The sequence below is a fragment of the Clostridium puniceum genome (assembly GCF_002006345.1).
Taxonomy (GTDB): Bacteria; Bacillota; Clostridia; order Clostridiales; family Clostridiaceae; genus Clostridium; species Clostridium puniceum.
Window position 1 is genome coordinate 1 of sequence record NZ_LZZM01000197.1, and the last position, 40,691, is coordinate 40,691.

At 28.2% G+C, this 40,691-nt stretch carries 43 protein-coding genes, 1 tRNA gene and 2 pseudogenes; 7 read left to right on the plus strand and 39 right to left on the minus strand.

What is annotated here, in order from left to right:
* Positions 1–147 precede the first annotated feature (147 nt).
* The 8 genes from CLPUN_RS18900 to CLPUN_RS27770 all read right to left on the minus strand — a co-directional run bounded on the left by CLPUN_RS18900 (position 148) and on the right by CLPUN_RS27770 (position 3,861).
* Complete coding sequence (locus tag CLPUN_RS18900; protein WP_077848793.1) at positions 148–864, minus strand: hypothetical protein; 717 nt, start codon at positions 862–864, stop codon at positions 148–150.
* A 122-nt stretch (positions 865–986) separates the two neighbouring features.
* Positions 987–2,012: a beta clamp domain-containing protein gene (locus CLPUN_RS18905; RefSeq protein ID WP_077848794.1), complete on the minus strand. Its 1,026-nt coding sequence runs from the start codon at positions 2,010–2,012 to the stop codon at positions 987–989.
* The gene (locus tag CLPUN_RS18910; RefSeq protein ID WP_077848795.1) at positions 1,996–2,796 is read right to left on the minus strand and encodes a phage replisome organizer N-terminal domain-containing protein; all 801 of its coding nucleotides are present in this window, start codon (positions 2,794–2,796) and stop codon (positions 1,996–1,998) included. Before CLPUN_RS18910 ends, CLPUN_RS18905 begins: the two co-directional genes overlap by 17 nt.
* Positions 2,797–2,840: 44 nt before the next feature.
* Complete coding sequence (locus CLPUN_RS18915) at positions 2,841–3,119, minus strand: hypothetical protein (protein ID WP_077848796.1); 279 nt, start codon at positions 3,117–3,119, stop codon at positions 2,841–2,843.
* Complete coding sequence (locus CLPUN_RS27760) at positions 3,116–3,271, minus strand: hypothetical protein (protein WP_158078802.1); 156 nt, start codon at positions 3,269–3,271, stop codon at positions 3,116–3,118. Before CLPUN_RS27760 ends, CLPUN_RS18915 begins: the two co-directional genes overlap by 4 nt.
* A 102-nt stretch (positions 3,272–3,373) precedes the next feature.
* Positions 3,374–3,526, minus strand: coding sequence for a DUF6906 family protein (locus CLPUN_RS27765; protein ID WP_158078803.1), 153 nt, complete (start codon positions 3,524–3,526; stop codon positions 3,374–3,376).
* Positions 3,523–3,705, minus strand: coding sequence for a Spo0E family sporulation regulatory protein-aspartic acid phosphatase (locus tag CLPUN_RS18920; protein WP_077848797.1), 183 nt, complete (start codon positions 3,703–3,705; stop codon positions 3,523–3,525). The genes CLPUN_RS27765 and CLPUN_RS18920 overlap by 4 nt, the downstream gene beginning before the upstream one ends.
* A gap of 3 nt (positions 3,706–3,708) precedes the next feature.
* A complete protein-coding gene (locus CLPUN_RS27770) occupies positions 3,709–3,861 on the minus strand; it encodes a hypothetical protein (RefSeq protein WP_158078804.1) in 153 nt (50 codons plus the stop codon).
* 68 nt (positions 3,862–3,929) lie between these two features.
* Here CLPUN_RS27770 and CLPUN_RS18925 point away from each other — a divergent pair, with 68 nt between their 5' ends.
* Positions 3,930–4,199 (plus strand): hypothetical protein, encoded by a 270-nt coding sequence (locus tag CLPUN_RS18925; protein ID WP_077848798.1) that lies wholly within the window; start codon positions 3,930–3,932, stop codon positions 4,197–4,199.
* On the opposite strand, the gene CLPUN_RS18930 is transcribed toward CLPUN_RS18925, so the two are convergent.
* From CLPUN_RS18930 to CLPUN_RS18950, 5 genes are all read right to left on the minus strand, one after another.
* Positions 4,196–4,438: a hypothetical protein gene (locus tag CLPUN_RS18930; protein WP_077848799.1), complete on the minus strand. Its 243-nt coding sequence runs from the start codon at positions 4,436–4,438 to the stop codon at positions 4,196–4,198. The two genes, CLPUN_RS18925 and CLPUN_RS18930, sit on opposite strands and share 4 nt — an antisense overlap.
* Positions 4,428–4,646: a hypothetical protein gene (locus tag CLPUN_RS18935; RefSeq protein ID WP_077848800.1), complete on the minus strand. Its 219-nt coding sequence runs from the start codon at positions 4,644–4,646 to the stop codon at positions 4,428–4,430. The genes CLPUN_RS18930 and CLPUN_RS18935 overlap by 11 nt, the downstream gene beginning before the upstream one ends.
* 118 nt (positions 4,647–4,764) lie before the next feature.
* Positions 4,765–4,956, minus strand: a complete 192-nt coding sequence (locus CLPUN_RS18940; RefSeq protein ID WP_077848801.1) for a hypothetical protein — start codon at positions 4,954–4,956, stop codon at positions 4,765–4,767.
* A 66-nt stretch (positions 4,957–5,022) separates the two neighbouring features.
* Positions 5,023–5,784 (minus strand): hypothetical protein, encoded by a 762-nt coding sequence (locus CLPUN_RS18945; protein WP_077848802.1) that lies wholly within the window; start codon positions 5,782–5,784, stop codon positions 5,023–5,025.
* Positions 5,785–5,798: 14 nt separating this feature from the next.
* Positions 5,799–6,062 (minus strand): helix-turn-helix domain-containing protein, encoded by a 264-nt coding sequence (locus tag CLPUN_RS18950; protein ID WP_077848803.1) that lies wholly within the window; start codon positions 6,060–6,062, stop codon positions 5,799–5,801.
* A gap of 163 nt (positions 6,063–6,225) precedes the next feature.
* Here CLPUN_RS18950 and CLPUN_RS18955 point away from each other — a divergent pair, with 163 nt between their 5' ends.
* Together CLPUN_RS18955 and CLPUN_RS18960 are read left to right on the plus strand one after the other, a co-directional pair.
* Positions 6,226–6,546 (plus strand): helix-turn-helix domain-containing protein, encoded by a 321-nt coding sequence (locus CLPUN_RS18955; RefSeq protein WP_077848804.1) that lies wholly within the window; start codon positions 6,226–6,228, stop codon positions 6,544–6,546.
* A 5-nt stretch (positions 6,547–6,551) separates the two neighbouring features.
* Complete coding sequence (locus CLPUN_RS18960) at positions 6,552–7,640, plus strand: tyrosine-type recombinase/integrase (RefSeq protein ID WP_077848805.1); 1,089 nt, start codon at positions 6,552–6,554, stop codon at positions 7,638–7,640.
* Between the two features lie 19 nt (positions 7,641–7,659).
* Here the strand turns inward: CLPUN_RS18960 and CLPUN_RS18965 are convergent.
* From CLPUN_RS18965 to polA, 4 genes are all read right to left on the minus strand, one after another.
* Positions 7,660–7,744: transfer RNA gene (locus tag CLPUN_RS18965), tRNA-Leu, on the minus strand.
* Positions 7,745–7,842: 98 nt separating this feature from the next.
* A complete protein-coding gene (locus CLPUN_RS18970; protein WP_077848806.1) occupies positions 7,843–8,478 on the minus strand; it encodes a lytic transglycosylase domain-containing protein in 636 nt (211 codons plus the stop codon).
* Positions 8,479–8,492: 14 nt separating this feature from the next.
* Positions 8,493–9,092: a dephospho-CoA kinase gene (coaE, locus tag CLPUN_RS18975; RefSeq protein WP_077848807.1), complete on the minus strand. Its 600-nt coding sequence runs from the start codon at positions 9,090–9,092 to the stop codon at positions 8,493–8,495.
* A gap of 122 nt (positions 9,093–9,214) precedes the next feature.
* Positions 9,215–11,818: a DNA polymerase I gene (gene polA, locus CLPUN_RS18980; protein WP_077848808.1), complete on the minus strand. Its 2,604-nt coding sequence runs from the start codon at positions 11,816–11,818 to the stop codon at positions 9,215–9,217.
* A gap of 219 nt (positions 11,819–12,037) precedes the next feature.
* Between polA and CLPUN_RS18985 the strand changes: the two genes are divergently transcribed.
* The gene (locus tag CLPUN_RS18985) at positions 12,038–13,267 is read left to right on the plus strand and encodes an aminopeptidase (protein WP_077848809.1); all 1,230 of its coding nucleotides are present in this window, start codon (positions 12,038–12,040) and stop codon (positions 13,265–13,267) included.
* Positions 13,268–13,474: 207 nt separating this feature from the next.
* Here CLPUN_RS18985 and CLPUN_RS18990 read toward each other — a convergent pair whose 3' ends face one another.
* The 9 genes and pseudogenes from CLPUN_RS18990 to CLPUN_RS19030 all read right to left on the minus strand — a co-directional run bounded on the left by CLPUN_RS18990 (position 13,475) and on the right by CLPUN_RS19030 (position 21,607).
* Positions 13,475–13,954, minus strand: a complete 480-nt coding sequence (locus CLPUN_RS18990; RefSeq protein WP_077848810.1) for a DUF3284 domain-containing protein — start codon at positions 13,952–13,954, stop codon at positions 13,475–13,477.
* 37 nt (positions 13,955–13,991) lie between these two features.
* Complete coding sequence (gene trpS / locus CLPUN_RS18995; protein WP_077848811.1) at positions 13,992–15,011, minus strand: tryptophan--tRNA ligase; 1,020 nt, start codon at positions 15,009–15,011, stop codon at positions 13,992–13,994.
* 30 nt (positions 15,012–15,041) lie between these two features.
* Positions 15,042–15,287 carry a TIGR04540 family protein gene (locus CLPUN_RS19000; protein WP_077848812.1) on the minus strand — a complete coding sequence of 82 codons (246 nt, stop codon included), beginning with the start codon at positions 15,285–15,287 and terminating at the stop codon, positions 15,042–15,044.
* Positions 15,288–15,523: 236 nt separating this feature from the next.
* Positions 15,524–15,955, minus strand: coding sequence for a universal stress protein (locus CLPUN_RS19005; protein ID WP_077848813.1), 432 nt, complete (start codon positions 15,953–15,955; stop codon positions 15,524–15,526).
* Between the two features lie 320 nt (positions 15,956–16,275).
* A complete protein-coding gene (locus CLPUN_RS19010) occupies positions 16,276–17,010 on the minus strand; it encodes an ATP-binding protein (protein WP_077848814.1) in 735 nt (244 codons plus the stop codon).
* Between the two features lie 240 nt (positions 17,011–17,250).
* Complete coding sequence (gene nadC, locus CLPUN_RS19015) at positions 17,251–18,087, minus strand: carboxylating nicotinate-nucleotide diphosphorylase (RefSeq protein ID WP_198944371.1); 837 nt, start codon at positions 18,085–18,087, stop codon at positions 17,251–17,253.
* Positions 18,065–19,372 carry an L-aspartate oxidase gene (locus CLPUN_RS19020; RefSeq protein WP_077848816.1) on the minus strand — a complete coding sequence of 436 codons (1,308 nt, stop codon included), beginning with the start codon at positions 19,370–19,372 and terminating at the stop codon, positions 18,065–18,067. The genes nadC and CLPUN_RS19020 overlap by 23 nt, the downstream gene beginning before the upstream one ends.
* Before the next feature lie 119 nt (positions 19,373–19,491).
* Positions 19,492–20,394: pseudogene (nadA, locus tag CLPUN_RS19025) on the minus strand (quinolinate synthase NadA); the annotation flags it as partial.
* A 166-nt stretch (positions 20,395–20,560) separates the two neighbouring features.
* Positions 20,561–21,607, minus strand: a pseudogene (locus CLPUN_RS19030) (PocR ligand-binding domain-containing protein).
* A 310-nt stretch (positions 21,608–21,917) separates the two neighbouring features.
* Here CLPUN_RS19030 and CLPUN_RS19035 point away from each other — a divergent pair.
* The 3 genes from CLPUN_RS19035 (at position 21,918) to CLPUN_RS19045 (ending at position 23,880) form a co-directional block, all read left to right on the plus strand.
* On the plus strand, positions 21,918–22,286 hold the full coding sequence (locus CLPUN_RS19035; protein ID WP_077848818.1) for a GntR family transcriptional regulator: 369 nt from the start codon (positions 21,918–21,920) through the stop codon (positions 22,284–22,286).
* 74 nt (positions 22,287–22,360) lie between these two features.
* Complete coding sequence (locus tag CLPUN_RS19040; protein ID WP_242954191.1) at positions 22,361–23,065, plus strand: ABC transporter ATP-binding protein; 705 nt, start codon at positions 22,361–22,363, stop codon at positions 23,063–23,065.
* Positions 23,059–23,880, plus strand: a complete 822-nt coding sequence (locus CLPUN_RS19045; RefSeq protein WP_077848820.1) for an ABC transporter permease — start codon at positions 23,059–23,061, stop codon at positions 23,878–23,880. The genes CLPUN_RS19040 and CLPUN_RS19045 overlap by 7 nt, the downstream gene beginning before the upstream one ends.
* A 168-nt stretch (positions 23,881–24,048) precedes the next feature.
* Here the strand turns inward: CLPUN_RS19045 and CLPUN_RS19050 are convergent, their stop codons facing one another.
* From CLPUN_RS19050 to CLPUN_RS19110, 13 genes are all read right to left on the minus strand, one after another.
* Positions 24,049–25,887: an APC family permease gene (locus CLPUN_RS19050; protein WP_077848821.1), complete on the minus strand. Its 1,839-nt coding sequence runs from the start codon at positions 25,885–25,887 to the stop codon at positions 24,049–24,051.
* Positions 25,888–26,335: 448 nt separating this feature from the next.
* On the minus strand, positions 26,336–27,580 hold the full coding sequence (locus CLPUN_RS19055) for an Nramp family divalent metal transporter (protein WP_077848822.1): 1,245 nt from the start codon (positions 27,578–27,580) through the stop codon (positions 26,336–26,338).
* A gap of 174 nt (positions 27,581–27,754) precedes the next feature.
* Positions 27,755–29,392, minus strand: a complete 1,638-nt coding sequence (gene hcp, locus CLPUN_RS19060) for a hydroxylamine reductase (protein ID WP_077848823.1) — start codon at positions 29,390–29,392, stop codon at positions 27,755–27,757.
* 338 nt (positions 29,393–29,730) lie between these two features.
* The gene (locus CLPUN_RS19065) at positions 29,731–30,279 is read right to left on the minus strand and encodes a hemerythrin domain-containing protein (protein ID WP_077848824.1); all 549 of its coding nucleotides are present in this window, start codon (positions 30,277–30,279) and stop codon (positions 29,731–29,733) included.
* 30 nt (positions 30,280–30,309) lie between these two features.
* On the minus strand, positions 30,310–30,948 hold the full coding sequence (locus tag CLPUN_RS19070) for a hypothetical protein (protein ID WP_077848825.1): 639 nt from the start codon (positions 30,946–30,948) through the stop codon (positions 30,310–30,312).
* A 434-nt stretch (positions 30,949–31,382) separates the two neighbouring features.
* Positions 31,383–32,348: a sulfite reductase subunit C gene (asrC, locus tag CLPUN_RS19075; RefSeq protein ID WP_077848826.1), complete on the minus strand. Its 966-nt coding sequence runs from the start codon at positions 32,346–32,348 to the stop codon at positions 31,383–31,385.
* Between the two features lie 12 nt (positions 32,349–32,360).
* Positions 32,361–33,155, minus strand: a complete 795-nt coding sequence (asrB, locus tag CLPUN_RS19080) for an anaerobic sulfite reductase subunit AsrB (protein WP_077848827.1) — start codon at positions 33,153–33,155, stop codon at positions 32,361–32,363.
* Positions 33,148–34,158 (minus strand): anaerobic sulfite reductase subunit AsrA, encoded by a 1,011-nt coding sequence (asrA, locus tag CLPUN_RS19085; protein ID WP_077848828.1) that lies wholly within the window; start codon positions 34,156–34,158, stop codon positions 33,148–33,150. Before asrA ends, asrB begins: the two co-directional genes overlap by 8 nt.
* Positions 34,158–34,937: a formate/nitrite transporter family protein gene (locus CLPUN_RS19090; protein WP_077848829.1), complete on the minus strand. Its 780-nt coding sequence runs from the start codon at positions 34,935–34,937 to the stop codon at positions 34,158–34,160. The genes asrA and CLPUN_RS19090 overlap by 1 nt, the downstream gene beginning before the upstream one ends.
* Before the next feature lie 80 nt (positions 34,938–35,017).
* Positions 35,018–35,710, minus strand: coding sequence for a Crp/Fnr family transcriptional regulator (locus tag CLPUN_RS19095; protein WP_077848830.1), 693 nt, complete (start codon positions 35,708–35,710; stop codon positions 35,018–35,020).
* A gap of 107 nt (positions 35,711–35,817) precedes the next feature.
* Positions 35,818–36,498: a Crp/Fnr family transcriptional regulator gene (locus CLPUN_RS19100; RefSeq protein ID WP_077848831.1), complete on the minus strand. Its 681-nt coding sequence runs from the start codon at positions 36,496–36,498 to the stop codon at positions 35,818–35,820.
* Between the two features lie 58 nt (positions 36,499–36,556).
* Entirely contained in the window at positions 36,557–39,520 is a 2,964-nt protein-coding gene (locus CLPUN_RS19105; protein WP_077848832.1) for a right-handed parallel beta-helix repeat-containing protein, read from the minus strand.
* A gap of 411 nt (positions 39,521–39,931) precedes the next feature.
* A complete protein-coding gene (locus CLPUN_RS19110) occupies positions 39,932–40,363 on the minus strand; it encodes a MarR family winged helix-turn-helix transcriptional regulator (RefSeq protein WP_077848833.1) in 432 nt (143 codons plus the stop codon).
* Between the last annotated feature and the right edge of the window lie 328 nt (positions 40,364–40,691).

The following is a 40,691-nucleotide window of genomic DNA, read 5'->3' on the forward strand; positions in this document are numbered from 1 at the left end:
ACATCCATCAAGTTCACCCTTTCTGCTAAATGTAATTATCTTTCCCTTATTAATTATAACATATTTTATAAGTACCGCATTATTCACTTTTCAAAGAACATCATTATTATTAGTTGCTACGCAAAATTTACATAGTATGAACTTGTACTATTCCTCATATTCAATGAATATCTCATCACTGCTACATTCTTTATCTAAGTTTATTTTTGAATAAGATTGTTTTACATTCATCATATACATATCAAATTTATTCATAAATCTTAATGATCCTAAATCACTCGATTTTTTCCATTCTAAGTGAAACTCTTTATCATATTTTTTCCAACGAGTTATCGTGAATTCTATATTTAGTTCTTCATCTTCTTCACATTCAAATCTAACGATATAATTTTCATAATCACTCCAATTACTGCTTACTTCTTCTGCATTTAGTGTTGTATTAATATATCCACCCTCATAATCATAATTTTCGATATTATCCTTATCTATTTCTTTTTCACAATATTCGCACCATTTATTATAGATATCTGTTAAATTTATTTGATTTGGGATACCATCCGTTGACATCAGTTCTTTGAAATTTTCTAAAAGCTTCTTATTTTCTAATGCTGAATTCTTTAAAACATCTACTAATACACAATCCAGTTTAGTTATATATTTACCATAATCATAATTTTCTAAATAAGGTATCATAACGCTTTTGACCTTATCTTGAATTACTTTTTTAATTTCTCCGCTGTAACCAAACATATCTTTAATAGCTGTAGCAACACACTCTTCTAGCTTTTCAGCTATAACTTTTTCAATTACACCTTTTTCTATCTCATTTGATATACAATCTTTAATACTTTTTTCTAAATTCATATTTCTAACCTCACTTTAATTTATTTTTCTTATATCGAGGGGACAAATCCCCTCATTATTTGCAGTAACCTTAACATTAGCAATCTGTAATCCCTACTAATGTGCCCTATAGTCCTGCAAGCTTATCTCATTAGCCTTATTGGCAAAACTAAATCCTTTTTATTTTTTTCATCTGTTATTAAAATTGGAGAAACTGCATTACTCATATATAAAGTCACATTCGCTGTATAATTTTTTAATGCTTCTAGCATATACTTTGGATTAACTCCTATCTCTAACTCTTCTCCTTCAACTTCTGCCCCAATATATCTCCTAATATTAAGTCCCTGGTTCTTTGCCGATATATATGCACTATCAACATTGAATTTAATTTTTATCAAGCCACTATATCCACGATCTACCTTAACCATTTGCTTACATATTGTCCCCAGCTCAGAAGCTTTAACAATTACTTTTGTCTTATGCTCTTTTGGCAATAGGCTTTCGTAACTTATAAATTTTAAATCATCACCGTTTTTATCTTTTGTGTTTTTTGCTGTTATGGATATCCATCCAAAACATATTTTCATGTATTCATTATTCTCATATACCGTTGCTATGTCACTTTTAGTAAAGTTTTTTAACAATCCTACGATGTGGCTTGGTATCAACATAGGCTTATCTGTTATGTCCTCTATATTACTTCTAACGCTCATTCTATATCCGTCTAATGCCACAAAGTTACATTTATCAATATATATACATTGAATTGTTGGTCTAAAATTATCTTTGGCTACTGCATATATAACCTCAATTAACTCTGAAAAATTAGTTATATCAATACATCTGCCTTTTTCCATTTGTACTTCTTCTATTGGCTTACTCCCTTCATCAGACAATTGTATCTCCTGATCTTTAGACTTAATCACATTATTTTCCATAATCAAACTTGTCTTTCTTGGTAATAATGAAAATACTTGTCTAGGTATTGATAAAACTCCATCTTCATTACTGCTATTGTTAGGTTCAATTATCTCAACTTGATATTCACCTAATGAAGATTCTGCCAGTAGTTTAACTCTTCCATTTTTAACTGATATCTCATATGAACCATTTTTAACTAATTTAGCTAGTAAAAATAATGATTCACTATTAACTATTGCTTTCATTTTCTCCCTCCTTATCCCATCCTAAGAGCTTCTTTTCTAAATCATCATAGTCATATTCTCTTGCTTTAAAATTATTGAATTTTGAAACAGTACTGGAGTTGCATTCTGATTCTGGTTGTTTCCAACCATCCTTAATTGCTGTTAATAATGCACCCACTTTATTTCTTACTTTCTTCATATGTTTTAATATCTCTAGTTTTTCAACAACAACAGCAACAGTAACATTATTTTCAACACAATATTTCTTAATGGTTTCTATATCTTTAGTTTCAAAATCACTTCTAAGAATATTATCTAAATTTTCTAGTTGTTGTTCTATATCTAGTTCTATATCTGTCTTTGTCTCTGTTTCTGTCTCTGGTGGATGAATGTCGGACATTTGTCCACTAACTAATAATTTTTGTTTTTCTTCGTCTATTCTCCTTCTATATTCTCTTTTTCTATCCCCTTCTGAACTACTTTGTCCAATAAAATTTTGAATATCTAACATAAATATTGCTCCATTATCAAGAACCTCTATTAATCCCATTTCTCCGAATACTGATAAAGCCTTTTCTACAATCGAAACACTATGATTAGTTACTGTAGCAATCATCTTCGGATTATATGGTATGTGATCTTTAAACATTAACTTTCCATTATTCTTTAAAGATTTTAAATATAGCTTCATCAATATATCTGAGAATAAATATCCATCATCTAAATTTTGAAGTATTTTAATATCTTCTGATTCAAAGAAATCTTCTTTGATTTTTAAATAGTAATATTTTTTGCAATCACTCATGTTTATCACCTATATTCTGTGTTATAATAATATTGATTATTCTGTTAAGCTACTTGGACTACTTTGGTCGGTGTCCTTGTAGTTTTTTTTAATGCGTTATACACTTGCATTCTTAATGCTTCTCCATTTATTCCAAACTCTTTTCCTAGTTCATTCCATGACATAGTTTGTCTTAAGTATTTTAAATTTAAAGCTTGCTCTTTAGTAAGATTTAAATTTTTCTTAGGTAATTTATCTGGTCTTAAATTCATTAATCCCAAGGCATCTTCGGATGAATTATTTGTCAATATAGATATACATAGTGCATACCAATTATCATTCACTTTCTTTTACGCTCCTTCCCTATATAAAGTTCCTTTGCCTTCCTAAGTGCTGCTTGATAAGTTAATCCTCCTAAACAAAGTCGCCTAGTCTCATCTGCTATGTCTTTATTAAGTTTGTCTTTATAAGCTGCATAAACTGCTAACTTTCCCATACTACCTCCAACTTCTTAAAATTCTTCTAATGAACTTAGAAAACTTACTACGTTTCCTATAGGTTGGTGAAACTGAATTTACGTATAAATTAATATCATCCACTATTTAGGCACCTCCCCAACTATTCCAGTTATCTTATTTAAAATAAATAATGTATCTGTTGTATTCTTTACTACTAAGTAGCAAGCTACCTCATAGCCTTTAGAGCTAAGAAATCTCTTTTGTTCCCTTGTTAATTTCTTGGCATTTTTCAATAAGTCACCTTCTTTCGCTGTTCTCTAACAATAAGATTGTCCAACTCTTGACTTAATCTAATAGATTCATTGTTCAAAGTTGCATTTACTTCAAGATAATTATTTAAATTATTTTTAAAATGATTAGTTATTGCTTCTCCTATATCTTTTGCTTTACAACGTACCATGAACCCTGTCATTTATTAATCCTCCTCAACTAATATTTCTTTTTCTTCAAATTTTCCTTTACTTTCTGTATTTACATTGCAACAAATATATTTATTTTCGTAAGAATCATACCTCATGACTTCCCACGTTTCTCCTTTGTTTTTGAATATTGCACCTATTTCTATCAACTTTAATTCCTCCTTTTTACTTTGATATAAAAATGTGGTAATATATTGTTGAAAAGGGGGTGTAATTTATGGTTTATAATATTTCTTACGACTTGCATGCGCCTAAACAAAAATACGATCAACTTCCCGAATTAATTTTGAAAATTTCAAATGGTAAATGGTCACACATTTTAGATTCTACTTATATAATTCAGTCATTTAGTTCTGCTGAACAAATCTATAATTCTTTATTACCAGCATTAGATCACGATGATAAAATATTTATTTCTGAAATTACTCAAAGTTATTATGGACAATTAAAAACTGAACAATGGAGATATATTGAAAATTTGTTTTAATCTGGTCTTGTACAATTAGAGCCTGTGCAAATGCCCTCTGATGTAGATGGTACAAAATTATGCTGCTCTTGAACTGGTACTTCTTGAGCAGTTCCTACTGGTATACCCATTTCATCCCTAACTAACTTAATATGAGCATCTGTAATAACTACTGTACAATATGGGTCGCAATTATTTTTTAAATAATCAGCTACTGGTTTACATATTTTTTCTAATTCTTTTATTTGGTTATCTTTCATTCAATTTTTCCTCCTTCTCAACTAATTCGTAATACTCCATATTGCCATCGGTTCTATCGAGTTTATTTAATTCGCATTGATCTAAATCTAACTTTCCAATTATTGAATCATCAGATATTAATTCTGCAATTGTTTTATCATCATTGAACTTAATTTCATTAATGATAAGTATCATGCTTTTACTTGATGTCATTATGCAAACTTTCATTTTAATGTTTCCTCCTTAATCTTATTCTCGTTCCGATACTCTCTTAGCCTGTAGTGAGTTTAGTATTTCCTATAGGCATTGCCTACGTATTAACTACAGCTTGACCAATATAACTAAGTTAAAAATTAACTGAATCGCTTCTAAATCTATGTCCTACTGATAAAAGCCTGTCGATTCTTAAATGTTTAATAAAACCTCTTTTAACTTCACCTACAACTTTGGGAATTATCATTTCATTAAATGAATTAAATATTCTCCATCCTATAGTGATAACTGATAAATGATTTTTGCCTAAACCTTTATAATACAAATAAATTCCTCCTTAAAATTTAGTTATCTTTGAGTTTTAGATGTGCTTGTCTGAAATTTTGGTATGTTAAGAATGAGTTATACACTCTTCAATAAAAGTTGCTACAGAATTATATTTAATTACCGGAATGTCTTCCCATTTACTGACCTTAAATTCATCAAATATTTTTGATTTAGCTTTCTTATAAACTTCCATATTCGAATTGATTGAACGCATATCATACTTTTCTTTTAGAGTATATTTAAGCTTGTCTGTAAGAGTCCGTGTATTCTTAGTTCTAAACCCTATCATTTCTGCTATATCATCTATTTGTTTATCTTTAGCCTGTATACTATCTTGTACATATTCTTTTAATCCTAATGTGAAAGTTTGCAACCCTTGAACAACATGTCCCATTACTTGCATATTTTCAGCTAAGTAAGCAATTTGCTCTATTTGTCCACTATTTACTAAATTCCCTTTTTCTCTTTCTTCATCCAATGTAACTAAGAAATTCTTAAATCTATTTGCTTTTTCACTATGACATTCAAGTGCTAATCTTTTACTTAACCAACTACTCATATAAATTGAATTTCTATCATCTGTATTTTCTATTTCTTCTAGAATGTATGTGATTTCTTCTTTTATTTTTTGTGGGGTCGAGCCTTCGACCTTTATAGGATTTGCTTTCTTTTTAATATCATCCCATCTAATCTTTACACCTTGTCCGCTGTTGTTTTTTCTTACTAATCCACAACATTTAGCCACATGAACTAAATTAATAAGTGTTGCTCCTTTATCTGTTTTGACTTTTACTTCTTGACCTTCGAATAATTTAATATTGTTCATCTTATCCCTCCTTTCTAGCTCACTCTAGAATGTTCTTCATCTTTTGCGTTACATTTTGGTACCATCGGAGTAAAAAAAATTTCTTCTACTGATAATCCAAACGCACTTGCTATACTTGCCGCTTCCAACATTGTCCACTTTGGTATTTTACTACTTAACCTTCTTTGTAAAGTAATATGTGTCATGCCTGTTTTTTTACACAAAATACTTTGTGTCCATTTTTTGTATTTCAATAACAATTTTATATTATCCTTTGCATACTTTAAGTCTTTCTCCATGTTTTCGCCTCCTTTGTTACATCTTGGTATCAGTATAATGCTAATTTGATAGCAAGTCAATACTTTTTAGATATATTTTTATTATTTTTTGATTATATATATTGCATTTTGGTAACACTTGTAATATAATTTAGTATAATAAGTTTAGGAGGATATATCAAAAATGAAACAAATAAGTTTAGAAATTTTCGCAAAGAGGTTAAAAAAGTTAAGAGAAGATAGCGGCTTAAGTACACGTGCCCTTGGCGAATTAATTGGAACAAGTAACGCCACAATTTCACGCTATGAAACTGGTAAACGTGACCCTGACTTAATTTTAGTTCACAATATAGCGAAACACTTCAATGTTACTATTGAATATTTATGTGGTGAAGATACTGACTCTGATGAAGAAAGTTTAATCAAAATGTTTTCTGGATTATCAGAAGAATCTAAAAAAGATGCTATTAAATACATTACATATTTATCTGAAAAGGAAAGGTGATATATATGGAAGGTTCCGTTACAAAACGTAAAGATGGGCGTTGGCAAGGCGTTGTTGATATACCAACATTAACAAACAAGAGAGTTAGAAAATATGTTTATGCTCCTACACGCCAAGAATGCAGAAAAAAAGTAAATGCATTAATAGAAGAAATCGAAGGCAATGGAATGATAAATCCAAGCAAAGCCAAATTCAAGGAGTTTTCTGAAATTTGGTTAAATACTTATTGCGTAAATCTATCGCCTACAACTGTAAACGAATATAAAAGAAGTGTTGATAAATATGCTTGTGCATATTTGGGTGATCATTTAATGACAAAAATTCTTCCAATCAACATACAAGAAATGATTAACGAATTTTCTAAAGCACATTCTAGAAAAACATGTAAAAATCTCCTTTCAATTTTAAGTGCAATATTTAATTACGCAAAACTTAATAAGATATTAAAAAACAATCCATGTGATGGCGTTAGATTACCAAACAATAAAAAAGTATATAAATATTATATCTATAACGAAGATGAATTTAATACTTTACTTGATGTAGTTACTGGAACAAAAGAAGAAATCCCCATTTTATTAGCAGCACTCTGTGGACTAAGAATGTCAGAAATAATGGGGTTAACATGGGATGATATTGATTTTAATAAAAGAATTATATCAATACAAAGAGCTAATGTTCATGTGAAAGGTGAGGTTATAGAAAAAAATACAAAAACTAAAACATCTTACAGGAAAATTATTGCGCCTAGATATGTTATAGAAAGATTGTCTTTATATAAAGGTGTTGGGTATGTTTATCCTAAGAAAGATGGATCTGCTGAAAATGGGAACAATTATAGCAATAGATTTTCAAGAATGTTGAAAAAAAATAAATTTCCACATACACGGTTTCATGATTTAAGGCATTTTAACGCTACAATGATGTTAAAAAATGGAATAACTGATAAAGAGGCAGCTGAAAGATTAGGACATTCAGATACAAACATGACTAAGAAATATCAGCATGTATTAGAAAACATGAAAACAAGGTCAGCAGACATACTTGATAGTATAGTAATAAAAAAAATGGATGTCAAAATGGATGTCGAATAGCTTGTAACCATTGGTAAAATGGTGCAGGTGACGGGACTTGAACCCGTACGTTATTCAACACACGCCCCTCAAACGTGCCTGTCTGCCAATTCCAGCACACCTGCAAAATATTAATTAACCATTTAATAATAATTCATTTTCACTAAAAATTCAAGTAAGTTTTATTAAATATTTAAGTTAATTCTCAGGGATTCCCTAAGAATTAACTTAAGAAATGTACATTAAAAATACTTTTAATCATATCTATGGTTTCATCTTTATTAAAATAGCTGCTTTCTTTACTATAAAAATATTGGTAGACTTGATAATAAGTATCAACTTTATCAACATATTTCTTTGTTTCACCAAAAGGTATATAATCTATACTTTTTCCATCCGAAGAATATTTTTCATTTTGAAGCCATGACTGTACGTTAGTTGGTCCTGCATTATATGCAGCAATTGCTAAATCTAAATCACCATCAAAAATATCATTTAATCTTCTAAGATACCAGCATCCCATTCTAATGTTATATTTTTCATCATATAAATTTTCTTTAGAAAATGTACTATATCCCATTTCTTTAGCTGCCCATTCACCTGTTTCAACAGTTATTTGCATGAGACCTACTGCATTTTTATGTGACTTAGCATCTTCATTAAATTTGCTTTCTGTTTTTATTACTGCTAATACTAGCAATGGATCTAAATTATACTCAGAACTATAAGCATCTACATATACTTTATACTTATATGGAAAAAAATTCTCTTTAATAACATATCTAGCTCCCACTAAAACTGCTACTAAAATTGCTGCTAAGATTACTAATCTGCAAAAGATTCTTTTTAGAAATTTCATTCTTTTCTCCTTAACTAGCATATTAATTTCATAAAATCAATTAAATCATAAACTTGCTTTTGAGTTTCAATTAAATCAGCATTGTTATCAACAATAATATTTGCATACTCCTTTTTTTCTTCCATAGGCATTTGTGAATTTATTCTGCTAACAGCTTCTCCTTTAGTTAACTTATCTCTGTTCATAACTCTTTGAATTTGAACTGAATTGTCAGCATATACAAGAATAATATAATCCATCTCCTCATGCATATTGTTTTCAATTAAAGTTGGTGCATCTATTATTACTATTTTTTCACATTTTTTTTCATAAGCTTTTATATTAGATTCTATTGATTGTTTAATATAAGGCATAATTATACTTTCATATTTTATTCTTTGCTTTGGAAATCTAAAGATATGATTTCCAAATTCTTTTCTTCTAAATTCTCCTTTCCAATCAAAAAAGCCGCTTCCGAACTGAGTGCGAACCATTTCTAATATTTGAGGATTTTTTTCAAGAACTTCTTTAGCTATACAATCCGCATCTATAATTTTAATTTTTTCATTCTTTAGGATACTTGATACAGTGCTTTTCCCTGTACCTATACCTCCTGTCAAACCAATCTTGATCATTTTTATATAAACCACCTTTATTACAGTTAAGAGTTAACACCCTTTAGGATCCCCTGTTGGGTATCAACAGTTAAGAAAAAATCCTCGAGGGATTTTTTCAGATTATTGTTAATTTCCATAATTTATTTTGCTTCGTACCATGTATTACCAAAATTCACATCTACGTCAAGTGCTACTTTTAGTTTAATAGCCTTTTCCATTTCATGTTCAACTAAATTTTTAACTTCTTCAAATTCTTCCTTCTTTACATTTAATATAAGTTCATCATGAACCTGAAGAATTAACTCACTTTTTAATTTCTTTTCATTTAACTTATTATAAACATTTACCATAGCAAGCTTTATTATATCCGCGGCACTTCCTTGAATAGGTGCATTCATAGCTAATCTATCACCTAAAGCTTTTACTATTTTATTAGAAGCTTTTATTTCTGGTATAAATCTCCTTCTATTTAAAATTGTTAATACATACCCAGTCTCTTCTGCATCTCTAACTATATTCTCCAAATATTTTTTTATTTTGGGATATCTTTCAAAGTAAATATTCATATATTCTTCTGCTTCTTTTTTTGTAATCTTTAAATCTTGAGCTAAACTAAATGCACCTATTCCATATACAATTCCAAAGTTTACCGCCTTTGCTCTACTTCTCATAAGAGGAGTAACTTCATCTATTGGAACTTTAAAAACTTCTGAAGCTGTTTTTGTATGAATATCACTATGATGCTTAAATGCATCTATCATATTTTCGTCATCAGCAATATGAGCAAGCACCCTTAATTCTATTTGTGAATAATCACAAGAGACAAGTATATCACTTTCTTCCATAGGAATAAATACTTTTCTTATTTCTCTTCCTAATTCATGCCTGATTGGAATATTTTGAAGATTAGGCTCTGTGCTTGATAATCTTCCTGTAGTTGTAACAGTTTGATTAAAGTTCGAATGAATATGTCCATCTTCATCAATTACATTTTTTAATCCTTCAATATATGTAGAATTAATCTTTGTAATTTGTCTGTAATACATTATTTTAGGAATTATTTCATGCTTATCCATTAACTTTTCTAAAACTTCTTGATTAGTTGAATACCCTGTTTTAGTTTTTTTAATAACTGGCAAATCTAATTTCTCAAAAAGTATTTTTCCTAATTGCTTAGGAGAACTTATGTTAAATTCCTCTTCTGATAACTTATATATAGCTTCTTGAGTCTCATCAATTTCTTTTTGGAATTTTATTTTCAATTCATCTAACATACTTTCATTTATGTTAAATCCAATACTCTCCATAGATGAAAGTACATATATTAATGGATGTTCAACTTCATAATATAGTTTATCCATATTTTCTTTGTGAAGTCTTTCTTTCAATTTTTCATAAATAGTTGGTAAATAGCTTGAAAGTATTACTTTAAGATTATTTCCTTCTTCACTTGGATTATCTCCAACATAATAATTAACAAGCTCTAAAATTTCATATTTACTCTTTGAAGAATCAATTAAATAAGCTGCTATTGCAGTGTCAAATTCAAAACCTTTAATTTCAATTTTATATTTATTTAAAAAAGTAACAAAATTTTTTCCATCATGAATTACTTTTTTAATATTTTCATCTTCCATTAATGTTTTTAAAATTTCTATGGCTTCTTCTTTATTTTTAGAGCTTATGTCTTTAAAGTTTATGCAGGTCCCAGTATTTTCTTCGCCTAAAATTAAATATTCAAGTTCTAATTTAGAATATCTAGAAGCATCTATTAAAGTATAATCTATGTAAATTATATCTTTTTTTCCTAAAAATATTTCTTTCATTTCTTCAATTGTATCTATATTTTTCACTTGAACTGTAGATTCTTCTGAGGCTGTATCATCTTTAAATTTAGCTAAAATTGATTTCATTTCAAGTTTAACAAGCATCTTTTTAATTTCTATTATATTTTCTTTATCATTATAATTAATATCTTCTAATGTTAAGTCAATTGGAACCTCTCTCATAATAGTCGCAAGCTTTTTAGAGAATATTGCTTGTTCTACATTCCCTTCTAAATTTTCTTTAAGCTTCTTCCCCGGAATGTTATCAATATTCTTTAATACTTCTTCAACAGAACCATATTCCTTTATAAGCTTAAATGCTGTTTTTTCTCCTACACCAGGAACCCCTGGAATATTATCAGATTTATCTCCCATAAGGCCTTTAACATCTATAAATTGATTTGGAGTTACTTCAAATTCATCTATAAAAGTTTTTCTATCATAAATTGCGGTTTCACTAACTCCCTTTTTAGTAATTACAATTTTAGTACTATCAGATGCCAATTGAAGTGCATCTTTATCTCCTGTAACTATAAATACCTCTGTATCATTATTTTCCGCAAACTTAGAGACTGTACCTATTAAGTCATCAGCTTCAAAACCTTCTATTTCAAAAATTTTTATTCCCATAAACTTTAATAGTTCTTTAATAATCGGGAACTGTTCTACAAGTTCTGGCGGCATTTTATTTCTTCCAGCCTTATATTCTGCATATTCCTTATGTCTAAAGGTTGGTGCTTTTAAATCAAAAGTAGCTATTATACTATCAGGTCCAATTTCTTCTTTCATCTTAAGCAGCATATTCATAAAACCATAAATGGCATTGGTATTTATTCCATCACTATTATTCATTGGAGGCAATGCATAAAAAGCCCTATTCATAAGTGAATTTGAGTCTAAAATTAATAATTTTTTCATTAAAAACCTCCTAAATTCATTAACGCGTAAATTTAGTAGTGAGATTATCCCTACTAAAAAATTTATTATTAAGTTATATATTTTAATTTATTATACTATATTATATCCACTTAAGTATAGGTTTATAAATTAAATCAGTTTTTTTATATTTTGCTTTGATAATTCTTAAAATTAATGTAATAATTAGAAATATAAAATTACATTTACGAGGTGATATAGTTGTTTGATGATTTATTATTGAAATATGCAAAACTTGCAGTTATTAAGGGGATTAATCTACAAAAGGATGGTCTATTAGTTATAAATAGCCCTATTGAATGTAGTGATTTTGCAAAAATGATTGCAGAAGAAGCTTATAAAGCTGGAGCTTCTGATGTTGTTATAAATTATACTGACGAAAAATTTAATAAGATTAGATTTAATAATTCTAGTAAAGAGATTCTTTCTTTCACTCCAGATTTTGAACGTGATAAATATAATTATTATGTAGAAAAAGATGCTGCTTTTTTAAGTATTTCAGCATCTGATCCTGACATTTTTAAAGATGTTGATTCTGATAAAATCTCAGCATATCAGAAAAGCAAACGTAAAGCTTTAGAAAAATATCATAACGCTTGTACTTCCAATAAAAATTCATGGTGTCTAATTTCAATACCAACTGAAAATTGGGCTAAAAAAATATTTAATGAAGTTAATTCTAAAGAAGCTGTTCTAAAATTATGGGATGCAATTTTTTCTGTTATGAGATTAAAAGAAGAAGATCCTATATTAGCATGGAATAATCATGTTAATCTTCTTCATAAAAAAGTTAAAGAATTAAATACACATGAATTTGAATATTTGCATTTTACAAATTCTCTTGGAACTGATTTAAAAATAGGCTTAGTTAAAAATCATATTTGGTGTGGTGGAGAAGATACTACTCAAGCTGGCCTTAAATTTATTGCAAATATGCCAACAGAAGAAGTTTATACTACACCCAAATTAGATGATGTAAATGGAATTGTTTTTACCTCAAAACCTTTAAGTTACTGTGGGAATTTAATTAATAATTTTTCATTAACCTTTAAAGATGGAAAGGTTATAGATTACACTGCTGAAACTGGGCTAGATATTCTAAAAGAATTATTAAATACTGATGAAACTTCTAATCGTTTAGGAGAAGTTGCTTTAGTACCCTATGATTCTCCAATTTCAAATTCTAATATTATTTTTTATAATACATTATATGATGAAAATGCCTCTTGCCATTTAGCACTTGGTTCTTCGTATCCATGCTGCATAAAAGATGGGGAAAGTATGACAAAAGAAGAATCAAAACTCGCTGGCGCAAATACTTCCTTAACACATGTTGATTTTATGATCGGAACTAAAGATACGAATATAGTTGGTATAAAAACTAATGGTGAAGAAGTTCAAATATTTAAGGATGGTAATTGGGCATATTAATATAAGGCATACTTAAAGAAATAATAAGTCTATGATTAATGATATTAGATGTTCTTATAGGGACAGTAGATAGTTTTGTTTTTACACAAAACTATCTAGAGTCCCTTCTTATATGTAGCATAGCAACTCCTTTTAATCGTATATATTTTCTTTCATACACTTAAAAAGAAACTTGAGTGAAATATATCAAGTTTCTTTTCATAAGTATTAATCTTCTATATCGTTATTTTTAGGTTTACTTCTCTCAATATTACTGAAATACGTTTTTAGTTCATTGTTAAGACTTTCTACAATGTTGTTCATCTTAGCTTTAAAATTACGTTTAGCTAAAAATCTTTGAAGCCATAAAGTCATATATGAAATAAATTTCTCTGAACCTTGATCTTCTTCGATTATTATTTTAGTTGTACCATCTTTTTGTGCTTTAAACATATAAGTTGATACACAGCTTGATGCTCCTGTCGTAAAATTTGTTGATGTTGTAATTTGGTACTTTTCATTTTTTATATAATCAGTTATTTCAATTGTGCATTCTATTGGTTTACTTCCTACAGATTGTATATTTTTCTTAATCTTGCAGCCAACTGGGTTTTCTTGATTAAAATCCGAAAAATCCTTTTGAGCATTTTTCATAAAAATATGAAATACATCTTCTAATTCATATTGTACTATTCCAACAGCTTTCACTTGATTGCACCTCTTCCAATGAATTTTATTTATTCATCTATTTTTTAGTAAAATATTCAATTCCCATTGATTCACGAACTTCTCTTAACGTATTTGCTGCTACTGCTCTAGCTTTATTACTACCTTCTTTTAACATATCATATACAGCATCAATATCTTTTGCAAATTCTACTCTTCTGTTTCTTATTGGTTCAAGCTCTGATTGCAATACTTCATTTAAGTATTTTTTAACCTTCATATCCCCAAGTCCACCGCGTTTGTAGTGTTCTTTCATTTCTTCTACCGCATTCTTATCTGTTGCAAAAACATCTAAATAAGTAAATACAGTATTTCCTTCTATTTGACCTGGATCTTCTATTCTTATATGGTTAGGGTCTGTATACATTGACATAACTTTCTTTTTAATTGTATCTGCATCATCAGATAAATATATACAATTTCCTATTGATTTACTCATCTTAGCTTTTCCATCAGTACCAGGCAATCTTCCTGCATTTGAACTTGGAAGCACAGCTTCTGGTTCAACTAAAACGTCTCCATATATAGAATTAAAGCTTCTTACAATTTCTCTAGTTTGTTCAATCATAGGTAATTGATCTTCTCCAACTGGAACTGTAGTTGCTTTAAATGCTGTTATATCGGCAGCTTGACTTACAGGATATATAAGAAATCCTGCTGGAATACTATTTTCAAAATTCTTTTGTTTTATTTCTTGTTTAACTGTTGGATTTCTTTCCAATCTTGATAATGTAACTAGATTTAAATAATGCATTGTAAGTTCATTTAATTCTGGTATTTGTGATTGTATAAATATAGTAGATTTACTTGGATCAATGCCAACTGCTAAATAATCTAATGCAACTTCTGTTAAACTATTTCTTATTATTTCCGGGTTTCTTGCATTATCTGTTAAAGCTTGCTGGTCTGCAATCATTATAAAACTTTCATATAATCCAGATTCTTGAAGTTCTACTCTATTCTTTAAAGAACCTATATAATGTCCTATATGTAACTTTCCAGTTGGCCTATCTCCTGTCAATATTATTTTTTTATCCATTAAAAATTCACTCCTAAACTGTAAAAGTAACTACGCTTCTGTTTTTGTTTTACTTTGTACTACCTTATTAATAATATCTACCCTTTTATCACCTAAAACATTAGCTATCTTTACTGACATGCCCTTTTCTTTATAAATAGAATCCTTATTTGCTTCAACAATTTTCATAATTCTTTCTTCCATTTTTTCATATGAAATTAAATCATCTTCATATGTATCTACAATATCCTTTAAACATGTTGCTAACTCTTTAGGGTTTCTGTAAACTGCTCTCATCTTTTTCTCCTTAACACTAAAAAATATTTTTTAATTTATTTGAATTTATCTTAGTAAATAAGTTTCGCTTTATTATATCATTATATGTAAGAAAATTCTATATTCAAACATAAAGACCATCTTAAAAATAAAACTTTCTAAGATAGTCTAAAAAAATTCACTTGAATGAAATTTTTATAATCAGGCATATGAAAGAAAATAGACTATCTTGCTGACTTATTATTCTTTGAATATAACTAAGTAATACTGATCGTAAAATCATTAGGAACTATCATTACAATACATTTAGCACGTTTTACGACATTTGTTGTTACTGATCCTATCATTCTAGTTAAACCTCTCTTCGTAGACTTAGTCATAACTATTATTCCTATGTTTTCTTCATTAGCTTTCTTTATAATTTCGTCTCCTGGATATCCAAAGGTAAAATATGTTTTAGTTTTATAGTCCTTCATCTTTTCTTTTGCTGCTTCTAATATTTCATCTCCTAATTCTTGAGCAAACTTGATTTCATCTGCAACTATCATTTCATTTATTAATACAAGCTCTTTTACATTCATTATTACTATTTCAACAGAATCCTTTGGAAATATCTCTTTTACAAACTCTAAAGAATGCATACTTCTTTCTGTTCCATCTATTGGTATTAATATCTTCCTCTTATTCATATATACTCCCCCTTTAAATATCTAGTTAACATAATTATTCTACATAATGTCCCCAATATCCTCTATTTTTTATATAATCAATATATTTTTTTGGTAATAAATTGATACTAAGAATCTTCATTAAATTTATATAGGTTCTAGTTAATTATACAGAAAGCCTGTATAGCAATCATATGTATTTTATTTAATTAGAAATATACATTTTTATATTTATTTCTTATATAATTTATTTGCCTTCTTTCTAATAAAAACGATTATAGGGTATACTTTTATTAAAAAAACTTTGATAAAAGCATACCCTATTTATATTTTAATTATTCTTATTCAAGAATTTCCCCATTAGTTGAAATAGTAACTATTTGCCAAGGAATCAACTTTTCACTTGCTTTAAGTGCATTCTTAACTGCATTTACTATTCCTCCGCAGCAAGGTACTTCCATTCTTACTACAGTAAGGCTTTTTATCTCATTCATTTTTAAAATTGTTGTAAGTTTTTCTGAATAATCACCTTCATCAAGTTTAGGACAGCCTATTAATGTAATCCTATTTTTAATAAATTTATTATGAAAATCACCATATGAATAAGCTGTGCAATCTGCTGCTATAAGTAAATTAGCATTATTAAAATATGGAGCATTTGGTGGTACAAGTTTAATTTGAACTGGCCATTGATTTAATTGTGAAATTACTTCATTAGTGCTTGTATCACTTTTAGCTACTATTTTATTATGGTTTATTACTCGTGATTGTGAACCTGGACAACCAAAAGGCATTTTTTCATTTTTATTTACTTCTATAGTTTCTTGTTCCATTTTTCTTCTTTCCATTTTTATTTTTACTGCTTCTTCATCATAAGGTGCTGCTTCACGTTCTTCAAAAGTTATGGCACCTGTTATACATGAAGGAAGACAATCTCCAAGTCCATCGCAATAGTCATCACGTAACAATTTCGCTTTCCCATTTATCATACCAATTGCACCCTCATGACAAGCACTTGCACAAAGTCCACAGCCATTACATTTTTCTTCATCTATTTTAATAACTCTTCTTATCATAAAATTCACCATCCTATTATTTTTATACTCATGTAAATTTATTTATATAAAACTGATCACTTTTTCTATTATTTATATCAAATGATTTACTTTATGATGTTATTATACAAAAATGTACTTATTATTTCCGTTTCATTTGTAACAAACCAAAAATTATTTTAATTTTTCTAAGTTTCAAACTAATTAACCTATAGCATCAACATATTTGTTTACTATTTTATTAGCTATTTTTTCATTCTTCTAAATCAGAATCAAATTCTTCATACTAAAGTCTAATATTTTTGCGGAGTGAGTCAACGCACCAACAGATATATAATCTACACCAAGTTCTGCAATTTTTTTTATATTACCTAATTCCGCATTACCTGAAAATTCTGTTAATGCTCTTTTATTTATTAACACTACTGCCTCTTTTGCTAAATCTAAATTCATATTATCTAGCATTATTATATCCGCCCTAGCTTCTAAAGCTTCTTTTACCATTTCTAAATTCTCAGCTTCCACTTCTATTTTTCTAACAAATGAAGAATTGCTTCTCGCAAGCTCTACAGCATTTTTTATTCCACCTGCTGCACTTATATGATTATCCTTAAGCATAACCCCATCAGATAAATTAAACCGATGATTATGTCCTCCACCAACTTTTACTGAATATTTTTCTAATATTCTAAGGTTTGGTGTTGTTTTTCTGGTATCTAATAATTTTGCATTTGTATGATTTATTTCTTGTACATATTTATTGGTTAAAGTAGCTATTCCACTCATTCTTTGAAGTAAATTTAATGATACTCTTTCCCCAACTAATAAATTTCTAGTACTCCCTTTTAAAAAGCCAACCTTATCTTTTGGATATACCTTATCTCCATCGTTTTTGCATAATTTGACTTCTACATCTCCTAGTATATTAAATACCCTTTTAAAAACTTCAAGTCCTGCAGCTATCCCCTCTTCTTTGCATAACAATTCTACTGTAGAAATACTTTCTTTACCTATAATAGAGTTTGTTGTTATATCTTCATTTGTAACATCCTCAATAAGTGCATTTTTTATTATCTTATCTATAACTAAGTAGTTCATCATCCAATTTCCCCCCCATTTCTTTGATAACATTCATAGCTAATTTCTTGTTTTCTACTACTATATCTTCTATATATTTATTTAGTTTATCAACAGAGGAAACTTTAATTTCCAAATTATCAACAATGCTGTTAATTAAATTTGCAGTTCTTCTCGAAAACACAAGTCCCTCAAGTAAAGAATTACTTGCAAGTCTATTAGCTCCATGTATTCCAGTACAACTTGCTTCTCCAACTGCATATAAGTTTTCCATAGATGTTTTTGAATTTAAGTCAACCTTTATTCCCCCCATAAAAAAATGTTGTGCTGGAGACACTTTAATATATTCCTTTGTTATATCCGTTCCTCTTTTTAAACACTCTTCATAAATAGTTGAAAATCTACTTATTATATAGTCTCTCCCCAAAAATCTTATATCTAAATTTACATATGGAGTTTCAGTTTCCTTTATTTGTTCATATACAGCTTCTGAGACAACATCTCTAGGTAAAAGTTCATTTATAAATCTTTCTCCCCTTATATTTGTAAGAATTCCACCTTCACCTCTTAAAGATTCAGATATTAAAAATCTTCTTTTATTATTTCCTTCTTCATAAAATGCTGTTGGATGAATTTGAATATAATTCATATCCTTTAAAGTTATATTATGCTTTATGGCAACTGCTATCCCATCACCTGTTAATATTCTTTGATTTGTTGAATTGTTAAATAATCCCCCTATTCCACCTGTAGCTAGCACTACTGCTTTTGCATAAACATTTATTTGTTCATCTTCTTTCAATAATATTGCCCCAATACACTCACTATCTTTTTCTATTATGTCCACAAAATACGTATCTTCATAGACATCTATATTCTCTCTTTGTTTTACTTTTTCAATAAGAATATTACCAGTACTTTCCCCTGTATTGTCCTTTGTATGCACTATTCGATTTATAGAATGTGCTCCTTCCTTAGTAAAATTTAAAGTTTCATCTTCTTCTCTATCAAATTTTAATCCCATTTCTATTAAGGTATTTATATTCTCAATAGATTCAGAAATTAAAACTTTAACTGCTTCTAAATCATTTTTATACTTTCCGGCTTTTAATGTATCTTCTATATATAATGGAATATCCGAAGTACCTCTTGCAACAGATATTCCGCCTTGTGCTAAATAAGTATTACTACAGCTTATTTTATCCTTGCATACGACTAATATATTTAAATCTTTTCTTAAATTTAATGCACAATAAAGCCCTGATACCCCTGAACCTATTATTAATACATCAACAAATTTATTCATAGCTAATTACCTAGTTCATTTTCAGCTATTATAGATCCTAACTTATATGTAGCTCTTATATTTGCTAACTTGTGTGTAGTTCTTATATTTGCTAACTTGTGTGTAGTTCTTATATTTGCTAACTTGTGCATATTTTCTAAAGATCTTAAAGCTTTTTTTCTAGTTTCTTCATCTAGGACTATTTCATTCCTTAAATTTAATAGGGCATCATATAAATTTTCAAGGGTTGTCTTCTTCATATCTTGACAACATATTCTATCTCCAGGTATAAAAAAGCTCTTATTGGCATTTTTCTTTTTTAATTCATGTAAAATTCCTTCTTCTGTTCCTATTATAAATTCATTTCCAGAATCTTCAGTTGCATAATCTATTATTCCACTTGTGCTTCCTATATAATCTGATATATCTCTTATTTCCTTCGTACATTCTGGATGAACTAACACTTTCGCATCTTTATGCTTTTCTTTTACTTTTAATATATCTTCTCTGCTTATTTTATTATGGCATCTACAAAATCCATCCCATAATATAAATTCTTTCTCCGGAAAAAATTCAGAAATATATCCCCCTAAATTTCTATCTGGCAAAAACATAATTTGTTTATTCGGTACATTTTTTAATATTTTTAAGGCACTTGAAGATGTTACAGCTACATCACAGTGAGCTTTTACACTATATGTTGAGTTTATATAACAAACTACATATGCTTCTGGATATTTTTCCTTTAATTCTAATACTGCTTTTCCACTTGCCATATCTGCCATAGAGCAGCCCGCACTAGGACATGGCATTAAAACTGTTTTATGTGGTGATAAAATCTTTGCACTTTCAGCCATAAATCTAACCCCACAAAACATTATAATTTCTTCTTTGCACTCTCTAGCTATTTCACTTAAATAATAGGAATCTCCTACAAAATCTGCAAGTTCCTGCACTAATCCTGGTTGATAATAATGAGCAAGGATAATTGCATTTTTTTCTTTTTTTAATCTTAATATTTCTTGAACTAAATCTCCCCTCATATTTACACCTCTCCTCTTTTATTTTTACAGATGTATATACACCAATAGACATATTATATCACCACACTTTTTTATGTTCAACAGAATTAATAATATTAACTAAAATAATTATAAATAAAAAAAGTTACGCTTAAATTAAACTTTGAGCGTAACTTTTTCTTTATTATTATTTTGATTTTTCCATCATATTGCTTAATTGATCTGCGATATATACTGAATCTTGAATATTTGCACTAACTTCCTCCATTGCTCTAGATTGTTCTTGGGTTGTTTCAAGAGTTATTTTAGAATTTTTTATAGTTCCCCGAACTGATTCTTGTATTTTAGTTGTTAAGTCTGAAATTGTTTTTGCTGTTTCTCTAGAACTTTCAGCTAAATTTTTTTATTTCCTTTGCTACAACTGAAAACCCCTTACCAACTTCTCCTGCACGCGCTGCTTCAATAGACGCATTAAGACCTAACATTTTTGTTTGAGATGCAATACTTTTTATTGCATCAAGTATTGTATTTATTTGATCTGTAACCACACCTACTTGGGTTATCTCACTATTTAGCTCTTCCTGTTGAGATGAAATTTCTGCTGCTGATGCAGAAAGTTCTTCTACCGTTGCTATACTTTCATAAAATTGTTAGATAATCTTTTAGACAATAAATCTAATTCAATTCGGTTATATCCATTTTTAGCCAATGAATTTACAACAATAAATAATACATTAGCAGCTTTTTCTATATGTTTAAAATCCACTATGTTAACTTCATTGGCTGCATCTACAAAGTCTTGTGGATTTACATCTATCTCTTTTGCAATTTGTATAAAATCCTTTTCCTTAGGTTTATCAGTTAACATTTGTCCACCTAAAACAGTCCCTAGCAATTTTCCTTCTACAATAATAGGTGCAGCAAAATCTACAAGTCCAGCATAACATGCTCCTACAAATGGTTTTCCTGTTTTTACGGCTTCTTCTCCCATTCTTTTATGAGACGCAGCACATCTATCATCACCTTTTTTGGTTGAATGAACAAAACCTTCGCAGAACCTTGTATAACTACTAGAATTTGTTATTGGATTTCCATCTTTGTCTACAGTTACACTCGCACAATTCATTGCAAAAGCAAAATCATCTTGAAATTTTTGCAATAACTTAATATCTATTATGTCCTTTATCTCTAAAGAATTCATATCTAATTGATTTTCATCTAACATTTTTATCATAACAATCTCCCCTTCTTTTCTCTAAATATTTATATAAATTTTATTACATATAATCATCTTTGCAAACATAATTTCGAAATTATTTTCTATATTTTTTATTCACATTTAATTTATTTTTTTAATTGTCGACTTTATTTTTACTTGCTTGAATGATTTTAGATTATTTTGTAATGTTTATTTAATTTTTTCTTGTTTTTTGAAACAAATTATTTTAATTTATTCTATTGACAAATACTAGCCACAATTGTATTATTGTATTAACAACTTAGTACAATAATACAAAGGCATACTTTTGTGAAGGAGTGAGACTATGTCATGGAATTTTAATGATGAAAGACCAATTTATTTACAACTAATGGAACAAATACAACTTCGAATAGTTTCAGGTTTATATAAAGTTGGTGAAAAGTTACCATCTGTTAGGGAGATGGCAAGTGATGCATCTGTTAATCCAAACACGATGCAAAAAGCACTTACTGAATTAGAGAGAACAGGTTTAGTTTATAGTCAAAGAACAAGTGGTAGATTTATTACGGAGGATAGTAATATGATTAAAGATATTAGAAATGAACTTGCAAAAGAACAAATTGAAAAGTTTCTTTACAATATGGAAAAAATCGGCTATACAAAAAAAGAAACAATAGAACTTATAGAAATTGTATCAAAGGAGATGAAATAATGAATAATGATGAAAATAACATGCTTTACGATGATAGTAAAATTAATTCTAAATCTAGCTTTACAAATAGCAACTTGGATAACAGCCCTATTTTAGAATGTAAAAACCTAGTTAAAACTTATGCTAATTCTGAAGCCTTAAAAAGTATTAACTTAGCAATTAATCGTGGCAGAATTGTTGGTTTGCTTGGACCTAATGGTAGTGGTAAAAGTACACTTATAAAGCTTGCAAATGGACTTTTAACTCCATCAAGTGGAGAAATATTAATAAATGGTCTTAAGCCTGGGATTGAAACAAAAAAAATTGTTTCATATTTACCTGAGAGAACTTATCTAAATGACTGGATGAAAGTTTCAGACATTATTAATTTCTTTAAAGATTTTTATGATAATTTTAATCCTGAAAAAGCTTATATTATGCTTAAAAAGCTAAATATTAATCCTGATGATAAACTAAAAACTATGTCTAAGGGAACTAAAGAAAAGGTTCAACTTATTTTAGTAATGAGTAGAGAAGCAGATCTTTATTTACTAGATGAACCAATAGCAGGTGTTGACCCTGCCGCTAGAGATTATATTCTAAATACCATAATAACTAACTATAATGAAAATGCTACTATTATTATATCTACTCATCTTATCTCAGATATTGAAAGAATATTAGATGATGTAGTATTTATATCCTATGGTAAAATATGCTTAACTAAGACTGTGGATGAAATTAGAGAAGATGAAGGAAAGAGTGTTGATACTCTATTTAGGGAGGTATTCAGATGTTAGTAAAATTAATGAAATATGAAATTAAAGCAACAGCTAGAATCCTTATTCCACTTTATATTGCATTATTGGCTTTTGCTATTATTAATAAAATTTTTATTGGAACTGGCCTTGCTGATAAGCTTGAAGGTTTTGGTTCAATACCATTTATTCTTAGTATCTTTGGATATGGTTGTACAATGGCTGCCGTTTTCATCGTTACCTTCTTTGTAATAATACAAAGATTTTATAAAAATTTACTTGGAGATGAAGGATACCTAATGAATACCCTACCAGTAAGCACTATGACAAATCTTACAAGTAAACTTTCAATTGCAAGTTTTTGGAATATTGTAAGTGCTTTTGTTGCAATTCTTTCAATACTTATAATGGCATTTGAGCCTATTTCCTTTAATAATTTTTTCACAGAAATGTCTGATGTACTTTCAAAAGGTTATTCCGAAATAGGCATACAACTTTATATACTCATTTTTGAAGTAATTGTTTTGATTTTAGTGGCCCTTTTAAGATCTCTTACTATGATTTATGCTTCAATAGCAATTGGGCACCTATTTAGCAAACATAGAATTCTTTCAGCTTTTGGTGCATTTATAGGATTAAATTTCATTACTGGAGCAATTTCAACTGCTATAACATTGGCTTTTTCAATAGTAGGTAATAGACTTGATCATCTACAAAATATACATTTAGATAATGCTGCTGCACTTTCAGTTGCTCATGGATTTATAATAGGTATTATTATATTTAACCTATTATTCTTCTTAGCTTACTTTATAATAACTAATTATATACTAAAAAATAAATTGAATTTAGAATAATTGAGTACAATTATTAGATTTCAAAAAAATTATTTGAAGAAGATTATAAAATCAAATTACTAATGCCTAAACATTTATAAACATGTAATTTCTTATAGTTATGATAATACAAAAAAGTAGTAATAATACATTGAAATAATTTCATGTATCATTACTACTTTTTATAATCTATTCATTAATTATGTAGGGTACAGTTATAATTATTACATTTCTCATTTTTAATATAGCTCTTCTTAAAAATATAGAGGTTTGATTATGAAGAACTTGATGCCACCATTTATATATAATGAATTGGGGCATTACTATTGTTATTACTTCATGCGTTTGCAATTGTTTATGTTTTTCAGCTACATAAGCAACTAATTTTTCATTAATATTTCTATATGGTGCATTTTCTATTACAAGATGTGCTGCTATTCCAAGGGTTGCATATCTTTCTATTAATTTCTTAGTTTGTTCTTCATCTGTACTTACATGGTAAACTTCTATATTTTCTCCAACTGTCAACGCATAATTTAAACTTTTTATGAAAGATTTATTTATTGTTTGTACTGGCACAATAACATATTTCGTTATAGCTTCCCTAATGATTAAACCTTCTACTCCTGAATCAATTTTTAAATTTTCTTTTACTTTATTATAATGTCTTTTAATCCTTAGCATTGCTACTACAAGTATTGGTATACATATAACTACAATCCATGCGCCATGTTCAAATTTATTTACGCCTATTATAACACATGTTATAGCTGTAATTGTTGCTCCTAAACCATTTATAAAAGCTTTATGCTTCCATTTTCCTTCTTTACTTTTTGTCCACTTCTTGAACATTCCAAATTGAGACAATGTAAATGATATGAAAACACCTACTGCATACAATGACAATAGCATATGTGTGCTCCCGTTAACAATATATACCAATAATGATGATGATAAAAATAATAATACTATTCCATTTGAAAAACTTAATCTTGTCCCTCTAATGCTAAGTTGTCTTGGTACATATCCATCTCTTGCTAATATTGATAACAATAATGGTAAATCTGAAAATGCAGTATTAGCTGCAAGAGTAAGAATGATAGCAGTTGTAGCTTGAATTGCAAAAAACATTAAACTATTTTGTCCAAAAACTTGAATTGCTATTTGTGCTATTACTGTAAGGTCATTCCCTGGTACTGCTTTATACATTGTTGATAAATATGATAAGCCTCCAAATATAACAAAAACAATGCCTGCTAATAGAATTAATACTGTCTTAGCATTTTTTTGAGCTGGATTTTTGAAATTTGGAATCCCATCACTTACTGCTTCAATGCCTGTTAATGCTGTACATCCTGAAGAAAAAGCTTTTAAAAATAACAATGTAGTTAAATCTTGTGTAGATTCTTTTAGTGGATATAATTCTACTGGTGTCACTTTTAAAACTAAAACTTTAAAAATTCCTGTTACTATCATTATTATTATAGATAATATAAATAAATATGTTGGTACTCCAAATAATTTTGCTGAATCCTTAATACCTCTTAAGTTTCCTAGCGTTATTATTCCTATTACAAAAATAGCTATTAATGCTTTATGTGGTAAAAGAACTGGAAATGCTGATGTAATTGCCGCTGCGCCTGCACAAGTACTAACTGCAACAGTTAAAATATAATCTATCATTAAAGAAGCTGCTGCTACTAGGCCTGGTATTTTGCCTATATTATCACTGGCAACAATATATGATCCTCCTCCATGAGGATAAGAATCTATTATTTGTTTATATGAAAATACAAGTACAAATAGTAGTGCTGAAATTGAAATTGCTATTTCAATCATTGATCCGTATGCATACATTCCAAGTACTGGTACAAGTACCAAAAGTATTTCTTCACTAGCATAAGCAACTGATGAAATAGCATCACTAGATAATATTGGTAATCCCCAAAGAACATTGAATTTTTCACCTGCTAATTCAGTTGTCTTAAGTGCTCTTCCAATTAATAGCGATTGAATTTTTTTAAACATGTTTATTCCCCCATATTATTTTATAATTAATTACATATTCTTAAATCACTATATAACAACTATCTAAAAGGTTTATAATTACCTATTATTGTATGTCATTACAATAATACAGATTATATATGCATTAATATCTAATGTAAATATATTTATTTCCTATTAATCGTTTTCACAAGTTTTTCATATAAATTTATTTTTCGACATTTTTACTTAAGGTGTTTTATAAATATTGACACTAAAATTGGAATATCATTACGCTGTAGTTTTTTATTTTAATAAAAAAACCTTTATACATATTTTTTAAGTTATGCATAAAGGTTTTATTTTTATATTAAATTTATATATATATGTTCTAAAAAATTTTGTTCATTAAGATTTAATTTCTATATTAGAGTGATTGGATAAGACAACCAACTAAATTATGAACTTTCTTAATTAGAACTTATATACTTTAAAAAATGCTTATTAATAGCATAATATTCAATGCTGCAACAATGCCACCGATAATCCACAATATAATATTTTCTGTTAGTGTATTTTTGTATTGTCCCATAACTTTTTCTGATGATGTTAAATATAATTGACTAAAAATAGTTACAGGAAGTTGTACACTTAATAACATTTGTGAATATATTAACCCATTAAATGGATTATCAATAAAAAATATTATTAATAATGCTAATAAAATAGTGATTAAAACACCTATTTTACTATGTTTATTGTTTATATCATATTCTTCACCAAATAATCCTGCAAATATAGATCCTCCTGCCATTCCTGCTGTAATACATGACGCTATCCCTGCAAACAACAAAGCTATTGCAAATACTAATGAAGAACTACTTCCTAATAAAGGTTTTAACATTATTTGAGCTTGTTCAACTTCTGTTACATTAATGCCATTATCAAAAAATGTTACTGCAACTAATATCATTGCACTATTTATAACAAAACCTATTATCATTGATAGCATAGTATCCATAAATTCATATTTTAATTGCTTTTCAATTATTGTTTTATCTTTTAAATTCCATTTTCTACTTTGAATTACTTCAGAATGTAAAAATAAATTATGTGGCATAACAACTGCACCTAAAACACTCATTATTATCGGCAGTGAACCATCAGGAATATTAGGAATTACTAAATTTTTAGCTGCCTCACTCCAATTAACATTCACAAGTGCTGTTTCAAATATAAATGATAGCCCTATTATTGATACAAATCCTATAATAACTTTTTCTATTCTTCTATATGAATTTGAAAATAACATAAATATTATTAATATTGATGATATTGAGGCACCTATTTTTATAGGTATATGAAATAACATTTTCAATGCTATAGCAGCTCCCAAAATTTCTGCCATAGCCGTACCTATAGCTGCAAGTACTGCCGTTCCAGTTATTACTTTTCCAACAGATGCTTTCATATGTTTATTTATTGCTTCTGAAATACAAAGCCCAGTAACTATACCTAAATGTGCTGCATTATGCTGCAGCAATATAAGCATTATTGTTGATAAAGTAACAATCCAAAGTAATTTATAACCATAACTAGATCCAGCTGCAATATTTGATGCCCAGTTACCTGGATCAATAAATCCTACAGTAACCAAAATCCCTGGTCCAACATATTTTAAAAATTCATTTCCAGTGAACTTTTTCCATTTAGAAATAAAATTATTCTTCTTCATAACGTATATTTAAATCCTTTCTTTATTAATTGGTAATCATTCTTACTTAACACTAATTATATCACTTTTTCACTATTAATAAAGTTTGAATAATAAAAATTTTTATTAATTACAAAAAACATCAAGAATTTATAAGCTCTATAAATTCTTGATGTTTTGTTTTTTATGTTAGTATTAATTTAAAAACATTTGAATGTCATCTTCTACATTTGTAATTCCACCGATACCAAAGTTTTCTACTAAAACATTAGCCACATTTGGTGAAAGGAAAGCTGGAAGTGTTGGTCCTAAATGAATATTCTTTACTCCTAAGTGTAATAGAGATAAAAGAACTATTACTGCTTTTTGTTCATACCATGCAATATTAAATGCTATTGGTAATTCATTTATATCTTCAAGCTCAAACACTTCTTTAAGTTTTAATGCAATTACTGCTAATGAGTAAGAATCATTACATTGTCCTGCATCTAAAACTCTAGGAATTCCACCTATATCTCCTAATTCTAACTTGTTATATTTATATTTTGCACAACCTGCTGTTAATATAACAGTATCCTTTGGAAGTGCCTTAGCAAAGTCTGTGTAGTATGATCTAGCTTTTTGTCTACCATCACATCCTGCCATGACAAAGAATTTCTTTATTGCTCCTGTTTTTACTGCATCAACCACCTTATCAGCTAATGCTAATACTTGATTGTGAGCAAATCCACCAACGATTTCTCCTTCTTCAATTTGTACTGGTGCTGGACATTTCTTAGCTTGTTCAATAATTGCAGAGAAATCTTTCTTTCCATTTTCATCAACTGTAATATGAGTACAACCTTCATATCCTGATGAACCAGTTGTATATAATCTGTTTTTATAACTATCTCTTGGAGGAACTATACAGTTAGTAGTCATAAGTATTGGTCCATTGAAGCTTTCAAATTCTTCTGGTTGCTTCCACCATGCATTTCCATAGTTACCTACTAAATGTGAATATTTCTTTAATTGTGGATAATAATGAGCAGGCAACATTTCAGAGTGAGTATAAACATCTACTCCTGTTCCTTCTGTTTGAATTAATAATTGTTCTAAATCTTTTAAGTCATGTCCTGAAATTAATATTCCTGGATTTCCTTTAACACCAATATTAACTTTTGTTACTTCTGGATTTCCGTAACTTTCTGTATTAGCTTTGTCTAATAAAGCCATTCCATCAACACCAAATTTTCCTGTTTCTAAAGTTAATCCGATATATTCATCTATTGATACATTATTATCTGCAGTTAATGATAATGCTTTTTGCATGAAGGCGCATATATTTTCATCTTCATATCCTAAAGCATTTGCATGTTTCATATATGCAGATAATCCTTTTAATCCATAAGTAATAAGTTCTCTTAAACTTCTGATATCTTCATTTTCAGTTGCTAATACTCCAACTGTTTCTGCTTTAGCTTCCATTTCGTCTCTACTTTCAGTATTCCATAAAGCAGCTGAACTTAAAGATTCTTTATTGCTTAATTTTGCTAATAATTCTTCTTTTATTGCTAAAGTATCTTTTACTCTACCGTAGAATACTTCTTTATCAAAATTAGCATTAGTTATAGTAGTGAAAAGGTTCATTGTTACCATAGTATTTATAGCTTGTGAAACTTCTATTCCTTCTGCTCTAGCACTTGTTGCTACTTCTGATAAACCTCTAGTTGTATATATTAATAAATCTTGCATTTTTGCAAGATCTGGAGTCTTACCACACACACCTTTTACAGTACAGCCTGTACATCCTGCTGCTTCTTGACATTGAAAACAAAACATTTTATTATCCATATTAAAATCTCCTCCACTTTTTATATATTTATTAAAATTTATTTTCAAATTTACCAAGGTTTTAATTACCAACCTTGTATATTTATTTTATCTTGAAATGGTTTAATAGTATGTATCATATGTTACGTAATATTTTAAAAATAAAAAAATTCTAATTGATTTCTTCTTTATGAATTGTGATTATTAAATTTAATTAGTTTTATAAATAAGTTCTAGCGCTGAATATAGTTTAAATGTAAATATAAAGTTCTTGGTTGTGCTTATTAAGTTCCTTATTGTGCTTTACAATCTTTTTAGATGTGCATATAAAGTAAAATAGAGAATGGTTAACCCATTCTCTATTTATACTTTTCTTCTAATTTTTCTAAAATTAGAAGATTTTCATCTTTAACATGAGTATTATTTTTCTCATATTCAATACATTCTTTATCAATTACTTGGAATACTTCATCCTTCAATTCTCTTTTAGCAAATGTATATATAACTTTATCTTCCTTATCTATATGCCTTTGTAAAAGCTCTGTGTATGAAATAGCATTTGCAATTACATCTAATTTTGCTTCTTCATCACCATTTTTCACTTTTTCAAGAGCTTCAATAAGATTTTTTACATATAATCTTCCCATGTCATGCTCTACTAGCATTCCATACTTTATAGTTTTTTCTCCTAATGCTCCTAAATTTTCTACCATTCTATTAAAAAGCATTATTTCTTCTTTATTATGATGATGTCCATCTGCATAATTTTTTATAAAATCAATTATTAAATAAAACTCTTCATAATTTATATCAGCACCTTCTAAAACTTTAAAACATGCTTTTCTAACTACTTTAAGCATACGCAAAATGTATTTGTGTTCTTCCATCATTAATTCTATAGCGTCCATTTTAACTGCTCCTTTCTTAGTTAAGTCACATTAAAACTTTTCTATTATAAATGTATTATTTTCACCTTCTACATATTTAAATTCACTATTTATAGTATTTACAAATGACTTAATCCATAAACTTCTTAAATTATAAAATAACTCAACAGGTACATTTTCTTTTTCCCATGCATTCTTGTGAACACAAACTGATCTACTCCATTTAACAATATTTTCTTCTGACATAATAACTTCATTCACTCTATCACAAGGCATTCCATCTAATATATAATCATTTATTTTGTTAAATATATCTACAGCATTGTCAACTTGCTCTGAGTTATCTTTTACCTCATTACCTGCTTTAATACCTTGCTTCATATAAATATCTTCTAATTTGCTTAATTTTGCTTTATCATTTTCAAGAATTTTAAAAGTCCAAGCAGCCATTCTTCCTTCTGCTGAATTTATTTTTTCTTGTAACCATCCGTGAATATTACCTGTATCAATCATATCTTCTAAAGGTTTATTGGGAAGCCTTTCTCCATATTTTTTAGTTATTTCCTCACTTATAGCATCTATATTAATATTTTCATTTTTTGCAAACTCAATAACCTCTTTTTCTAAACCTTCAAACCATACTATTTTATTAAATAACCAATAATGTATCTTTCCTAAAAATAAACTCATTATTTTTCCTCCTCTTATAAAATGGCTTAATATATTACAGTTAAGACATTTTTCTATTTTAATATTATTTATACACATACAAAATACTATAATTTTATTTATTTGTTTTTGACGTTTTTTTGACGGCGCATAACATTTTAACATCCACTATTAGTATTTTGCTTTCTTTAATCAAATCATACTACAATTATTATTTTTTTTATGTAACCAATGTTACATAAAAAATGAGAAGTAGAAATATTTAAAATTATTTCTTTACTTCTCATTTCTTTTTTATATTACACTTATGTTATTTTTATAGATACTAAATTAATTATATAATTTATATTTTCAATAGTTCAATATAATCTTTTCTTATCTCTAGCAATTTTACTTACTCTAATACTCTTGAAATTTAATTAACACGATTTATATTAGCACTCTAAATTTACCCATTAACAAAAATGTACTCCACTCCAATAAATACGTTCTTTTACAATTGTTTTTTCAGGGAATTGTATACCTTCTAGTGCCCATTTTTTATATTCCTCAAAGCCAACTCTATCAATAATATATCCTATATGCTCTTTTCCACCAGGTGCATCTTTATCTATATATTCTTCAACAAATTTATAGGTATTTAAAATTATTTTAATTATGCTTTGTTCATCTGTCCAAATTAAGAAATCTTCAGCCAGACGTGGATTTTTCTTTCCTGATCTACCCATAAGAACTAATTTATAATATTTTTCTTTACTTCTTGTCCATGCTCCTGTAGGACAATTAATTACACATTCTCCACAACCTATACATTTCTCTGGATTTCTTACAACTTTATAGTTAACTACTTTAAGTGCATCTACAGATTTTTTCTTACAAGCTCTTACACAAGCTCCACAGCTTACGCATCTATCTGAATCATATTGTGGTTCTGTCATACCAATTATTCCGAAGTCATGAGTTCTTGCTTTTATGCAATCATTTGGGCACCCAGTAAGTGCTACCTTAAAGTGTAAATCATTTGGAAAAATAGCTTTTTCTATTTTTTTAGCAAAGTTTGTTGTATTGTAATTGGCAAAAGGGCAAACATTATTCCCAACACATGCCGCTACATTTCTTGTTCCAGCTGCTGTATATCCCTTTCCTGGTATTTCTTGATTAATTTCTAACTTTTCAATGATTGGCTGCAATAATTCATTAACTTTATCCATCTCTTCAAATCTTATGCCAGGTACTTCAAATCCTTGACGTGTTGTTATATGAATAGTACCATTGCCATATTTTTGAGCAATTTCTTGTATCTTTCCGAGTAGCTCTGCATCCATATGTCCTCCTGGAACTCTTATTCTAGAAGCAGTTAATCCTCTTACCTTAGTTACCCTAAAAGCATTTTTTTTGATTTTCTTTGTATTTAAATCCACAATTAACTCCTCCTAATCTATTAAGAATTTTCCTTTTGAATAATTGAAAACAGGTCCATCTAAACAAATATAAGTATCATCTATTTTGCAGTGTCCACATTTTCCAATACCACAGCACATTTTTCTTTCTTGTGAAATCCAAACATTATTTTCATCTATTCCAAGTTTTAAGAATTCTGCTACTGTAAATTTCATCATAATAGGAGGTCCTACTACTACAACTGCTACATTATTAATATCTTTAATTGATAGTTCTGGAATATATTTTGTAACCATTCCAACGTTACCTTCATATCCTTCTTCTGCATTATCTACAGTCAAAATAAGATTCATATTATTTTTCCACATTTTGATATCATCTTTAAATAAAACATCATTTGGTGATTTAAAACCAGCAATTAATGTAAAGGTCTTAGCTTCACTTGAATTATTGGAAAAATAATCAACAATCCCCTTAACTGGTGAAAGTCCAGTCCCTCCAGCAACTACGATTACTTCTTTATCTTTATAATTCTCAATTTCAAATCCATTTCCATAAGGACCTCTTAAAAATAATTTATCTCCAACATAATTATTAAATATTTCATTAGTAACTGTACCAACTCTTCTTATTGTTAAATCAACAGTGCCCTCTCCAATACCACTTACTGAAATAGGAGCTTCTCCAAACTTAGGTAATGATACTTCAAAAAACTGTCCTGGCTTTACTTCTCCTTTAAATTCCATACGAAAAGTGTATTCAATTTCAGTATGTTTAATTACTTCCTTAATTTCTGATAAAAAAGGAATATATTCATTTTTACTCATTTGTAGACACCTCTTTCATACCATCTTTTAATTTATTTATGCAATTAGAAAAAGATATATACTCTGGACAAATATCATCACATCTTCCACATCCAACACACATATGATATCCCCATTTCTTTTTATAATCATATACCTTATGTAACACTTTAAAACGCATACGTTGTCCTTTATCTAATCTAAAACTGTGTCCTCCTGCCATATTAGTAAAACCATCTATATGACACGCTGCCCAAACCCTGCGTCTTTCTCCTGCTTTACCATTATCAGTATAGAAAATATCTTGCATTGTAAAACAAGTACACGTAGGACAAACAAAATTACATCTTCCACAAGCAATACAACGGCTACTATAATCCTTCCACATTTCAGATTTCATAACATCTAATGAAAGATTTTCTGGTATTGAAACTTTAACATTATTATTTGTCACAAAATCCGGTTCAATTTCACTCTTTTCACAAGTATTAAATAATTCATTGATTTCTTCATTTTTAGCATCTATATATACATCATTTCCTGTTACTTTTATATATGCATCATATTCATCGTTTTTATTTGTACCCATACTTACGCAAAAACAATTTTCAAAAGAATTTTCACATCCCATTAAAATGAATTTAGTATTTTCTCTTAATCTTTGATAATAATAATCTTCTTGTCCATTTTTTAAATAAATATCATCTATTCGCTTTACTCCATGTAAATCACAACTTCTTAAAAATATAATTGCACCCTTTTTAGGCGTATCTGCTTCCTTTATTGAATCTTCCGTAAAGAAGAAAAGCGTCTGAGAGATTGGAAGCAATACTTCTTTATGTGAATATTCAGCTTTTTTATCAAAAACTATATCATCTATTGTTTTTACTTCTCCATAACGTATTCTGTTAGTATCTGAGTAAGTACCTTCACCTTCAAATAATTTAGGTGCATATATGACATATTCTTTTGATAAATCTTCGAATATATTATTAATATCTCTTCTATTCAATTTATATCCCATTAGCTTACTCCTTTACTCTTTTTTGAAATTATATAATAAGGTAATGCTAAAAATATAGCTCCACCGATAATATTTCCAATTGTTACTACACCTATGTTATATACATATCCTATTATACTTACGCTTGCTGCCCCTGGATTAAATAATCCAATTGTTAAAAGAGTCATATTAGCAACACTATGCTCAAAACCCGATGTTATAAATGCAAATAAACACCAAAATACCATAATAAGCTTTCCGGATTCACTTTTTAATTTAAAACTACACCAGATAGCTAAACACACTAGTATATTACAAAATATTCCACGCATTAATAATGGCCAAAACGGAATACTCATCTTAGCTGCTGAAGTTTTTGCAATGAATTCACCAACTGGCCCCGCTGAAAGTCCTGTTGAATAAAACATATATCCTGCAATAATTGATCCAAGTAAATTACCTATAAAACACACTATCCAAATTTTAAAAGTATCTGTCCACTTTACCTCTTTACTTAAAGAAGCAGCTGTCATTATAAAATTATTTCCTGTAAAAAGTTCTGATCCTGCCATAACAACTAAGCTAAGCGCTATCCCAAAGGATGCTCCCATTACAATTTTTGTAGCAGACGAGCCACTGCTATTTAATAGTCCTCCAATTGTGAATATAAGCATAATTCCCATTCCTACATAAAGACCTGCAAGCATTGAACTTATGAAATATCCTACCTTATTTGTTTTTAATAAATTTACCTTAGCTTTTGCTGCCATAACCACACTGTTAAATTCTTCACAAAACATATTATAACTTCTCCTTTCATGTTTACGTTATCGAATACTTTAATTATAATTTATTACAAAATAAAACACCGTGATTAAAATCACGGTGTTTTAAAAAATTGCGATAATTTTTCTTGATTAATTATTTTAATTTTTTTATTATCATATTCAATTAATTTTTCATTTAAAAGTATTTTTAAAGACCTAGATATTGTTTCTCTTTTAGATCCTAGTAAATCTGCAAGATATGTAACGCTTATATTCATATTGATAATTACTCCATTTTCAGCTTCAGTTCCATAGTCCTTGCTTAATTTCCAAAGCTTTGCTGCAAGCCTTTTCTCCATTTTTATTGTACCTGTTGCATTTTTTAATTGTCTATAAAGTCTCCTTACCTTCATAGCTAAAGAACACATAATATTTTTAGAAAGAAGAAAGTCTTGCTCCATAATAGTTAAAAATATATTTTTGTCATAACTTAATATTTCTGCATCTTCAAAAATTTCACAATTTATAGAAGAAGGTAACTCTTGTATTACTACATCATTGATCATTTTTCCTTTTCCTAAAATAAATATTACACGTTTATGTCCACTCTCATTTAATTTATATAAAGACACACTGCCACTTACTACAATATATAACGTTGTAACTTCTTCTTTATCTCTAAAAAGATGACCTCCAGCCTTATATTTTTTAACTTCACTAAAATGAGCAAGATTTTCAAATGAAGTATTTGATATGTTTTTGAAAATATCTAATTCTTCTAATTGTTTTACAGTAATTTTATTCATCAATACTCCTATCAATACCATTAATCAATCATAAATTACTAATGTATAGATAAAAAAATAACAAAACATCCTACTTGCATATACAGTTATTCTATTACTTTTTTACTCTAATCAAATAATTCTTCTTCTAATTCTTCAATATTTAAAATTTTAATTGTATTTCTATCAAATTCAATATAATTTAGCTCCCTAAGATTCATTAATTCTCTAGACAAAGACGGTCTAGGAATCCCTAAGGAAGAAGCAATTTCTTCCTTACTTTCCTTCAAGGTTATTATTTCACTTTTTTGATTTTTAGCTTGCTCCAATATAAAGTTAATAACCTTATGCTTAATACTTTTAAAAGCTATACTTTTTATTTTAGAATTTAACATAAATATTTTATTACTTAAGGCAGACATAAAATTACCTAATACTTTTTCATCCATTGTACATAATTTTAATATGTCTAACTTATTTATATAAAGTATACTGCTTTCACTAAATGATATAACTGTTGATGGATATTTAGATTTTTTTGAAAAAATTAAAGCTTCTCCAAATACATCCCCATTAGTTAATCTCTTTAACGTAATTTGTTTTCCACTAAGATATATTCTTTGAATTTCAATTGTTCCATCTAAAACAAAGCCTAAACTATTACATTCATCTTCTTCGTTTGCAATAATTTCACCCTTTTTATATGATTTCACTGAATATCCAATATTGGAAATTAATTTTTCAATTTCTTCATTATTTAAGTTGTTAAAAAACTCATTTCCATGTAATTTATCAATTATTTCTTTCATATAAAATCCTCCAAAGCTTTGTAATTAAATGAATTATTATTATATATACTTCTTATAATTAGTCTATAATTTTAGTACATTTTTGATTATTTTGAACTTTCATCCCTAAGTTATCAATAGAAACAATATATCCATCCTCTATTGAATATTTTGATAAACTAGAATCTCCTATAATATTCATAAACTTTATATATCCATCCATATCTTTTACTAAAATGGTTTCAATTGGGTCATTTCTATCAATTACTATATTTTTAATTTCATCAATTGTAAATATCTGTTTTGGAGTTTTGTATAATTCATATTCTTTACTAATTTTAACTTCATTGTTTTTCCATGCTTTTATTCTAACATAGTATTTCTCTTCAAAAGTATATAAAATTATTCTCTTCAATTTATCTTCTTGATTATTTTGTATTAATTTATTTTGATAAATTAATAGAATTTTACTACCAAACTCCATTTCAATTTTATCATATTCATATGATATACTACTATTATGTTTTTTAGAACGTGATTTTTTTATACTTTTGGGCTCTTCCGCATGTGACCGTTTTGTAGTTGTTGCTATTAAAACTGTACTCCATTGCCCATCTTTTATTCTCACTCTGTATTTGTGTTTTGAATTGTTTTTCAATCCTATATGTTTATAACTTTCCTTTGTACCAACTAATACTATAGTTCCATCTACTTCAATTTCATATTCCGTTGTCGCCTCTACTTCATCCCAACTTATCTGTATGCTGCTTCCAGTAGTTGCTGCTTTTATATTTTGTGGAATTATAGCGATTGGTGATTGTGACGACAGAGTAACTGATGTTATGAAGTCACTCCATTGTCCTCCCTTTATTCTCACTCTATAATTATGAGTTGAGTTGCTTAACAAACCTATATGATCATGACTTTCGTCTGTGCCAACATCTATCAAATGTGAATCCCCATCTATTTCCACTTCATATTCTTTTGCATCATCTACTTCATCCCAACTTATTTTTATACTATTTTCAGTAGCTGATGTTTTTATATTTTGTGGTACTGAAACTACTGGTGGCTGCGAAGAAAGAGTTTTCTCTGTTATTATTCCACTCCATTGTCCGCCTTTTATTCTAATTCTATACTTATGAGTTGAATTACTGTTTAATCCTGTATTTTCATAGCTTTCATCAGCTCCAACATCTATTAGCACTAAATTTTCATCTACTTCTACTTCATATTCTGTTGCAGCATCTACTTCATCCCAACTTATTTTTATGCTATTTTCAGTAGCTGATGTTTTTATATTTTGTAGTACTGAAACTACTGGTGGTTGCGAAGAAAGAGTTTTCTCTGTTATTATTCCACTCCATTGTCCGCCTTTTATTCTAATTCTATACTTATGAATTGAATTACTATTTAATCCTGTATTTTCATAGCTTTCATCAGCTCCAACATCTATTAGCACTGATTCTCCATCTACTTCTACTTCATATTCTGTTGCAGCATCTACTTCATCCCAACTTATTTTTATACTATTTTCCGTAGCTGATGTTTTTATATTTTGTGGTACTGAAACTACTGGTGGCTGCGAAGAAAGAGTTTTCTCTGTTATTATTCCACTCCATTGTCCACCTTTTATTCTAATTCTATACTTATGAATTGAATTACTGTTTAATCCTGTATTTTCATAGTTTTCATCTGTACCAACATCTATCGGCACTGATTTTCCATCTACTTCTACTTCATATTCTATTGCAGCATCTACTTCATCCCAACTTATTTTTATACTATCTTCCGTAGCTGATGTTTCAATAATCTTTGTATAATCTAGAGCACCAACTTTCGCATGAATCAACTCTTTAAAATTACCACTAATGTTATTATTATAAATAGTGTTATTTTCATTTTCAGCTCCATCTTGTATTCTAATTCCATATTGGTCAATATTATCATTATATATTATGTTATCCATTATATCCGAGTTTTTTACTCTAAAATCTAAAAAAACTGCCGAACTTAATCCTATTTGCCAAGTTACATTATCATCACTTTGTCCGTAATTAGATATTGAATTATTTTTTATCATTGTATTATCTGAATATAATAAATATATACCTTCATATCCTATTTCACTTATAACATTATCTGATATTATAGCATTTTCCAAGTTACGTACTTCTATGCCAAAATATTGAGAACCTTTTACATTATTCCCCACTATTTTTATTCCATCATATCTAAGGCTATCATCGTCACCAGTGTTTTCTTCAACAACTACTATTCCTGCTGCTTTTGTATTTTCAATAGTATTATTGGATATTTCAATATTATTTGCTGGTACAGTGGCCCTTATTCCTGCACCTATTATTGAATCTTTGATATTGTTATCACTTACTTTTGAATTTTTACACAAATTAAAACTTATTCGGCCACCTACAATATTATTATTCATTATAATTCCATCTTTTTGATTATAAAATGTGATTGCATCTGGTTCTGTTAATGTTCCTGCTATATCTGTATTAATAATATTTCCACTAATACTATTATTTATACTCTTATATGTACTATCACCTAAAAATACTATTGCTGAATGTAATTTAGATCTATCAATGACACAGTTTTCTATACTCACATCATGTACATCATTCTGATCATTTTGTGCACGAAATACTTCTCTCCCTTGACTACCATCTATGTAGAAATTTGAAATATTAATGTTACTTTGTGTTATTACAATACTATTAGCATTCGGATTAGTTTGTACAATTTTAGTTCCTGTACTCGATTCTCCATAGATAATTATACCAGATTCATTTAAAGTTATTGAATCACTCAAATTATATGTACCATCTTTTATATAAAATTTTCTATCTCCATTAGATATTTTGGTATTAATATAATCATTTAAATAAGTGCCTGAAACACTTGTATCTATTACCTTCCAATCACTAGTATCACCATAAACTGTTTGAACATCATACCCTTGATTTATAAATAAAAGCATTAAAATCCAACTGACTATTCTAATTATTTTTTTATTCAATCATATTTCTTCCCCTCATAATTTAATCCCATATAAACAACAATTAATTACAGCAAATGTTTCCATTTATTTTTACCCTTTTTAACTTATCGTAAATTTAAACAATTACAATAATATAGCCTTTTCCAAATTATTTCTGATTATATTTTAAAATCCATTAAATTAATTCATAAAACGCCATATTTTTTATAATACTATCATACTATAATTCAATTTAATTTAAAATATTTTTTTATATTTAATTTGTCTCTAGTTCCACTATATAGTAAACACATATATATTTTTACATGTGGTAATTTAATAAATATTTTTTATTAATATTAACTAAAAACTTATTTTGCAAATATTATTCAAAAATAAAAAAGGTAAAACGTAATGTTCTACCTTAAATAATAATAATTTTCTATAACATTATTCTATAGCTTTTAGCAAGCTGTCTAATCTCATCTTTAACTGTATTAATTCCTCTCTAGGTATGTTTATTTTACATGCCATTTCACGCGGAACATCTAATACCTTTTCTTTTAAATTTCTTCCTTCTTCAGTTAACTCAACAATAACAACTCTATCATCATTAACATCCCTATATCTTTTTATTAATCCCATACTTTCTATCTTCTTTAATAATGGTGTTAATGTTCCTGAATCTAAATGCAGTCTTTTACCAATATCTTTAACTGTACTCTTTTCATCTTCCCATAATACAAGCATTGCAACATACTGTGTATATGTAAGATTAAATTTATCAAGAAAAGGCTTATACAATTTTATTATTTCTCTTGATGCTGCATATAAAGAAAAACAAACTTGATTATCTAATTTTATACTATCATATTTATTCATAATTTTTTCTCCTATTTATATTTAATCTACTGTATCAACAAATTCAATTTTAATAAATTCAATTAAGTTTAACTTTTTTACTTTTATATGTCAATCTTAAATCAAGCCTTTTTAGGTTAATTAAGCTCTATTTCTATTAGTCGCTAAGTAAGTGCTTTCACTAGTTCATATATTTTACCATATTAAAATCCTTTTAAAAACGGCAAATTGCAATAACAAATTGAACTAATTTCTATTTATGACTTAAACACTTGTATTTTCTTAAACTGCATAAATTTTATCTAAGTGTGCTTCAAATAACTCTTCAGGAGTCTTATAGTTAAGTATT

Bases quoted from the DNA above. Each gene is read 5' to 3' on its own strand.
- CLPUN_RS18900 (WP_077848793.1), bottom strand. From the start codon at position 864: ATGAATTTAGAAAAAAGTATTAAAGATTGTATATCAAATGAGATAGAA.
- CLPUN_RS18905 (WP_077848794.1), bottom strand. From the start codon at position 2,012: ATGAAAGCAATAGTTAATAGTGAATCATTATTTTTACTAGCTAAATTA.
- CLPUN_RS18910 (WP_077848795.1), bottom strand. From the start codon at position 2,796: ATGAGTGATTGCAAAAAATATTACTATTTAAAAATCAAAGAAGATTTC.
- CLPUN_RS27760 (WP_158078802.1), bottom strand. From the start codon at position 3,271: ATGGGAAAGTTAGCAGTTTATGCAGCTTATAAAGACAAACTTAATAAA.
- CLPUN_RS18920 (WP_077848797.1), bottom strand. From the start codon at position 3,705: ATGACAGGGTTCATGGTACGTTGTAAAGCAAAAGATATAGGAGAAGCA.
- CLPUN_RS18925 (WP_077848798.1), top strand. From the start codon at position 3,930: ATGGTTTATAATATTTCTTACGACTTGCATGCGCCTAAACAAAAATAC.
- CLPUN_RS18930 (WP_077848799.1), bottom strand. From the start codon at position 4,438: ATGAAAGATAACCAAATAAAAGAATTAGAAAAAATATGTAAACCAGTA.
- CLPUN_RS18935 (WP_077848800.1), bottom strand. From the start codon at position 4,646: ATGAAAGTTTGCATAATGACATCAAGTAAAAGCATGATACTTATCATT.
- CLPUN_RS18945 (WP_077848802.1), bottom strand. From the start codon at position 5,784: ATGAACAATATTAAATTATTCGAAGGTCAAGAAGTAAAAGTCAAAACA.
- CLPUN_RS18950 (WP_077848803.1), bottom strand. From the start codon at position 6,062: ATGGAGAAAGACTTAAAGTATGCAAAGGATAATATAAAATTGTTATTG.
- CLPUN_RS18955 (WP_077848804.1), top strand. From the start codon at position 6,226: ATGAAACAAATAAGTTTAGAAATTTTCGCAAAGAGGTTAAAAAAGTTA.
- CLPUN_RS18960 (WP_077848805.1), top strand. From the start codon at position 6,552: ATGGAAGGTTCCGTTACAAAACGTAAAGATGGGCGTTGGCAAGGCGTT.
- CLPUN_RS18970 (WP_077848806.1), bottom strand. From the start codon at position 8,478: ATGAAATTTCTAAAAAGAATCTTTTGCAGATTAGTAATCTTAGCAGCA.
- coaE (WP_077848807.1), bottom strand. From the start codon at position 9,092: ATGATCAAGATTGGTTTGACAGGAGGTATAGGTACAGGGAAAAGCACT.
- polA (WP_077848808.1), bottom strand. From the start codon at position 11,818: ATGAAAAAATTATTAATTTTAGACTCAAATTCACTTATGAATAGGGCT.
- trpS (WP_077848811.1), bottom strand. From the start codon at position 15,011: ATGGATAAAAAAATAATATTGACAGGAGATAGGCCAACTGGAAAGTTA.
- CLPUN_RS19000 (WP_077848812.1), bottom strand. From the start codon at position 15,287: ATGAGAGCAGTTTACAGAAACCCTAAAGAGTTAGCAACATGTTTAAAG.
- CLPUN_RS19005 (WP_077848813.1), bottom strand. From the start codon at position 15,955: ATGAATAAGAGGAAGATATTAATACCAATAGATGGAACAGAAAGAAGT.
- CLPUN_RS19010 (WP_077848814.1), bottom strand. From the start codon at position 17,010: ATGATAAGAAGAGTTATTAAAATAGATGAAGAAAAATGTAATGGCTGT.
- nadC (WP_198944371.1), bottom strand. From the start codon at position 18,087: ATGAACTACTTAGTTATAGATAAGATAATAAAAAATGCACTTATTGAG.
- CLPUN_RS19020 (WP_077848816.1), bottom strand. From the start codon at position 19,372: ATGAATAAATTTGTTGATGTATTAATAATAGGTTCAGGGGTATCAGGG.
- CLPUN_RS19035 (WP_077848818.1), top strand. From the start codon at position 21,918: ATGTCATGGAATTTTAATGATGAAAGACCAATTTATTTACAACTAATG.
- CLPUN_RS19045 (WP_077848820.1), top strand. From the start codon at position 23,059: ATGTTAGTAAAATTAATGAAATATGAAATTAAAGCAACAGCTAGAATC.
- CLPUN_RS19050 (WP_077848821.1), bottom strand. From the start codon at position 25,887: ATGTTTAAAAAAATTCAATCGCTATTAATTGGAAGAGCACTTAAGACA.
- CLPUN_RS19055 (WP_077848822.1), bottom strand. From the start codon at position 27,580: ATGAAGAAGAATAATTTTATTTCTAAATGGAAAAAGTTCACTGGAAAT.
- hcp (WP_077848823.1), bottom strand. From the start codon at position 29,392: ATGGATAATAAAATGTTTTGTTTTCAATGTCAAGAAGCAGCAGGATGT.
- CLPUN_RS19065 (WP_077848824.1), bottom strand. From the start codon at position 30,279: ATGGACGCTATAGAATTAATGATGGAAGAACACAAATACATTTTGCGT.
- CLPUN_RS19070 (WP_077848825.1), bottom strand. From the start codon at position 30,948: ATGAGTTTATTTTTAGGAAAGATACATTATTGGTTATTTAATAAAATA.
- asrB (WP_077848827.1), bottom strand. From the start codon at position 33,155: ATGAGTAAAAATGAATATATTCCTTTTTTATCAGAAATTAAGGAAGTA.
- asrA (WP_077848828.1), bottom strand. From the start codon at position 34,158: ATGGGATATAAATTGAATAGAAGAGATATTAATAATATATTCGAAGAT.
- CLPUN_RS19090 (WP_077848829.1), bottom strand. From the start codon at position 34,937: ATGTTTTGTGAAGAATTTAACAGTGTGGTTATGGCAGCAAAAGCTAAG.
- CLPUN_RS19095 (WP_077848830.1), bottom strand. From the start codon at position 35,710: ATGAATAAAATTACTGTAAAACAATTAGAAGAATTAGATATTTTCAAA.
- CLPUN_RS19100 (WP_077848831.1), bottom strand. From the start codon at position 36,498: ATGAAAGAAATAATTGATAAATTACATGGAAATGAGTTTTTTAACAAC.
- CLPUN_RS19110 (WP_077848833.1), bottom strand. From the start codon at position 40,363: ATGAATAAATATGATAGTATAAAATTAGATAATCAAGTTTGTTTTTCT.